The 56031-nt window shown below is 52.2% G+C and carries 57 protein-coding genes, 2 tRNA genes and 1 pseudogene; 19 read left to right on the top strand and 41 right to left on the bottom strand.

Annotation, left to right across the window (positions count from 1 at the left end):
• Positions 1–387: 387 nt before the first annotated feature.
• Both FE845_RS14690 and FE845_RS14685 read right to left on the bottom strand, forming a co-directional pair.
• Positions 388–463, bottom strand: a tRNA-Asn gene (locus FE845_RS14690).
• A gap of 69 nt (positions 464–532) precedes the next feature.
• A complete protein-coding gene (locus FE845_RS14685) occupies positions 533–1717 on the bottom strand; it encodes a pyridoxal phosphate-dependent aminotransferase (RefSeq protein ID WP_200366085.1) in 1185 nt (394 codons plus the stop codon).
• Between the two features lie 213 nt (positions 1718–1930).
• Here FE845_RS14685 and uvrB point away from each other — a divergent pair, with 213 nt between their 5' ends.
• A complete protein-coding gene (gene uvrB, locus FE845_RS14680) occupies positions 1931–3991 on the top strand; it encodes an excinuclease ABC subunit UvrB (protein WP_200366478.1) in 2061 nt (686 codons plus the stop codon).
• 18 nt (positions 3992–4009) lie between these two features.
• On the opposite strand, the gene FE845_RS14675 is transcribed toward uvrB, so the two are convergent.
• Positions 4010–5134, bottom strand: a complete 1125-nt coding sequence (locus FE845_RS14675; RefSeq protein WP_200366083.1) for a GNAT family N-acetyltransferase/peptidase C39 family protein — start codon at positions 5132–5134, stop codon at positions 4010–4012.
• A gap of 202 nt (positions 5135–5336) precedes the next feature.
• Between FE845_RS14675 and FE845_RS14670 the strand changes: the two genes are divergently transcribed.
• Positions 5337–6836, top strand: a complete 1500-nt coding sequence (locus tag FE845_RS14670) for a RimK family protein (RefSeq protein ID WP_200366081.1) — start codon at positions 5337–5339, stop codon at positions 6834–6836.
• A gap of 27 nt (positions 6837–6863) precedes the next feature.
• Here FE845_RS14670 and FE845_RS14665 read toward each other — a convergent pair whose 3' ends face one another.
• On the bottom strand, positions 6864–8024 hold the full coding sequence (locus tag FE845_RS14665) for a cation diffusion facilitator family transporter (protein ID WP_200366079.1): 1161 nt from the start codon (positions 8022–8024) through the stop codon (positions 6864–6866).
• Positions 8025–8376: 352 nt separating this feature from the next.
• Between FE845_RS14665 and FE845_RS14660 the strand changes: the two genes are divergently transcribed.
• Entirely contained in the window at positions 8377–9396 is a 1020-nt protein-coding gene (locus tag FE845_RS14660; RefSeq protein ID WP_200366077.1) for a quinone-dependent dihydroorotate dehydrogenase, read from the top strand.
• A gap of 175 nt (positions 9397–9571) precedes the next feature.
• Here FE845_RS14660 and rmf read toward each other — a convergent pair whose 3' ends face one another.
• Complete coding sequence (gene rmf, locus FE845_RS14655) at positions 9572–9784, bottom strand: ribosome modulation factor (RefSeq protein WP_200366075.1); 213 nt, start codon at positions 9782–9784, stop codon at positions 9572–9574.
• Positions 9785–10103: 319 nt separating this feature from the next.
• On the opposite strand from rmf, the gene rlmKL reads away from it, so the two are divergent.
• The gene (gene rlmKL / locus FE845_RS14650; protein WP_200366073.1) at positions 10104–12278 is read left to right on the top strand and encodes a bifunctional 23S rRNA (guanine(2069)-N(7))-methyltransferase RlmK/23S rRNA (guanine(2445)-N(2))-methyltransferase RlmL; all 2175 of its coding nucleotides are present in this window, start codon (positions 10104–10106) and stop codon (positions 12276–12278) included.
• A 19-nt stretch (positions 12279–12297) separates the two neighbouring features.
• Here rlmKL and FE845_RS14645 read toward each other — a convergent pair whose 3' ends face one another.
• Positions 12298–12906, bottom strand: a complete 609-nt coding sequence (locus FE845_RS14645) for an outer membrane beta-barrel protein (RefSeq protein ID WP_200366063.1) — start codon at positions 12904–12906, stop codon at positions 12298–12300.
• A gap of 82 nt (positions 12907–12988) precedes the next feature.
• Complete coding sequence (locus FE845_RS14640) at positions 12989–13474, bottom strand: hypothetical protein (protein ID WP_200366061.1); 486 nt, start codon at positions 13472–13474, stop codon at positions 12989–12991.
• Between the two features lie 134 nt (positions 13475–13608).
• Between FE845_RS14640 and FE845_RS14635 the strand changes: the two genes are divergently transcribed.
• Positions 13609–14898 (top strand): M18 family aminopeptidase, encoded by a 1290-nt coding sequence (locus FE845_RS14635; RefSeq protein ID WP_200366059.1) that lies wholly within the window; start codon positions 13609–13611, stop codon positions 14896–14898.
• Between the two features lie 67 nt (positions 14899–14965).
• Here the strand turns inward: FE845_RS14635 and FE845_RS14630 are convergent.
• Positions 14966–15041, bottom strand: a tRNA-Asn gene (locus tag FE845_RS14630).
• 85 nt (positions 15042–15126) lie between these two features.
• Between FE845_RS14630 and FE845_RS14625 the strand changes: the two genes are divergently transcribed.
• Positions 15127–16080 (top strand): YheT family hydrolase, encoded by a 954-nt coding sequence (locus tag FE845_RS14625; RefSeq protein WP_200366057.1) that lies wholly within the window; start codon positions 15127–15129, stop codon positions 16078–16080.
• Between the two features lie 7 nt (positions 16081–16087).
• Here FE845_RS14625 and FE845_RS14620 read toward each other — a convergent pair whose 3' ends face one another.
• Positions 16088–16717 (bottom strand): arylesterase, encoded by a 630-nt coding sequence (locus tag FE845_RS14620; RefSeq protein WP_200366045.1) that lies wholly within the window; start codon positions 16715–16717, stop codon positions 16088–16090.
• A gap of 58 nt (positions 16718–16775) precedes the next feature.
• Here FE845_RS14620 and FE845_RS14615 point away from each other — a divergent pair, with 58 nt between their 5' ends.
• Positions 16776–17495, top strand: a complete 720-nt coding sequence (locus FE845_RS14615; RefSeq protein WP_265092052.1) for an ABC transporter ATP-binding protein — start codon at positions 16776–16778, stop codon at positions 17493–17495.
• Positions 17495–19981 (top strand): ABC transporter permease, encoded by a 2487-nt coding sequence (locus FE845_RS14610; protein ID WP_200366042.1) that lies wholly within the window; start codon positions 17495–17497, stop codon positions 19979–19981. The genes FE845_RS14615 and FE845_RS14610 overlap by 1 nt, the downstream gene beginning before the upstream one ends.
• 28 nt (positions 19982–20009) lie before the next feature.
• Here FE845_RS14610 and FE845_RS14605 read toward each other — a convergent pair whose 3' ends face one another.
• From FE845_RS14605 to FE845_RS14590, 4 genes are all read right to left on the bottom strand, one after another.
• On the bottom strand, positions 20010–20792 hold the full coding sequence (locus FE845_RS14605) for a substrate-binding periplasmic protein (protein WP_200366039.1): 783 nt from the start codon (positions 20790–20792) through the stop codon (positions 20010–20012).
• Positions 20793–20969: 177 nt separating this feature from the next.
• Positions 20970–22157: an iron-containing alcohol dehydrogenase gene (locus FE845_RS14600; RefSeq protein WP_200366036.1), complete on the bottom strand. Its 1188-nt coding sequence runs from the start codon at positions 22155–22157 to the stop codon at positions 20970–20972.
• Positions 22158–22703, bottom strand: a complete 546-nt coding sequence (locus FE845_RS14595; RefSeq protein WP_200366034.1) for a hypothetical protein — start codon at positions 22701–22703, stop codon at positions 22158–22160.
• 170 nt (positions 22704–22873) lie between these two features.
• Complete coding sequence (locus FE845_RS14590; protein ID WP_200366473.1) at positions 22874–24106, bottom strand: M48 family metalloprotease; 1233 nt, start codon at positions 24104–24106, stop codon at positions 22874–22876.
• 151 nt (positions 24107–24257) lie between these two features.
• Here FE845_RS14590 and FE845_RS14585 point away from each other — a divergent pair, with 151 nt between their 5' ends.
• The 6 genes from FE845_RS14585 (at position 24258) to FE845_RS14560 (ending at position 30401) form a co-directional block, all read left to right on the top strand.
• Positions 24258–24728 carry a PaaI family thioesterase gene (locus FE845_RS14585; protein ID WP_200366032.1) on the top strand — a complete coding sequence of 157 codons (471 nt, stop codon included), beginning with the start codon at positions 24258–24260 and terminating at the stop codon, positions 24726–24728.
• Positions 24725–25159: a PaaI family thioesterase gene (locus FE845_RS14580; protein ID WP_200366030.1), complete on the top strand. Its 435-nt coding sequence runs from the start codon at positions 24725–24727 to the stop codon at positions 25157–25159. Before FE845_RS14585 ends, FE845_RS14580 begins: the two co-directional genes overlap by 4 nt.
• A 301-nt stretch (positions 25160–25460) precedes the next feature.
• On the top strand, positions 25461–27353 hold the full coding sequence (gene htpG, locus FE845_RS14575) for a molecular chaperone HtpG (protein WP_200366027.1): 1893 nt from the start codon (positions 25461–25463) through the stop codon (positions 27351–27353).
• 5 nt (positions 27354–27358) lie between these two features.
• Positions 27359–27577: a DUF2835 domain-containing protein gene (locus FE845_RS14570; protein WP_200366025.1), complete on the top strand. Its 219-nt coding sequence runs from the start codon at positions 27359–27361 to the stop codon at positions 27575–27577.
• 187 nt (positions 27578–27764) lie between these two features.
• Positions 27765–29279: a catalase gene (locus FE845_RS14565; protein ID WP_200366023.1), complete on the top strand. Its 1515-nt coding sequence runs from the start codon at positions 27765–27767 to the stop codon at positions 29277–29279.
• 132 nt (positions 29280–29411) lie between these two features.
• The gene (locus FE845_RS14560; RefSeq protein ID WP_200366021.1) at positions 29412–30401 is read left to right on the top strand and encodes a tRNA dihydrouridine synthase; all 990 of its coding nucleotides are present in this window, start codon (positions 29412–29414) and stop codon (positions 30399–30401) included.
• Between the two features lie 6 nt (positions 30402–30407).
• Here the strand turns inward: FE845_RS14560 and FE845_RS14555 are convergent, their stop codons facing one another.
• Positions 30408–31421: a class I fructose-bisphosphate aldolase gene (locus FE845_RS14555; protein ID WP_200366019.1), complete on the bottom strand. Its 1014-nt coding sequence runs from the start codon at positions 31419–31421 to the stop codon at positions 30408–30410.
• 174 nt (positions 31422–31595) lie between these two features.
• Here FE845_RS14555 and FE845_RS14550 point away from each other — a divergent pair, with 174 nt between their 5' ends.
• Complete coding sequence (locus tag FE845_RS14550; RefSeq protein WP_200366017.1) at positions 31596–33674, top strand: dehydrogenase; 2079 nt, start codon at positions 31596–31598, stop codon at positions 33672–33674.
• 7 nt (positions 33675–33681) lie between these two features.
• On the opposite strand, the gene FE845_RS14545 is transcribed toward FE845_RS14550, so the two are convergent.
• Complete coding sequence (locus FE845_RS14545; RefSeq protein ID WP_200366461.1) at positions 33682–33948, bottom strand: DksA/TraR family C4-type zinc finger protein; 267 nt, start codon at positions 33946–33948, stop codon at positions 33682–33684.
• A gap of 130 nt (positions 33949–34078) precedes the next feature.
• On the opposite strand from FE845_RS14545, the gene FE845_RS14540 reads away from it, so the two are divergent.
• Complete coding sequence (locus FE845_RS14540; protein ID WP_200366015.1) at positions 34079–34837, top strand: DUF1499 domain-containing protein; 759 nt, start codon at positions 34079–34081, stop codon at positions 34835–34837.
• A gap of 99 nt (positions 34838–34936) precedes the next feature.
• Positions 34937–35599 carry a class I SAM-dependent methyltransferase gene (locus tag FE845_RS14535; protein ID WP_200366013.1) on the top strand — a complete coding sequence of 221 codons (663 nt, stop codon included), beginning with the start codon at positions 34937–34939 and terminating at the stop codon, positions 35597–35599.
• A 67-nt stretch (positions 35600–35666) separates the two neighbouring features.
• Here FE845_RS14535 and FE845_RS14530 read toward each other — a convergent pair whose 3' ends face one another.
• From FE845_RS14530 to FE845_RS14460, 17 genes and pseudogenes are all read right to left on the bottom strand, one after another.
• Entirely contained in the window at positions 35667–36098 is a 432-nt protein-coding gene (locus FE845_RS14530) for a hypothetical protein (protein ID WP_200366011.1), read from the bottom strand.
• A gap of 109 nt (positions 36099–36207) precedes the next feature.
• A complete protein-coding gene (locus FE845_RS14525) occupies positions 36208–36942 on the bottom strand; it encodes an anti-sigma factor domain-containing protein (protein WP_200366009.1) in 735 nt (244 codons plus the stop codon).
• Positions 36939–37547, bottom strand: a complete 609-nt coding sequence (locus FE845_RS14520; protein WP_200366006.1) for a sigma-70 family RNA polymerase sigma factor — start codon at positions 37545–37547, stop codon at positions 36939–36941. Before FE845_RS14520 ends, FE845_RS14525 begins: the two co-directional genes overlap by 4 nt.
• Before the next feature lie 141 nt (positions 37548–37688).
• Positions 37689–38060, bottom strand: coding sequence for a YajD family HNH nuclease (locus tag FE845_RS14515; protein WP_200366004.1), 372 nt, complete (start codon positions 38058–38060; stop codon positions 37689–37691).
• Between the two features lie 47 nt (positions 38061–38107).
• Positions 38108–38407 carry a hypothetical protein gene (locus tag FE845_RS14510; protein WP_200366002.1) on the bottom strand — a complete coding sequence of 100 codons (300 nt, stop codon included), beginning with the start codon at positions 38405–38407 and terminating at the stop codon, positions 38108–38110.
• Positions 38408–38545: 138 nt separating this feature from the next.
• Positions 38546–39082, bottom strand: coding sequence for a glutamate synthase-related protein (locus tag FE845_RS18855; RefSeq protein WP_320159697.1), 537 nt, complete (start codon positions 39080–39082; stop codon positions 38546–38548).
• Positions 39083–39139 (bottom strand): annotated as a pseudogene (locus tag FE845_RS18930) (CDGSH iron-sulfur domain-containing protein); the annotation flags it as partial. It abuts the gene before it with no gap.
• An 81-nt stretch (positions 39140–39220) separates the two neighbouring features.
• Complete coding sequence (locus FE845_RS14500; RefSeq protein ID WP_200366000.1) at positions 39221–40486, bottom strand: glycerophosphodiester phosphodiesterase family protein; 1266 nt, start codon at positions 40484–40486, stop codon at positions 39221–39223.
• Between the two features lie 71 nt (positions 40487–40557).
• Positions 40558–41343, bottom strand: a complete 786-nt coding sequence (locus tag FE845_RS14495; RefSeq protein WP_200365998.1) for a DeoR/GlpR family DNA-binding transcription regulator — start codon at positions 41341–41343, stop codon at positions 40558–40560.
• A gap of 16 nt (positions 41344–41359) precedes the next feature.
• Complete coding sequence (locus tag FE845_RS14490; RefSeq protein WP_200365996.1) at positions 41360–42133, bottom strand: HAD-IIB family hydrolase; 774 nt, start codon at positions 42131–42133, stop codon at positions 41360–41362.
• Positions 42134–42203: 70 nt separating this feature from the next.
• A complete protein-coding gene (gene phnE / locus FE845_RS14485) occupies positions 42204–43013 on the bottom strand; it encodes a phosphonate ABC transporter, permease protein PhnE (protein ID WP_200365994.1) in 810 nt (269 codons plus the stop codon).
• The gene (gene phnE, locus FE845_RS14480) at positions 43007–43825 is read right to left on the bottom strand and encodes a phosphonate ABC transporter, permease protein PhnE (protein WP_200365992.1); all 819 of its coding nucleotides are present in this window, start codon (positions 43823–43825) and stop codon (positions 43007–43009) included. Before phnE (FE845_RS14480) ends, phnE (FE845_RS14485) begins: the two co-directional genes overlap by 7 nt.
• The gene (gene phnC, locus FE845_RS14475; protein WP_200365990.1) at positions 43822–44625 is read right to left on the bottom strand and encodes a phosphonate ABC transporter ATP-binding protein; all 804 of its coding nucleotides are present in this window, start codon (positions 44623–44625) and stop codon (positions 43822–43824) included. Before phnC ends, phnE (FE845_RS14480) begins: the two co-directional genes overlap by 4 nt.
• Before the next feature lie 53 nt (positions 44626–44678).
• The gene (gene phnD, locus FE845_RS14470; RefSeq protein ID WP_200365987.1) at positions 44679–45671 is read right to left on the bottom strand and encodes a phosphate/phosphite/phosphonate ABC transporter substrate-binding protein; all 993 of its coding nucleotides are present in this window, start codon (positions 45669–45671) and stop codon (positions 44679–44681) included.
• 164 nt (positions 45672–45835) lie between these two features.
• Positions 45836–46435: a mechanosensitive ion channel family protein gene (locus FE845_RS14465; RefSeq protein ID WP_227714399.1), complete on the bottom strand. Its 600-nt coding sequence runs from the start codon at positions 46433–46435 to the stop codon at positions 45836–45838.
• Positions 46386–46676, bottom strand: a complete 291-nt coding sequence (locus FE845_RS19035) for a mechanosensitive ion channel family protein (RefSeq protein ID WP_413785089.1) — start codon at positions 46674–46676, stop codon at positions 46386–46388. The genes FE845_RS14465 and FE845_RS19035 overlap by 50 nt, the downstream gene beginning before the upstream one ends.
• Positions 46677–46742: 66 nt before the next feature.
• Positions 46743–47387, bottom strand: coding sequence for a hypothetical protein (locus FE845_RS14460; protein WP_200365975.1), 645 nt, complete (start codon positions 47385–47387; stop codon positions 46743–46745).
• A 324-nt stretch (positions 47388–47711) separates the two neighbouring features.
• Between FE845_RS14460 and FE845_RS14455 the strand changes: the two genes are divergently transcribed.
• Positions 47712–47882: a hypothetical protein gene (locus FE845_RS14455; RefSeq protein WP_200365973.1), complete on the top strand. Its 171-nt coding sequence runs from the start codon at positions 47712–47714 to the stop codon at positions 47880–47882.
• Between the two features lie 86 nt (positions 47883–47968).
• Here FE845_RS14455 and FE845_RS14450 read toward each other — a convergent pair whose 3' ends face one another.
• The 7 genes from FE845_RS14450 to FE845_RS14420 all read right to left on the bottom strand — a co-directional run bounded on the left by FE845_RS14450 (position 47969) and on the right by FE845_RS14420 (position 52998).
• Entirely contained in the window at positions 47969–48217 is a 249-nt protein-coding gene (locus tag FE845_RS14450) for a DUF3297 family protein (RefSeq protein ID WP_200365971.1), read from the bottom strand.
• Positions 48218–48313: 96 nt separating this feature from the next.
• Positions 48314–48733 carry a hypothetical protein gene (locus FE845_RS14445; protein WP_200365963.1) on the bottom strand — a complete coding sequence of 140 codons (420 nt, stop codon included), beginning with the start codon at positions 48731–48733 and terminating at the stop codon, positions 48314–48316.
• Between the two features lie 73 nt (positions 48734–48806).
• The gene (locus tag FE845_RS14440; RefSeq protein WP_200365961.1) at positions 48807–49139 is read right to left on the bottom strand and encodes a hypothetical protein; all 333 of its coding nucleotides are present in this window, start codon (positions 49137–49139) and stop codon (positions 48807–48809) included.
• 86 nt (positions 49140–49225) lie between these two features.
• Positions 49226–49921, bottom strand: a complete 696-nt coding sequence (locus FE845_RS14435) for an aspartate/glutamate racemase family protein (protein WP_200365958.1) — start codon at positions 49919–49921, stop codon at positions 49226–49228.
• Positions 49922–49967: 46 nt separating this feature from the next.
• Positions 49968–50531, bottom strand: coding sequence for a DinB family protein (locus tag FE845_RS14430; RefSeq protein ID WP_200365956.1), 564 nt, complete (start codon positions 50529–50531; stop codon positions 49968–49970).
• A gap of 217 nt (positions 50532–50748) precedes the next feature.
• On the bottom strand, positions 50749–51948 hold the full coding sequence (gene chrA, locus FE845_RS14425; protein WP_200365954.1) for a chromate efflux transporter: 1200 nt from the start codon (positions 51946–51948) through the stop codon (positions 50749–50751).
• 747 nt (positions 51949–52695) lie between these two features.
• Entirely contained in the window at positions 52696–52998 is a 303-nt protein-coding gene (locus FE845_RS14420; RefSeq protein WP_200365952.1) for a hypothetical protein, read from the bottom strand.
• 600 nt (positions 52999–53598) lie between these two features.
• Here FE845_RS14420 and ltrA point away from each other — a divergent pair.
• A complete protein-coding gene (gene ltrA / locus FE845_RS14415) occupies positions 53599–54933 on the top strand; it encodes a group II intron reverse transcriptase/maturase (protein ID WP_200365950.1) in 1335 nt (444 codons plus the stop codon).
• 84 nt (positions 54934–55017) lie between these two features.
• On the opposite strand, the gene FE845_RS14410 is transcribed toward ltrA, so the two are convergent.
• Together FE845_RS14410 and FE845_RS19030 are read right to left on the bottom strand one after the other, a co-directional pair.
• Positions 55018–55839, bottom strand: coding sequence for a PDZ domain-containing protein (locus tag FE845_RS14410; RefSeq protein WP_200365948.1), 822 nt, complete (start codon positions 55837–55839; stop codon positions 55018–55020).
• A gap of 103 nt (positions 55840–55942) precedes the next feature.
• On the bottom strand, positions 55943–56023 hold the full coding sequence (locus FE845_RS19030; RefSeq protein ID WP_413785088.1) for a hypothetical protein: 81 nt from the start codon (positions 56021–56023) through the stop codon (positions 55943–55945).
• Positions 56024–56031: the final 8 nt, after the last annotated feature.

The following is a 56031-nucleotide window of genomic DNA, read 5'->3' as shown; positions in this document are numbered from 1 at the left end:
TGCGCTTGTCTTCGGCCATCCTTGGCCTACGACATTTTTGGGAGGGCGCTCCCACCATCCCACTCTGTCTCCTCAGTTATCGCATTAAAAACGAAACTTAATTTCATTGATATCCATTTGATGGTACCTGACGCTTACGCATTTTAAATGCTTCAGATAACTCAGTGATAGGTGAAGGGTGGCTGGCAGGGCTTTCCAAAACTGTAAAGGGCCATGGATGGCCCGAAGCAAGCGCACATGGAGGTGCTTGTAGCGTGTTTTGGAAAGCCCTGCCAGCCACCCCTATCTCCCAAACCAAACAGGCTAGGGCTACAAGCAAAAGTTCACGAACAAAAAACAAAAAACAAAAAACCCGCTAACTCAAAGAATTAGCGGGTTTTAAAATAGTGGCTCCCCGAGCTGGGCTCGAACCAGCGACAAACGGATTAACAGTCCGTTGCTCTACCAACTGAGCTATCGGGGAACGTCGTCGTGTGACGAGGCGCGTATATTAAGAGTACACCGCCGCCTCGTCAACCCCTTACCGAAATTTTTAGCTCAAAGCTTTCTGTAAACGCTCAATTGCCTTCTCCAGATTGTCCATGCTCGTCGCAAAACTCAAGCGCATGTGCCCAGCGCAACCGAATGCAGAACCCGGAACCAGTGCAACACCAGCTTCACTCAACAGCTTCTCTGCGAACTCTATGTCGTTGCTAACGCCAGAGGCGGAATCAATTGCGGCCTGAAAGCTTGGGAATACGTAGAAGGTACCGTCGCCTTTTAGACACTCGACGCCTGGTAGCTTGTTTAGGGCCGCTACCAGCCAATCGTGGCGTTCTTTAAATGCCTTAACCATTTCACCCACACAGGCTTGATCGCCATCCAGCGCTGCCGTAGCAGCGGCCTGTGAGATAGAGCAAGGGTTTGAAGTGCTTTGAGACTGAACTTTCTTCATAGCCCCAATAATCTTCGCAGGGCCAGCGGCATAGCCGATACGCCAGCCAGTCATTGAGTAGGCTTTAGATACGCCGTTTAGCACGAAGGTGCGGTCGTATAGCTCTGGCGTTGCATTCAGAATGTTGCAGAACGGCTGACCTGTCCAGAGGATAGGCTCGTACATATCATCCGTAGCGATCATGATGTTCGGGTGCTTCTTCAGCACCTCGCCAATCGCCTTCAGCTCTTCCATGGTATAAGCCATGCCGCTGGGGTTGGAAGGGCTGTTAATCACGAACAGACGAGTACGCTCAGTGATGGCGTTTTCCAACTGCTCCGGCGTAATTTTGAAGCGAGTGTCTGCGCCAGTTTCAATGATAACTGGCTTGCCTTCAGCAACCAGTACCATATCTGGGTAGGATACCCAGTAAGGCGCGGGGATAATGGCTTCGTCCCCGGCATTCAGAGTGGCTAGTGCCAAGTTGAAAAAGCTTTGCTTGCCACCACTTGATACCAGTATCTGGTTGGCTTCGTATTCCAGACCGTTGTCCCGTTTGAACTTCGCAATAATCGCTTTCTTCAGGGCTGGCGTACCATCTACAGCAGTGTACTTGGTTTGGCCGTTACTAATGGCCTCAATGGCTGCCTGTTTGATGTGCTCGGGGGTATCAAAATCCGGTTCGCCTGCACCAAGGCCGATAATATCCTGACCTGCTGCGCGCAATTCGGCAGCTTTGTTGGTGACTGCGAGGGTGGGGGATGGCTTGATTGCCTGTACTCGGCTGGAAAGTTGAAGGTCCAAACTTGCGCTCCTTAAAGCTGCGTCTGATAGGTCCGTGACCGGCGGGGTGTCTGAATCCTTGCCTTATGGCGGCTGATTTTCGCCCAGCCGTCGATCACGTTGATGGTACCATGAAGCCAGCGTAACAATAAATTTCTCTCTGTAGCCACATCCTGTAAGGGTAGGATATGGCAAGGATTCATAGGTTGAGTGAGCGGAGGTTGTGTGCCGATTATGGCCAGTAGCGATTCCAGCAAATTAGGCAAAGAAGGCGTTTTTAAGGTTGATTCGCCGTTTGAACCAGCCGGTGACCAACCAAAAGCGATTGCAGGGCTGGTGGACGGTATTCATTCCGGCCTTGCGCATCAAACACTATTGGGGGTGACCGGATCGGGCAAGACATTCACCGTTGCTAAGGTTATCGAGTCAGTACAGCGGCCGACCATTGTGATGGCCCACAACAAAACGCTGGCTGCGCAGTTATACGGAGAGTTCCGCGAGTTTTTTCCGGATAACGCTGTGGAATACTTCGTGTCTTACTACGATTACTATCAGCCGGAGGCTTATGTTCCCTCGTCTGATACCTTTATCGAAAAAGACGCCTCCATTAACGAACACATTGAGCAGATGCGGTTGTCTGCCACCAAAGCCCTGCTAGAGCGCCCGGATGCGATTATTGTTGCAACGGTATCGGCCATTTACGGTTTGGGTGATCCAAAGTCCTACCTAAAAATGATGCTGCACATGGACCGGGGCGACAAGATCGACCAGCGGCATATTCTGCGCCGGTTGGCTGAGTTGCAGTACACGCGTAACGACATTGAATTCCATCGCGCAAATTACAGGGTGCGCGGGGATGTCATTGATGTGTTCCCCGCGGAATCAGAAAAAGAAGCGATTCGTATTGAACTGTTTGATGACGAGGTGGAAAACCTCAGTTATTTCGACCCGCTTACGGGTGAGGTTTTGCGGCGTGTTCCCAGAGTCACAATTTACCCTAAATCGCACTATGTAACACCGCGCCAGACCGTTCTGGATGCAGTGGAGCGTATAAAGGTTGAGCTGGATGAACGCTTGCAGCAGTTGCGTGACAACAACCGTCTTGTAGAGGCCCAGCGCTTGGAAGAGCGTACCCGCTACGATATGGAAATGATGAATGAGTTGGGTTATTGCAACGGTATAGAGAACTATTCACGCTACCTCTCGGGCCGCCCGCCCGGTGAAGCGCCGCCAACGCTTTTTGATTATCTGCCGCCGGACGCACTTCTGATTGTTGATGAATCCCACGTGACCATTCCGCAGATCGGTGCCATGTACAAAGGCGACCGTTCCCGGAAAGAAACCTTGGTGGAGTATGGGTTTCGCTTGCCGTCCGCACTGGACAACCGGCCCATGAGGTTTGATGAATGGGAGCGGATAGCGCCCCAGATGATCTTTGTCTCGGCCACGCCCGGCAATTACGAAGCAGAACATGCCGGGCAGGTAGTAGAGCAGGTTGTTAGGCCCACAGGCCTATTGGACCCGGTGATAGAAGTGCGCCCCGCGTCGACACAGGTTGACGATCTGCTCTCGGAAATCCATTCCCGAGTGAAGGTTAACGAGCGGGTTTTGGTAACCACGCTGACCAAGCGCATGGCAGAAGATCTAACAGATTTTCTGATGGAGCACGATGTACGCGTGCGCTACCTGCACTCGGATATAGACACGGTAGAACGGGTAGAAATCATCCGGGATCTGCGCCGGGGCGAGTTTGATGTGCTTGTGGGGATTAACCTGCTGCGTGAAGGTTTGGATATGCCCGAGGTGTCTCTAGTCACCATTCTGGATGCCGACAAAGAAGGTTTCCTGCGCTCCGAGCGGGCGCTAATCCAAACAATTGGTCGAGCTGCCCGTAACCTCAACGGTAAAGCCATTCTTTACGGCGACCGAATTACCGGCTCTATGCAGAGAGCTATTGATGAAACGGATCGCAGGCGCACCAAACAGGCTGAGCACAATGAAGCTCACGGCATAACGCCCACAGGGCTAAACAAGAGCATTGCAGATATTATGGAAGGCGCCGGAGGCGGCGGTCGCGGCCGACGCAAAGCCGAACGGCCTGGCGAGAAAGCGGCCGAAGAGGCGGAGCAGTATCGAACAAGGGTTGGCAGTCGCTCGCCGCAAGACCTGCTTAAAGAAGTGTCGCGGCTTGAAGACGAGATGTACAAAGCCGCAGCGGATCTCGATTTTGAGGCTGCGGCCCGTTTGCGGGATGAAATCGCGGGTCTTAAAGAAGCCGCTCTGCGAACCGGTTAAGTTGTGCGTAACATGTTTTCAGCGCTTCGGGCCAACAATCACGGCGGCCTGAAGCGGTTGATTGCGGCCATATCGGGAAATTTGGCTAAACACGCGCTTATCCACTGGTAAATACTGTTTGTCTGCAACCGTTTCGCCGTCTTCTACATCGATTTCGGGATCGTGCAGATACACAAACTGATCGTCTATTGCGCAAACGGTAACCCAGTGGGGAACACGGCTTCGGTTCAGTTGCCAAGTGCTAATCAAAATCACCGGTATCTGGCCTGCTAGCAGAGCCTGCTCCATTGCGTCCAATGTTAGCGGGTCATGGTGTAGCTGGATATCTGTCTGGCCGATGTCGTGTAAAAAGCCCTCGTGCACTAGCTCCAGAACGCGCTTTTTGTCGTCGTTGCGCACAGTATCCCGAAATAAAGGGCCTTCAGCGCTTATCCACGCACTGGCGTTAAAGCCGCGCTTCCATGCCGAGAGCGCAAGGCCGTGGGGGCCGCAGCCGCCGTGGCCTGCCAGCATGAAAATAGTCGTCGCCTCGCGCCAAATTCTTAGTTCCTCCAGAGTGGTGAGCGGTTGCTGCTCATCAAGTGCCGCCATGGCCATAATCAGCGCGGCCGGACCGCAGGAGAAGTCGGTGGTTTGAGGGTAGTAGGGTACGGGCAGGAATTCCCGTGTCGGCTCATAAAACAGGATGCGGCGTTCAAAGCGCAAGGCAGTGCCGTGGTCTTCGTAATAATCCCGGTAAGTACCAAACTGGCGATAGCCCAAGCGTTTATAGAGCGCGATAGCGCGGCTGTTGTCTTCCCGAACTTCCAGTCGCATTAAAATACGGTCGGCTTCTGCGGCCTCCCGTTCAGCGGTTTTTACCAACTGTTCACCAATGCCTTGGCCACGTGCTGTCGGCAGGACAGCAATGGAATAGATTCTGGCCATTCGGGTTGCTGCGCTCATAAGCACCAAGCAATAGCCTAATAGCTCGCCGACCCCGTCATTTTTTGACTCGGCCACAATCAACCTGTCCCGTGGCATATCCAGAAAACGTCGAAAGCTTCGGCGAGACAGACGATCTTCTGTAAAACAGCGGTGCTCTAATTGTAAAAGTGCATTTAGGTCAGCGCTGGTGGCTTGTCGGAGTTGCAGGTCGGACATGTGTAAAGCGGCCTTAAAAATATAGGCATGGGGCATGCTGGTGGGCTTCCCGTATGCGGCTATTATGATAGAGAGTAAGGAATTGGAAAATACGCTTATTATGAGTAAAAGCACTCATTATGAGTCGATTGTTCCAACGCCCGCAGCGGCGTATTGTGCTGCAAGTTTTGTAGGCAATTATCTCCGGGGAGGAGCGCCTTTAATGTCTCGTTTGCTTATCGTTGTAGACCGCACCAAAGACTGGGCTCCGTATTACCCCAGTGAGGACGTACTAACGTTCGATCAGTACCTTCAATTTTCCGCATCACCGACCAGTCGTGTGCGTGTGATCAACCTATGCCAGAGCGCCAAATACCTCAGCCGTGGGTACTACTGTTCCCTGTTGGCCGAAGCCCGTGGACATCATGTGGTGCCGTCCGTGATGACGCTGAACGACCTGAGCCGGAAAGGACTGTTTTCTCTTGAGTTGGAGGAATTGGATGCTAGCGTAATCAATTGGTTGGAGGCGGCAGGCTCGGCTATTGATCCGGCCAGCGATGAGCGCAACGCTACTCATGAGGTTCGCATTCGTACCTATTTTGGGCAGACCGAGCACCCGGAACTCAAGCCGGTGGCGCGGGCCTTGTTTGAGCGGTTCCCGAGCCCAATTCTGGAAGTTGTATTTCGGCGCCGCAAAGCCTGGCAAATTGAATCCATGAAGCCTGCTGCACCTGCGGATCTGGATGAATCCGAGCAAGATGTATTTGCGTCCGCTTTGGATCGCTTCAGCAGCATGGTGTGGCGCAAGCCCAGAACACGTCGCCGTTACCGCTATGACTTGGCGATTCTAGTTAACCCAGATGAAGAAATGCCTCCCAGCGATGCCGTGGCATTAAAGAAGTTTGAAAAAGCCGGGCGCAAACTGGGTATCAATGTGGAGCAGATTACGCGCCGGGATTACATGCGCTTGCCGGAGTACGACGGCCTGTTTATTCGTGAAACCACGGCCATAGACCATCACACCTATCGCTTTGCCCGTAAAGCGGCGGCAGAAGGTTTGGTAGTGATCGATGATCCTGTGTCCATCCTAAAATGTACAAATAAGGTTTTTCTGGCTGACCTTTTGAAAAACAACAAGATACCCACACCCAAAACGCTGATCCTTTCGAAAGACCAGAAAGATGCAGTGGAGCAGGTGATTCAGGAACTGGGCTTTCCGGCCGTTATCAAAATACCAGACGGCGCCTTCTCCCGGGGTGTGACTAAGGCTGAAGATGAAGCATCTTTGCGAGCGGGGTTAAAAGACCTGTTCCGGCAATCGGCGCTGGTGTTGGCCCAAGAGTATTTGTACACCGACTACGACTGGCGTATCGGAGTGTTGGGCGGTCGGGCTATCTATGCGTGTAAGTACATGATGGTTAAAGGCCATTGGCAGATCTATCAACATGGCGAGTCAGAGAGCGAGAGCGGCGGCTTTGAAACCATGCCCACTTACGAAGTGCCGAGAAACGTAATACAGGCGGCATTGAATTCCACGCGGCTGATTGGTAACGGGCTTTATGGCGTTGATATCAAACAGTCTGGCAACCGGGTTGCGGTGATAGAGGTGAACGACAACCCGAGCATTGACGCGGGCGTGGAAGACCGCTTTCTTGGCGGTGAACTCTACACACTGATCATGCAGGAGTTTCTGTCCAGAATGGAGGAAAACCGCAGGCGTTAGTAGCCAATCACAAAGAGGGTAACCGGCTCAGGGACCGGCTACCCAGATTCTTACGCTGCCAAACCATGGATAGCCCTCAAGTTGGTGCCGGGCGTTTTCTAGCGTGAATACGCCTTCTGGGTCTGGTTCGTCGAGGAAGATCTCTAGGTGCAGTTTGTTTCTGAGGTAGTGAAGCCTCAGGCGGCTGCGTTGGGGAATGTCTCCCAAATGTTCCGAAATAATTTCCCCGACTTCTGCTCGCGAGGGCAGCTTCTCGGTTGTTGGGTTCGGGTCCTCATCGTTTTCGGCATCGATATGGAAGTTGATATCAAGAATGTTATCCAGAGAATTACGCATGCCGGTAACCACTTGCATGCCGATTTGATGCCCTTCAGACACACTGATTTCCGGTCGCACCACCAGATGGATATCCAACAGAATATCTTGGCCCATGCGGCGGCTACGAAGCTCGTGTACGTTGAGAACACCATCGGTGCTGCGGGCTATGTCCTTCAGCATTTCTGTGTCTTCTGGAGACAAACCCGTATCTATCAGTTCCTGAACACTGTCCCAGGTGAACTTCCATCCGATGTGGATAATGATGAGTGCGATTACCACGGCAGCAACTATATCCAGCCACACTACGCCAAGCATGGCGCCAATTGTTGAAACCAGAACCACCAATGAAGAAAACGCATCAGTGCGGCTGTGCCAAGCATTGGCAATAATCAGGTCTGAGCGTATGGCCTCGCCAACATGCCGGGTGTAGCGGTAAATCCACTCCTTCCCTAAAACAGATACGGCCGCGGCCACGAGCACGGGCCACTCGGGAAGGTTGTCGGCGGTACCATCTATTAGCCTGAGAATGTTTTCCCAAGCCAGAGCAGCACCTACTGCAATCAGAATGCTGCCGAGCACAAGTGTGCCAAAGGTCTCTATGCGCTGGTGGCCATAAGGGTGGCAGTCGTCCGGCTCCTGTCGGGAGAGTTTCATAACGCCGAGCACAACAAGGTCTGAGGCTACATCAGTGAAAGAGTGGATGCCGTCGACCAGAAGGGCCTGAGAATGAAACAGCGCTCCTCCGATGACTTTGATGAATCCAAGAAAGGCATCAAGAATCATCCCTATAACAGTAACCCGTGAGGCCGCTTGCATTTCCCCCGCTAGATTTTCCCGGTGGCGTTGGGCCGGTGAGTCGGGCTGTTGCATTAAAAACTCCAGATTTTTCCGAATGACTGCTTGATTTATGCACATCATAGCAGTAACGATCCTGAATGACAGTTTGTTCAGGATTTCTTTCGTTTAATGCAAAAATTAAATAACTTGTTGAAAATAAACAATAAATAAACTGATCAAAAAATGATCAATTCGTAGATTGGCGCAGATCACAAGGGGTTGGCAAGGTTCCCCCGTAATTTTCAACAGGGTTATCCACAGATTCCGTGGAAAAGCTCCTGAGAGCTAAATGATACAGATGTTTAGCTCTGTTATTTTATGTTACCTGGTCGCTGTGGAAAACTTCCGGTATACTCGCGCTCACGATTTTTGGAGGAGTTTTCAGATGTACGGCGTTATCCGCAATCTGCTTTTTCGGTTACCACCTGAACAGGCCCATGCCGTTGCATTAAACGGTTTGGATTTAGCGCACCGCTTGCGCGTATTGGGTGCTTTTTCACCGAAAACAGAGGCGTTACCCGTCAATGTGATGGGGCTGGATTTCCCCAATCCAGTGGGGCTCGCAGCAGGGCTGGATAAAAACGCAGATCATGTGGATGCTTTGGGCGCGCTAGGATTTGGATTTATCGAAGTTGGGACCGTTACACCGCTTCCACAGCCAGGCAACCCCAAGCCGCGCATGTTCCGATTGCCGGAGCATCAGGCCATCATTAACCGCATGGGCTTCAATAATGAAGGTCTGGCGCACATGCTGGAGCGGGTCGATAAGCGTAGTTATCGCGGCATTCTTGGCATCAATGTTGGCAAGAACAAAGATACGCCAAACGACGAGTCTGAATCTGATTACCGCAAAGGCATTGCAGCGGTTTACGATCGTGCTGACTATATTACGGTGAATGTGTCTTCGCCGAACACACCGGGTTTGCGAGATCTGCAGTTTGGCGATTCACTTAAGGGGCTTCTTCATGCCATCAAGGATGAACAACGTAAGTGTGAGTCGCATTTGGGGCGCTACGTGCCTGTTGCTGTTAAAATCGCGCCGGACATGGACGATGAGGGTATTCGGTTTGTTGCCTCGGCTTTAAAGGAGGCTGGAATAGATGGCGTTATAGCCACAAATACCACCATCAGCCGCGACGCGGTTGTCGGGCATGTCCATGCTGCTGAGGCTGGCGGGCTTAGCGGAGCTCCAGTTCGTGAGGCATCTCTGCGGGTCATCCAAGGGTTGTATGCAGAGCTTGGCGATGACCTTCCAATCATTGGAGTGGGTGGTATTACCGATGGTGAGAGTGCGGCTGAAAAAATCCGCGCTGGTGCAAAGTTGGTTCAGCTCTATACCGGTTTTATATATCGCGGGCCAACATTGATCGGCGAGGCTGTTGAGACCATTCGAACGCAAGGATAGTTTTGCAGGTGCAGAAACAAAGAAGGGCCCGCTAGGCGGGCCCTCACGGGGAGTTAACCCCGTTGCGCTCATCAGCGCATGAGACGGGGCGGGAGGCCCCGTATTGGTTATTCTGAACACTGCGTCAAATTGTGTGACAAAAGATCAGATTAAGATGTCGGGGTTACAATAAACATCACGCTGTGGTGACGTTTGCCAGTTTATGAATACCGGAGACGCCGGTCATGCCTTCCCATTGATCTGTGCGGCCTTCACGCCAGCCGCTTAACCACTCTTGACGAGCCTCTGCTTGCTCAAGTGGGCAGCTGTCTTTGGATTTACCGGATACACCGGCGAGGTAGCCCCGTTTGAATGCGCGAGCATGCATATCTCTTTTCTGTCTTTTCATGCCGTTCCTCACTAATGGATTAACAGAACAAGCGTGTACACTACTGCAGTGGCTTTGGCATGTGGAACCCTCTCAGGGATAACCCACTATTGCCAGCTCTAGCCAGAGCAGTCAGGATCCTGTTAACGAAAGGGAGTTACCCTTCCCGAACGACGCGTCACTTACAAGGTAAACGTAACCTTGAGCAGAAGTACACAATCGTTTTGGTCTATATGTCAGCTTTAATAGATCAAAAGTGAATTAAAAAAATTATTCAAAACCTATGAACGCTGCGATTCCCGAGACTTACCGCGATTCGCAAAAGAACTTGGAGTTGAACTTGTCCAAATCTGTCTTTTTTGTAACCTGCCCGAAGGGCGTTGAATATCTTCTGGCGGACGAGCTCAGCACCTTTGGTCTTGGCTTGGTGAGAAATGCACCTGCGGGCGCTTGGGTGGAGGGCACTCTGAAAGCCGGTTATCGCGCTTGTCTCTGGTCGCGTTTGGCTAACCGCGTGATCTTACATGTGGATGAAGTGGCCGCTACCAGCGCTGATGAGCTTTACGATGGTGTGGTTCATCTTGACTGGCAGCAGCACATCCCGGTGGATGGAACGTTCCGCGTTAATTTTATTGGTGAAAACGAGGCCATACGTAACACCCAATTTGGTGCTCAGCGAGTAAAAGACGGCATTGTGGATCGTTTCACCGCAGGGGGTGGAAAACGCCCAGCGGTTGAGGCAAAAACCCCTGACGTAACCGTTTCCGCCCGTTTGCACCGCGGTCGTCTTGCGCTGGGTATTGATATTAGTGGGCACAGCTTGCACCAGCGCGGTTACCGCACAGAGCAAGGCCTAGCACCTCTCAAAGAAAACCTTGCTGCCGCGTTGCTGATGCGCGCGGGTTGGCCTGACATAGTCGCTGGCGGTGGCGATTTTGTTGACCCAATGTGCGGCTCCGGCACTCTGGTTATCGAAGCTGCCATGATGGCATTGGATATTGCGCCTGGGCGCAGGCAGGACCGGTTTGGTTTTGAAAAATGGCTGGGACACCAACCGGAAGTGTGGTTGGCCTTACGTCAGGATGCTGAAAAGCGGGCTTATGAGGGTAAGCAGCGCAGAATACCGAAGTTTTTGGGCTTTGATGAAGACAGCAGGGTTATTTCCACGGCGCGAAATAACGCTCAGCGAGCAGGCCTTGACGGTCTGGTTGAGTTCCAGACGCAATCGATTGACGAGCTTTCACTCGGAGACGACCGGGCAGAAACCGGTCTGGTTCTGGTGAATCCTCCTTATGGCGAACGCCTAAGTGACAGAAAAGCCCTTGCAGGCTTGTATGAGTCGCTTGGTGATGCAGTGAAAAAAGCGGCTTCAGGTTGGCGTTTGGGCGTGTTTACCGGTGCTCCTGAATTTGGCAAATCCATTGGCCTGCGCAGCTTTAAGCAATACAAGCTTTTTAACGGCAAGCTTCCCGCACAACTCCTGCTGTTTACAATCGACGAAGCCAGCGTCCGCACGCCCCGAGAGCCTGCCGCACCGGGCGAAGTGCTGCCCCGAATTGCCAATGAAGAGCGGGCAGCCATGCTGCACAATCGCTTAAAGAAAAACATGAAGACCATTGGGCAATGGGCGCGCAAGCAACAGATTAGCTGCTACCGCCTTTACGATGCCGATATGCCGGAGTATGCGTTAGCTATCGATATCTATGAAGGGTGGGTGCATGTACAAGAGTATGTTGCTCCCAAATCCATTGACGAGCGCTCTGCCCGGGAGCGCTTGGCTGAAGCCTTGGCTGTTATCCCTGAGGCGCTTGGAATCGAGCGGGAGCGGATGGTTTGTAAGCAGCGTCAGCGCCAAACCGGGACCAATCAATATGAGAAGCAGGATGTCAGTGGTGAGTTCTTTCAGGTGAAGGAGCATGGTTGCACACTGAAGGTAAACCTAAAGGATTATTTGGATACCGGTCTTTTTCTGGATCACCGGCCTGTGCGCTACTGGATTCAGAAAAACGCTCAGGGTAAGCGTTTTCTGAACTTGTTCTGTTACACCGGTGCAGCCACAGTTCATGCAATCGCTGGCGGAGCTAGCCGCTCCTTAAGTTTGGATTTATCGAAAACCTATGTGAGTTGGGCTCAGGATAATCTGGCATTGAACCGTGCAGATCCTCGTAAACACAAGGTGGAGCAAACAGACTGTCTAGCCTGGCTTGCCGCAAGACCAACACCGGACCAGCTTTATGATTTGATTTTCATGGATCCGCCAACCTTCTCCAATTCAGCAAGAATGACGAACGTTCTGGATGTTCAGAAGGATCACGCAACGTTGATCCGCCAGGCAATGACTCGGCTGAGCTCAGATGGCTTGCTGATATTTTCCAACAACTTCCGGCGCTTTAAGCTTGATGATGATTTAGCAGAAGAGTTCGAGATTGAAGAAGTGAGCTCTAGCACTCTGGACAAGGACTTTCAGAGGAATTCGCGGATACACCGGTGCTGGCATATCCGGAAAAACGCATAGTGTTATCTATCTTCGGTTTTTAAAATTCGTATTTGAGACCGGTGGAAAACTGGAAGGTATTGGCTTCTGTGCCGGTATCTTCGAACAGTTTTCCGCCCTCAAGTACAAGGTAGGTGTCGTTCATAATTTCGAAATCCATACCAAGCACCCAGCTTACGCTAAAACTGCTCTCTGGGAAGTCACCTTCCAAATCCCGAAATTGTGCACGCCCTTCGCCTTCTTCTTCAGTAAACTCGCCGGTGCCATGGATAAAGGAAAATCCCGCCTGAGCGTAAACATTGGCATAATCCGTAACAGGGTAGTGCAGGCCCATGTACCAACTGGCAAAGTAGTCAACCGCAAGGGTAAGGTCACTGTTGGGTACTTCTGCGTCTCGGAACCCACCGCCCAGACGTAACTCGGCGTGAAACAAGTCGTTGATATGGCTGCCTATTACCAACGCGCCGCCACTCCCCGTTGCCTGCTCGCTCGAGACTTCACCGATGGTACGGTGGTTGAAGGCGGTTACCAATAAGCCTAGGTAGTGCTTATCTTCCCGTGGCGTTTCCTGCGCCAAAGCAGTCTGGGCGGACAGCAGGCAAGCGGGCATTAAAAAAAGCAATAGGTTTGTTCGCACAACCTTGTTCATTGTTATGGGGCATCCTGACGTGAGCGGTTACGGGCAGAGTTTGCCTTGTGTAACCTATTGTTACGTCGACCCGTGTCACAGTTTAGTCTTCCTCAAACAGGCCTTCTTCCTGGGCCATCAATAACAGTGCATAAACGCCGTTTTCCGGTAGTTGGGGCTCCAGGCTTTCCTCGAACAGCAGTTGGCGGCGGCGATCTTCCAAAGCGTCGCTGCTCAGCCCGATAATCAACTCCGTAATGGGTGCAATTTCGAATGGGGCTTCTTGATCCATGGCGCTAAACATAAGGTCTACCAGAATCTCGTCCGGGTCCAGACCGTCCACGTATACCGTTTGGTCAGGTAAGTCCTGATGCAGTTCATGGATAAGTTCGATGAGCGGCACGCCTTGTTCTGCAAGGTAATCCAAATCAACATCGCCCAGATCTCCGTCCTCGGGGAGCCACTCCTCCATAGGTGCAATGACCACCGTCTTCATCTGGCCGTCTTCCAGAGACCAGGCCATAGCAACTGGAAACAGGGTGTCTTCGGTCTGGCAATACTCGATATCGAGAAATCTTGGTTTCGGCATGTCAGGCTCCGTTGTGGGTGATTGGTATCGAGCGAGAAATCTTCTTGCAAGTGAGTAATGTCTCTTGCGCCGGTATGAGGTGTTAAGGCTTCATGCCATACTAATACGGTAATTATCATTCTATCAGGGACATCATGGAACAAACTGAATTCAACAAAGATTTACTGAAGTTTCTGAACGCTTCACCAACGCCTTGGCATGCTGTGGCAACCATGAAGGCACGGTTGGATGCTGCCGGCTTTGAAGAGTTGGATGAAAAAGAGGACTGGTCGCTTAAGCAGAATCACAGTTACTACGTCATCCGTAATGGGTCGTCTATCGTTGCCTTTCGAACCGGGGCAAAGGATGTTTCGGGCTCGGGTATCCGTATGGTGGGTGCGCATACCGATAGCCCGTGTTTGAAGGTAAAACCTAACCCGGAGCTGCGTCGCAAAGGCTTTTTCCAGCTGGGCGTTGAGGTTTATGGCGGGGTTCTGATGAACCCTTGGTTTGATCGGGATCTTTCGCTGGCGGGCAGAGTGACGTTGCTCGACGGCCACGACAAGGTCAACGACACCTTGGTGGACTTCAAAAAACCTATGGCTTTTATTCCCAGTCTCGCCATTCATCTGGACAGGGAAGCCAATACAAGCCGCACAGTGAATGCCCAGACCGACCTTCCACCGGTGCTGATGCAGGTTGCCGAAGACGACACGACCAGCTTCAACGAGCTTTTAAGTCAGCAAATTGCCCGTGAATCCGGTATTAAAGTGCGTAAAATTCTTGGCTATGAGCTGGGCTTTTACGATGCACAGGAGGCAAGTTTTGTCGGCCTGCGCGACGATTTCATTGCCTCTGCACGGCTAGATAACTTGTTGAGTTGTTACATCGGCTTGCAAGCTCTATTGAACACATCTGGCGCTGAGGCTGCGTTGCTGGTGTGCAATGATCACGAAGAAGTGGGTAGCGTATCGTCTGAAGGCGCGCAGGGGCCGTTTCTTACCGCGGTTCTTGATCGCTGGTGCGGTGCTGGCAAAGCAAAAGCGATTGCCCACTCCATGATGGTATCAGCGGACAATGCCCATGGAGTACACCCCAACTACATTGATAAGCATGATGAAAACCACGGCCCGATTTTGAATCAGGGGCCCGTTATCAAGGTGAACCATAATCAGCGCTACGCAACTAACAGTCGGTCAGCTGCGGTTTATCGGCATATCAGTGATGAACTTGAGTTGCCACACCAAACCTTTGTGGTGCGCAGTGATATGGGTTGTGGCAGCACCATTGGGCCGCTGACGGCGGCAAATCTGGGTGTCACAACACTAGACATTGGTGTGCCGCAGTTTGGCATGCACTCTATTCGTGAGCTGGTTGGTACCGAGGATGGTTTTACGCTGTTTCGCGTGTTGACTGAGTTTATGCAGCGCGAGCAGGTTTTCTAAGGCTGTTTGAAATCCCCTAACGAAAAATGCCGCTGCTTCGTTTGAAGTAGCGGCATTTCGGAATAAGTGGCTCCCCGAGCTGGGCTCGAACCAGCGACAAACGGATTAACAGTCCGTTGCTCTACCAACTGAGCTATCGGGGAACAGCATCAAGTCGGGCGGCATATTAAGCGCTTTGAGTTGGATGGTCAACCCCCTGATATAAAAGGTCAAAATTTGTACCGCAGTATGGCTCATCAATATCGTCCTCCACACTGGTTACGCAGTGGTCATATTCAATCCATATGGCCAGCGCTGTTTCGCAAGGTATCCCTCGAAGATCCGGAAACCGAAGTGTTGCCTACGGACGACAAAGACGAACTGCATCTGGATTGGCACAGGCAAGGTAACAACCGTTTGGCCATTATTTCCCACGGGCTGGAAGGTCATAGCCGTCGACCATACGTGCTGGGGCTGACGCGAGCTTTGTTAGCGGAGGGTTGGGACGTTTTGGCCTGGAACTTCCGCTCCTGCGGCGGTGTGATGAATCATCAACCAAGGTTTTATCACAGTGGCGCAACTGAAGATCTGCGCCGGGTGGTCGATCATGGCATGGCTCAGAATTATAAAACGGTGTTTTTGTCCGGCTTTAGTATGGGCGGGAACCTCACCTTGCTGTACCTCGCGCAGCAGGGTGAGCGCGTTGACAGCAGAATTTGCGGTGCCGTAGCTTATTCAGTGCCCTGCGATTTAGCGGGCAGTGCGGATAAGCTAGCTCTGCCGAGCAGAAAAATCTATATGCAGAGGTTTCTGAAAGATCTTCGCGTAAAAATGGTCGAAAAAGCGCAAACGTTTCCCGATCTTGTTGATGTTTCCGGTTTTGATGCTATTCAGGATTTTCACCAATTTGACGATCGCTATACGGCGCCGTTGCACGGATTCGAGAATGCTGAAGAATACTGGGCCCAATGCTCTGCATTGGGGCGGTTGAAAGATATTCGTGTACCCGCTCTGATGGTTAACGCAGCGGACGACCCGTTTCTGTCGCCCAGTTGTTTTCCCGAATCGCCCTCTATTCTAGGAGCCCATGTGCGCATCGATGCGCCGAAGTGGGGTGGCCATGTTGGGTTTGTCGAGCATGGACATGACGGCTATTACTGGTCCGAGCGCCGGGCCCTTGCCTTTTTGCAGGGTGTGGAGTGATTTAAGCCTATTCAAGCAAAGGTTTTAACTTTGGCCATACATTTTCAAGCAGCTTGGGCTGTGCCTCCGCAGTGGGGTGAATGCCGTCTCCCTGCATTAAGTTCTCTTGGTCGTAAATTCCGTCTAAAAAGAAGGGAACCAGAGCGGTGTTATAGCTGTCTGAAAGCGCAGGAAATATGTCGGCAAACATTTGTGTATAGCGTTGGCCGTAGTTGGGAGGGATTTGCATACCAACCAGAATGGTGCGCGCGCCTGAGTTCTGGGCATTCTCAACCATGGTTGCAAGGTTTGACTTGATCACCTCTGGCGGAAAGCCGCGCAAGCCATCGTTACCGCCTAGCTCGATAATAACCACGGAGGGACTGTTCTTCTCAAGCAACTCAGGCAACCGGCGTACACCGCCATCTGTGGTTTCGCCGCTTATGCTGGCATTCACCACGCGCCAGTTGCTTAGGCCGTTTTCTTGCAAACGCTGGCGTAATAACTGCACCCAGGCTGTTTCCGACGGTACGCCGTAAGCTGCGCTGAGGCTGTCACCTAAAACGAGCAGCGTTTGCTGGCCAGCTAAGATAGGCGTGGCAACAGAAACAGCGAAAAGGAATACGATTGATCTTACGTACAGTAATAGCGTATGCATAAACAGCCTGACTACCTTAATAAATGGACGTGTTTTTCCCGGGAGCCCCGTAAACAACATGCAGACTACACATTCTGACAGCCAACGCCCCATGTTGCGCGTTGAAAACCTGACTCATCGCGTGAGTCTGGAAACAGATACGCTGACGATATTGAAGGGGGTTAGCCTTGAAATCAATCGGGGAGAATCCGTAGCCATAGTTGGTCGCTCCGGTTCGGGTAAAACCACCTTGCTGGGGCTGCTTGCTGGTCTTGATACGCCCACTGAAGGGACGGTTGAGCTAGACGGCGCCATTATCAGCAAGTTAAGCGAAGATGAACGCGCCCAGTTGCGAGCCCATCGCGTGGGCTTTGTGTTCCAGTCATTTCAATTGCTTCCGGCGCTAACGGCTTTGGAAAACGTTATGTTGCCGCTGGAATTGGCCGGACTGGACGCGCCGGAAAAGCGCGCCAAAGAGCTTCTTGAGCGCGTAGGGCTGGGTGAGCGACTTGCCCACACGCCCAGACAGTTGTCCGGCGGCGAACAGCAACGCGTGGCTATTGCCCGGGCCTTTGCCTCAGAGCCAGCCATATTGTTTGCCGATGAGCCAACCGGCAATCTGGATAACCGCACAGGGCAGGAAATCTCCGATCTGTTGATGGCGCTGAACCAAGAACAGGGCACCACACTGGTAATGGTTACCCATGATGAACAGCTAGCTGCCCGCTGTTCCCGGCAGTTCCATATTGAAGCAGGCGAGTTGACCGAGCCGGTTGCGCAGGCGGAGTTTGAACACTGATGGCCGCTGCAAAAAAATTAATGTCTGTACGCCGCGATTGGCGTGAGCGGGATGTTCGAGTCGTTTTAGCGGCACTGATTATTGCCGTCGCTACCGTTGCCACCATTGCTCTATTCGCCAGTCAGTTGCAACGCACTCTGGTGTCTTCCGCCAGTTCTTTTCTAGCCGCAGACCGGCAGCTAGAGGCCGAGAACGGACGCCCGGTGCCTGAAAACTGGATGGTGGAGGCCACGGATCGTGGGCTTGAAACCGGCCGCATGGTGGAGTTCTCTACCATGGTGTTTGGCAGTGATGCGTTTCAATTGGTATCCATAAAAGCCGTAAGCAATGAGTATCCTCTGCGCGGTGATCTGGACATCCAAGGGGCTTCTGAGGGTTCCCGAGAGCAAGTCCAACACGGGCCAGCGCCCGGGAAAGTCTGGATCAACCCCAGACTGTTGCGGTTATTGGATATCCAAATCGGCGACTCTCTCGAAGTTGGCAGCCGGAGTTTAACGGTATCGGGCGTACTGCTTCGAGAGCCGGATGGCGGGTTCAGTCTCTCTGCACTTGCGCCGAGAGTGATGATGCATGTAGACGACGTTGCCTCCACCGGCGTCCTTCAAGAAGGGAGTCGTTTTAAGTATGTGTATTTGTTTGCCGGTAACGAGGATGTGCTTGAATCCTACTATGAATGGCTTAAGCCACAACTTGAGCCAAGCCATGAGTGGGAAGGTGTACGGGATGGCGAAACCTTTTCGCGCTCTTTAGAGCGCGCAGAGAGCTTCTTGTTGCTGGGTGGGAGTCTGGCGGTACTCCTTGCCGCTGTGGCTGTTGCGGTTGCCAGTCGGCAATACGCGCTGTCGCAAAGAGATACCGTTGCACTGCTCAAAACCCTTGGTCTCGGTAGCTCCGGAATCGGGCGGCTCTACCTGAGGCGCCTGTCTCTCTGGGGCGTGACGGGAATGGTCGGGGGGCTACTGGTGGCGCTTCCGCTGTTTTGGCTGCTCACTCGGTTGCTCAGTGAGGCGCTGGAAAGGCCAGTAGAATTTCAGCTGGATTCATCGGCTCTCACCCCTGCATTACTGACAGCAGTGGTTTCCCTGTTTGCCTTTGCATACCCGCCCATCCGGCGTCTGAGGAATGTTCCTGCAATGCGTGTATTGCGTAGCCAGCCGGGCGAAACAGGGCGGGAAGCCTTGCCAGACATGTTGATTGCCATTGTGGCCGTGTTCGGTTTGGTTTGGTTATACGCGGGTGAGTTGTCTCTGGTAATTGCTCTTTTGGGCGGCCTTGCGCTTCTGCTTGGGGCTCTGGGGCTTTTGGGTAGCCTATTGGTTGCATCGTTACGTAAGGTTCGTGGCGGCGGGCATGCCTGGCGTCTGGCTTTGGTTGGGCTGTATCGCCATCGTCGAGCCAGTCTTTCGCAAATAGCAGTGTTTGCCATGACGCTAATGCTAGCAACAACGCTGATTTTGGTGCGCACCTCGTTACTGGACGACTGGCAGGCGCAGCTTCCCGATGATGCACCAAACCACTTTTTGATCAACATTGCTCCAGATGCGGTAGACGAGGTTGCCGACTACTGGAAAGAGCGTGGTCAGCCGCTGGATCAACTTTACCCCATGGTGCGGGGTCGCCTGACAGAGTTGAATGGTCAGCCAGTGAAAGAGGTGGTGAGCAAAGACCAGCGGGTAGGGGCACTTAACAGAGAGCTGAACCTAACCTGGATGGCTACGCTCCCGAAAGATAACAATATTGTCGAAGGCAGCTGGTTTGAGGAAGGCCAAACGAACGGTGTATCTGTAGAGGCAGATCTGGCCGAAGCACTTGGCTTGGCATTGGGGGATGAGCTCACGTTTACCATCGGTTCCGACAAAGTCACGGAAGCCGTCACCAGCATCCGCACGGTTCAGTGGGACAGCATGAAGCCTAATTTCTACATGGCGTTCCCTCCGGAGGGCGGGCTCACCAATATGCCGGCTACCTGGATAACCAGCTTTTATCTTCCTAAAGATAAGAAAAGCGCGTTGAATGAATTCTCACGCCGTTTTCCAACGGTGTCCTTGTTGGAAATAGATAACATTATCGAACGCATACAGGAGATTGTCCGGCAGGTTACTCAGGCGATAGAGGCGATTTTGGTGCTGATACTGGCTGCAGCCTTGGTGGTTATGGCTGCGGTGGTTAGCGCTACGCTTCAAGACCGCCAAAGGGAGGGCGCGCTGTTGCGAACTCTTGGTGGGCGCCAGAGTTTGCTTGTGCGTAGCACCATGTTGGAGTTTGCACTGCTCGGCGGTTTTGCCGGTATTCTGGGCGTTGCAGCGGCCGAAGCTGCGGTATGGGCTTTGCAATTCCGTATGTTTGAGGGGAACTTCAGCTGGCACTGGCAAGTGGTGTTGCCTATACCTGTTATTAGTGCGGTGGTACTGTCTTTGTTCGGGAGATGGCAGTTGAGGCCCGTGCTGAGTGTTTCGCCCATGCTTTTGCTGCGGCGGCTTGAATAACGCAAAGGCTTGCTTGTTGCTCAGCGGTTTACTGATAATTCGCGAGAATGGCTTCTAGCTCGCCGCTCTCGCGAATACGTGCAAGCTCCGCATTGAACTTATCGACAAAAAGCTGTGAATCCTTGCGCAGCATCAACCGGAAGCCGCAGGAGCTGATGTCCGCAGAGGAAACCGTAAACTGATCCTGCAAACCTTCGTTTTTCAGTATCCATTTTCCCACGAGCAAATCGGCCACCGCTGCATCAAAGCGGTCGCCGTGCAGTAAAAAGTTAAACATATCCCGATCTTGGGAAACGTCAAAGCGCTTAATAGCACCGGATTCGAAATGCGGCTGTAGCTCCGGGTAAAGGTAGCCTAAGTGCGTAACAACCGTTTTAGAGAACAGGTCTTCCGCCGTTTGGTAGGTTTCCTCGGCATGCTTGGGCGTAAAAAGCACTTCCTGAATGTCTACCACCGGTTCCGTAAATAGAAAGCTTTCGGGCTCGTGTGTCCATTCGAACGCCCGTGGAGTGGCATCTACATAGCCGTCCAGCAGCATCTGGTCCACGCGTTTACGAGGGATTTTTTCGGCCACTAATTGATAGCCCAAACGCTCGGTAATCAGTGAAACCACATCCCACATAATACCCGAGGGCTCCTCTTGATCCGTGATCATGTAGGGCGGGTAACCATTAGGGGAGATGTTGAGACGGAATACGTTTGCATCGCTTTCCGCAGCAGCGTTGGAGCATAGAAACATTGCGAGCAGAGGTAGGAAGAAGGCAGAGCGCCTTGTAAAAGCTATAAACCAGTGAGGTTTTCGGTATTTCATTAAATAAAACTCTCTGGGGGACAATGCCGTCCTTAGAAGAACTGACCCGGCCAAATCCCTGCCAGAAAGAGTGTGATTGTTACGCTTCTACCCCGTTATTTCAATATTTGAGAGTAATGTAATGTTACCAAGGAGCAGAGCCCTGAGTTTGGGCTCTGCTTTTCTTCTGGTGGTCACTTAGGCCCAGGCGCGCTGCAGAACAGCACGGGCGTCCTTCAGAGTCACTTCTTTCGGGTTGAACATGATAGAGCCATCGTCCAGAGCCATCTCTGCAATAGCGTCCAGCTGCTCTTCCGTCACCTTGCCGGTTTCTTTCAGTGTGCGTGGTAACTGACACCGCTTATAAAGTGCATCCCGCAGCTTGCGTAGGGCCGAAATGCTGGCTTCCGCGCGGCGGCTGGCGGGTGTGGCTGCATATATTTCCGGGCCTTCCAAATACAGCAGCAATTCCCCTAAAGGCCCACGAATGGTTTCAAGGTTGTACTCAAGCACGTAGGGCAGGTACAGGCTCATGCACAAGCCGTGGGGCAGGTGGCATATAGCACCTGTGGCATGGCCAAGAGAGTGAACCAGACCAACCATGGAGTTTGAAAAAGCAATGCCTGCCATGGTGGATGCTTGAGCCAACTCAAGCCTGCCGTCGCTGTCTTTCGGGTTGTCCATTACCTGTAACAGTGAATGGCTGACCTTCTTGATAGCCGCTGCCGCATAGGCATCGCTCAGGGGGTTTTTAGCCATGCAGGTGAACGACTCGACTGCGTGAGTCATGGCGTCCATGGCCGTTGCCGCCGTAATGTGGGGCGGTAGGGTTAGCGTCATGCGCGGGTCGATAACAGCCGCGTTGGGCAGCAGGTACGACGAGGTAAAGGGTAGTTTTACGCCTTTTTTCTCATCGGTGATGACGGCAATTGAGGTAACTTCCGAGCCGGTTCCTGCCGTGGTTGGCACCACCAGAAAGGGTTTTAGCGGGCGCTTTAACACACCGGCACCGGTGTACTTGGCAACGTCATCTCCACCTTCAGACACCAAAATATTCACCGCCTTACCCGTGTCTATAGCCGAGCCACCACCAATCGCAATGATGGAGTCGCACTTTTCCTTGCGGTAGATAGCGGCAATATCCCGAACTACAGTGGTGGAAGAATCCGGTGGTACATCGTCGTAAATACTGACGATTTCAAGACCGCTTTCCTCACAGGCTGCAATCACCGGGTCCAGCAGACCCGCGGCACGAACGCCCTTATCAGTCACAATCATCGGCCGTTTCGCGGCGAGCCCGCCTAGTTCGTAGGGAATGTGCTCAAGGGCCGCTTTTCCGGCAATGACTTTTACCGGGCAGAAGAACTCATAGTAAGAATTAGACATTTAGGCTCTCGCTGTCTGGATAAAATGGGTGGCGACTTTCAGGTAAATCTGTGCCGCACTGATTAGTTTTTCCGGCAGGTGAAGGTTCTCCGGATATTCCTTTACCGCACGTTTGGCGATGATTTTGGGCAAAATGAAGGATTCCAGTCGATTGAGCACACGGGTCATGCGCACGGCATAGCTCACATCGCCATCAACCAGCATGCGGTCATGGGCAAAGGCGATTGAGGTTTTCTCCTGAAACGACAGCACCAAAAATGCGTGGGTAAGGTGTTTAAACTGAATGGATACATCCACCGCGCGGGGTGCAGAATCGCCATGATAGTGGAATCGGCCTCCGCCGATGTGTTCTACGATCAGCTTGGCCCCCTCGGGCATCACCATCATTTCGAACAGAAATCCCTCAGGCAGAGCCTGAGCTTCTTTCTGAACCTCGCCGTCAACCTCACTGACTGCCTGAAGAGCTCGCCCCATAACCTGAAACATAAGCTCGACATACAGGCGCTTTGCCTGAGAAGCCATAGGTTGGATACGTTTCGCTAACATGTCCGTCACCTGATATTAGTTATCGATAGCTGATTTTTAGAGTTATTGCTCTAAAAGTCAATGCTCATGATGACGGCATACCGGCGCGCTCCACGCAAACCGAAACGCAGAAATAAAAAAAGGCCGAAGTCTCAAGGAGTTCGGCCCTGTATTTAATATGAATTATACGATTACTGGGTGAGAGCGGCCAGTTTTCGCCGTGCTTCTTCGGCAATATCGCCGCTGGATTCTGCCGCTTTGCTGTAATAAGCGATGGCTTCCTTACGGTTGTTCTCCTTTACCGCAATATCCCCAAGCCTGAGAAAGGCGATGGAGGTTGGCACAACCTCGTTTGCCCGGGTCAGGTTCTCGCGTGCCTTGCTGAGATTGTTTAGCGCAAGTGCGTTAAGCCCGCTGTGTAAGCGATAAACAAACATTTCGGGATACAAAGACACTGCCTTATCGAAATCAGCAGAGGCTTTATCCGGATTATTCAGCTCCTGATGGATACGCCCACGCAATGAATAGAACATAGCCTCGCGAGGTAACACATTGATGGCCTCGTCAACCTTCTTCAGAGCCGCATTCATATCCCCGCCAGATGCCAACTTCATGGCCTTATCGTGAGCATCGTAGGCAGGCTGAACCTTGCGCAGAAAGGCCGTTTTCTTCTGATAGATATCGGCTCCGCGATAGCCACCGGCACCTACCTTATTCACCAACTTGCTGTTCTCGCGCACACGCTTCGAAGAAGGCGGATGCGTTGCGAAGAGGCCGTCTACAAAGCCTGCTTCACGGCCTTTGGACATTTCAAGAAAGATTTCCTGCAGCTCTACGGCAGCTTGCGGATCGTAGCCCGCCTTTTTCATATAAACGATGCCGTAGTGATCCGACTCCAGCTCATCTCCCTGACCGTACTGCGCTAAAGCGAGCTGAGCTCCCATAGCGGCACCACCCATCAGAAGCCCGGCCCACTGACTGTCTGACAGTGCAAAGCCCAGACCTGCCACTCCGGCGTTAATCAGCATTCCCTGCTGCATGCGCTGAACACTGTGGCGGGCAGCCGCGTGTACAATCTCATGTCCAAGCACAGATGCGAGTTGGGCTTCATCATCAAACTTAACCAGTAGCCCCCGGTTAATCGCAATCTTGCCTCCGGGCAAAGCCCAAGCGTTGGGAACGCTGCTGTTTAGCACCACAAACTCATAGGGTAGATCAGGGCGGTCACTTACCCGAGCCATCTTTTGGCCAACTTCTCTTACGTAGAGCGTTAGCTCGGGATCAACGTAGAATTGCCCGCCTTGAGTCTGTTGGGTAGGCGTATACTGCTCGGCGCCCAGCGCAAGTTCTTGGCCTTCACCAATTAACGAAAGCTGTTTCTCGCCAGTTACCGGGTTTACAGCACACCCTGTAAGTAGCAGCATTAGCGCTAAAACCGGCGCGCAGCGTTGCAAAACGGCGTTTTTCACTCTCAACCCCTGTTATTGAATTTAAGAAACATATAATTACACGGCTGCTGCCAGCTTTAAATACTGGTAGCTTAAAACCCATACATGAACCACAGGTTTGTTCTGAATGGACAATCAAATCCGAACCGACCGGGTTACCCGGTTTATCAACACGCTCAACCAAGCCAAAGAGCTTGGGTTGAGGGTTACCGAAACCACCGAGTGCAGCCTAACCCTTTGCCTGCCTTACAACGAACGAATCATCGGCAACCCAGACACAGGCGTGATCCATGGCGGCGCCATCACCACCCTGATGGACACCACATCCGGCTCACTCATGCTCTGCGCTTTGGACGTATTCGAACTCTGCCCCACACTGGACCTAAGGGTTGACTACATGCGCCCAGCCGAACCGCACAAGCCTGTTTATGCAAGAGCTGAAGTTTACAAAATGACCCGCAATATAATCTTTACCCGTTGCGAGGCCTACCAAGAAAGCGGCGAAACGGTAGCTAATTGCGTGGCTACTTTTATGCGCATCGGCCCTGAAGCTCTACCAAAAGCCTACCGCGAGAAAATCACTGGAGGCCCGGTATGACCGACCCTGAAATCCTAAGCTACACCCGAGAAACCGGTGACTTCTCACGCTTGATCAACAGCATCCCCTATGCAAAATTCATAGGCTTGGAATGCGACCAGTTTGGCGACGACCTCATCTTCCGCCTACCTGCAAAAGACCAAAACCTTGGCAACCCGGTATTACCTGCGATACACGGCGGCGTAATCGGCGGCTTCATGGAACTCTCTGCTGCAATCTACCTCATGCTCGCCCAAGAAACCGTACGCATGCCACGTATCGTCAACTTCTCATTGGACTACCTCCGCGCAGGCCTCGACCGCGAAACCTACGCCGAATGCAAGCTAACGCGCCAAGGCAATCGCGTAGCGAACGTAATGATCACCGCTTGGCAAAAATCCCGCTCCAAACCGATCTCCACCGCAAGAGCGCACTTCTTGCTGGAAGACTGATCCGGTTAGCATGTAGGGGCTTGAAAACCTTCGGAGTGACCCCATTTTCCTGCAATACGAACTCACAAGCTGGATAACACGGGAGCAAGGGGCTTCTCTAAAACCGTGCGGAGCCATGGGTGAAGAGTGAAAACTCTTCACGGACTGGCCAAGGATGGCCAGGCCAGGACTTTCACTGCGACGCAGGAGCAATAAGCAGTGAAAGGCGGAGCCGAGCTACAAGGATGTATTCACAGCGTGTTTTGGAGAAGCCCCTTGCTCCCGTGTTTCACTCAAATGTCGATTGCAGGAGAAAAAATAGATGACCGTTGAATCGCAAAAAGAGACCTTAGGATTCCAGACCGAAGTAAAACAACTACTTCACCTGATGATCCATTCCCTGTACTCAAACAAAGAAATCTTCCTCCGCGAACTGATTTCCAACGCCTCCGACGCCGCCGACAAAATGCGCTTCGCCGCAGTCAAAGACGACGGCCTCTACGAAGGCGACTCAGAGCTACAAATACGTCTCGACTTCGACAAAGAAGCCAACACCATCACCCTGACCGACAACGGCATCGGCATGACCCGCGAAGACGTTGTCCAGAATCTGGGCACCATCGCCCGCTCCGGCACCGCAGAATTCCTCAAACAGCTCTCCGGTGACGAAAAGAAAGACAGCAAACTGATCGGCCAATTCGGCGTAGGCTTCTATTCCGCTTTCATCGTGGCCGACAAAGTGGACGTATTCACCCGCCGCGCAGGTGCCCCTGTAGAAGAAGGCGTACATTGGCAATCTGCCGGTGATGGCGAATTTACCATCGAACAAGTTGCCCGCGAAAAGCGTGGCACCGAAATCGTTATCCACCTGAAGCCAGACGCTACCGAATTTGCCGACGGCTTCCGGCTGCGCAACTTGGTCAAAAAATACTCTGACCACATCTCCTTCCCGGTCATCATGAAATCCGAACCGACCGAAGAAGGCGAAGAGCCCAAAGACGAAACCGTTAACGACGCAACAGCGCTTTGGACTCTGCCCCGTACCGACATCAAAGACGAAGAATACAAAGAGTTCTACAAGCACATCGCTCACGACTTTGAAGACCCGCTTACCTGGTCCCACAACAAAGTAGAAGGCAAGCTGGACTACACCAGCCTGTTGTACATTCCGGCCCGCGCTCCGTTCGACATGTACAACCGTGATGCGCCCCGAGGCTTGAAGCTTTACGTGCAGCGCGTATTCATCATGGATGACGCAGAGCAGTTCCTGCCGTTGTACCTGCGCTTTGCCAAGGGTGTGGTGGATTCCAACGATCTGTCCCTGAACGTATCCCGTGAAATTCTGCAGAACGACTCAACCGTAGACAGCATCCGCACCGCGCTTACCAAGCGTGTGCTGGACATGCTCTCCAAACTGTCGAAGAAAGATGCAGACGAGTACCAGAAGTTCTGGAACGAGTTTGGCACCGTGCTCAAGGAAGGTCCTGCAGAAGATTTCAGCAACCGCGAGAAAATCGCTGGCCTACTGCGCTTTGCTTCTACGCACACAGGTGAGAGCGCCCAGAATGTCTCTCTAGACCAATACATCGAGCGCATGAAAGAAGGTCAGAGCAAGATCTATTACATCACTGCTGACAACTTCATGGCCGCCAAGAGCAGCCCGCATCTGGAAGTTTTCCGCAAAAAAGGCATCGAAGTGCTAATCCTCTCCGATCGTATCGACGAATGGATGATGGGTTACCTCAACGAGTACAACGAAAAACAGTTTCAGGACGTTGCCCGGGGCGATCTTGACCTTGGCGATGTGGAAACCGAAGAAGACAAAAAGCACAAAGAAGAAGCTGCCGAAGAGCACAAAGAGCTGTTGGAACGCATCAAGACGGCCCTCACTGACCGGGTTCAGGAAGTGCGCGTAACCAACCGCCTAACGGATTCTCCTGCGTGCTTGGTAACGGGCGACTTTGATATGGGTGCCCAGATGAAAAAGATCATGGAAGCAGCGGGCCAGAAGGTTCCGGATAGCAAGCCGATCTTTGAAATCAACGTGGATCACCCGCTGGTTCAGCGCCTTGAAAGCGAGAAGGGCGATGAGCGCTTCAACGAGCTCTCCGCTGTGCTTCTGGACCAAGCCACACTGGCCAGCGGCGAGCAGTTGCAAGACCCGGGTGCTTACGTTTCCCGCTTGAACCGTCTGTTGCTGGAACTGGCTAACTAAGCACCATGCACCAGATTATTGTGGACATAAGCATCAGCCCTGATGAGTGGATAAAGCTCTATCAGGGCATTGCTACCGATGTTCACACCCGGGCCCGGGACGGACGCTCAGTCCGTTTCCCGGCCCGAATTCTCTCCCGTTTTTACTTACGCGACGGCGTTCGTGGCTCCTTCCGAATCGTGTTCAATGAGCAAGGCAAGTTTGAGTTCATTGAGCGTATTTAGTGATTATCCTCTATTCATAGTTAAAAGCTTTAACGCCCTTTTCCGGAATTGATTATCCAAACTGCCATCGCAGTGATTCAATGTCGCTAGATGCTTACACCGACACAAGCGATTGCGGAAGGCTTTAGTATCGCCAAGTCTCGGTATAAGCTGATTAGTGGCGTTATGAACTTCAGAGGAATTGACCATGACCGATGAAAAATCGAATAAAAGCAAATGCCCGGTATCACACCTTACAACGGCCTTTGGTGCTCCGGTAGTAGACAACCAGAACTCGATGACGGCTGGTAAGCGTGGGCCAGTGCTGGTTCAGGACGTGTGGCTCAACGAAAAACTCGCCAATTTCGTGCGCGAGGTCATTCCTGAGCGCCGCATGCACGCCAAAGGCTCCGGAGCGTTCGGTACCTTCACCGTAACCAACGATATTACGCGTTACACACGTGCCAAAATTTTCAGTGAAGTCGGGAAGAAGACCGAAATGTTTGCCCGCTTCAGCACCGTGGCAGGGGAGCGGGGCGCGGCCGACGCCGAGCGTGATATTCGAGGCTTTGCGCTCAAGTTCTATACCGAAGAAGGCAACTGGGACATGGTGGGTAACAACACACCTGTGTTCTTCTTGAGGGATGCCAAAAAGTTTCCAGACCTGAATAAAGCAGTAAAACGCGATCCGAAAACCAACATGCGTTCGCCCACGAATAACTGGGATTTCTGGACGCTGCTGCCTGAAGCTCTGCATCAGGTGACTGTAGTCATGTCCGATCGCGGCATTCCCAAGAGCTACCGGCACATGCATGGTTTTGGCAGCCACACCTACAGCTTCTGGAACGAAGCAGGTGAGCGCTACTGGGTGAAATTCCACTTCAAAACCCAGCAGGGCATTGAGAATTTGACCGACGCCGAGGCTGCTGCGGTTGTTGCTGATGACCGTGAAAGCCATCAGCGGGATCTTTTTGAAGCGATTGAGCGTGAAGACTTCCCGCGCTGGAAAATGTATGTGCAGGTGATGCCGGAAGCCGATGCGGAAACTTACCACGTGCACCCGTTTGATCTGACCAAGGTTTGGCCGAAAGGGGACTACCCACTGATCGAGGTCGGCGAGTTTGAGCTAAACCGGAATCCAGAAAATTATCATATGGACGTTGAGCAGGCGGCCTTCTCGCCAGCGAATCTTGTGCCTGGTATAAGCGTGTCCCCGGATAAGATGCTTCAGACGCGGCTGATCAATTACCCCGATTCGCAACGATACCGTCTGGGCGTGAACTATCAGCAAGTGCCGGTCAATGCGGCTAAATGCCCGGTTATGAGTAACCATCGCGATGGTCTTGGCAGGATGGACGGCAACTACGGCAGTTTGCCGCATTATCAGCCAAACAGCTTTGGCCATTGGAAAGATCAGCCCGAATATGCAGAGCCACCGCTCAAGATCGACGGCAATGCGGCTATGTTCGATTTCCGCGAGGATGATGACGATTATTACAGCCAGCCGCGCGCACTCTTTCAGCTAATGACGCCTGCGCAACAGCAGGTACTGTTTGAAAATACAGGGCGAAACATGGGGGATGCTCCTGATTTCATTAAACAGCGCCATATCGATAACTGCACCCGTTGTGACCGGGCTTATGGCGAAGGGGTTGCCAAGGCTTTGGGTATGTCGGTCAAGTCGCCTGATGAGCTGTCTGCTAACCCCGAATTGGATGAGTAAGGACGGCCAGCAATAAAGAGCCCTTCATGAGGAAGAGCCGATCCGTTTAACGGGTCGGTAGCCTTCACTATCAAAGCGAGCGCGAATTGCCTACAATCGCGCTCGCTTCAATTTTGAACAGATGGAGGCTCCATGCGGATCATTCTTGCCCCGATGGAAGGGCTGGTTGATGCACCTATTCGCGAAACGCTTACGAAAGTAGGCGGGATCGACCGGTGCGTGACGGAGTTTATCCGTGTGACCCACAGCATGTTACCGCCAAGGGTCTTTTACAAGTTTGCGCCGGAGCTGCACAACCAGTCACTCACGCAAGTGGGTATCCCCGTGGCGGTCCAGCTTTTGGGTTCAGACCCCGAACAAATGGGCTGGCACGGCCGTAAAGCCTCGGAATTGGGTGCAACACAGGTAGACATCAACTTTGGTTGTCCTGCTAAAACGGTGAATAAGCACAAGGGCGGTTGTGTGCTTATGCGTGAACCGGAGTTAATGTACGACATTGTCGCCGCTGTACGTAAAGCGGTGCCTGCAGACGTACCGGTAACGGCAAAAATGCGTTTGGGGTATGACGATCGCTCGATGGGCGTGGCCTGTGCTCAGGCATTGGAAGCTGCTGGGGCGGAAGAGATCGTCATCCATGCTCGGAGCAAAGTGGATGGCTATAAGCCGCCAGCCTATTGGGAAGAAATTGCCAAAGCCCGGGAAGCGGTAAAAGCCAAAGTTATTGCCAACGGCGAAATTTGGACGGTTGCAGATTATTGGCGCTGCCGTGAAGTGTCTGGCTGTGACGACGTAATGATTGGTCGAGGATTAATTGCACGGCCAGATCTGGCGCGCAAAATTAAAGCTAGCCAACAGGGTGTCGAGGCCGACGATCTAATCTGGCCTGAGGCTGTTGCACTGGTTCGTGAATACGCCGAAGTGCTGCAAGGTTGGCTGGAAGACAAGTACGTAACTGGTCGCATCAAACAGTGGATGAACTTCCTGCGTCAGGGCTATCCGGAAGCCGAGGCCCTATGGCCGCAGGCCCGAAAAATTCGAGAGGTTGCGCCTATGCTGTCGTGTCTGGAACAGGTTGTTCCGGCTTCCGCTGCCATTTCCAAGGCTGCCGTTCAGGCCGCCTGATTTTATTCATGTTTCCATATCAGGCGTGTATTTGCCTAGCGCCGCCGCTCCGTTTAGACGTGCACGTTTTAGCATTGCGGATTGGGTTTGTGCGCGATTGTTAACATCGCCTGCCCAGGCTTTTTGCGCAGGTTCTTGCAGGGCGCGGCCATAGGAAAAGCTTAAATGCCAAGGCTGCTGGCCTAGACTGTTCATGGCGTTCAGGTTCTGTGTCGCTTCTTCAGGGGTTTGTCCCCCGGAAAGAAAGTTAATGCCTGGAACCGCAGCAGGGACCACTCTGCGAAATACCCGCAAGGTTGCCTTAGCTACTTCCTCGGGAGACGCCTTTGCACATACATTGCCGGGGGTCACCATGCTGGGCTTTAGTATGATGGCTTCCAGCAATACACGGTGCCTGCGGAGTGCGTTAAAAACTTCTGTTATGACAGCCTCGTTTACTTCTGCAGAACGCTCAATTGAATGATCGCCATCGATGAGCACTTCCGGCTCCACAATAGGCACAATGCCAATAGCCTGACAAAGCGCGGCATAGCGGGCCAGCATTTCGGCGTTGGCTTCGATCGCCTGTTGCGAGGGTAGCGTGTCAGATACGTTATAAACAGCACGCCACTTGGCAAAGCGGGCGCCTTGGCTTTTGTAGATTTCCAGACGGTCGTCCAGACCGTCTAATCCATAGGTGATCTCGTCCCCCGGGGCGTTCACCAGAGGCTTTTTACCTTTATCTACTTTAATCCCCGGTACTATGCCCTGACGTTCCAACAGCTTTGGCATTGGCAGATTGTCCAAACTGATTTGGCCAAGGGTTTCCTCAAAAAGAATAACGCCGCTTATGAAATCGCCAAGGCCTTCTGGGGAGAAGATCAGGCTACGATATTCCCGCCGCTTGTCTTCCGTGGACTCAACACCAACAGCTGTGAAGCGTTTGGCAATCGTAGGGTGGCTTTCGTCAGCGGCAAGAATCCCCTTGCCCGGCTGAACAAGCTTTTCAATCGTTGAAAGCAGTTCCTTTTGAATACTCATGCTGCCTCTTATCTCGTTGTTAATATGCTAGCGTGTTGAAAGGTTCTCATCTCATTAGTGTAGACCGTTCATTCAACTCAGGTGCCGGTGATAATTTGATCTGCGTTAACGCAGTCACGTGCTCAATGTCCTACGCTTACTGAAATGGCTGCACAACAAAAACAAGGATGAAGTATGAAAACTGTTATCAGCGTAAGCCAAGGCTCTTCGGAATACGATTACGATCTGGAAACCGAGTTTTTGGGGCAGTCGTTCCGAGTTATTCGCGCAGGAACCGACGGGGACCTTTCTCGCGCTGTCGCACTTCTGAAAACCTATCACGAGCGCGCCGATGCATTTGGCCTCAGTATGGTTTCTGACCATTATCAGGTTGGCTCGGTAAAACTGGAGCATCCGGATACCGCCAAGCTTGAAGCCTGTATTCCGGACAAACCGATCACCAGTGGAGCTGGCCTGCGCGGTATTCTTCAAGAGTGGGCTGTGCGCCTTACCCAAACGGAACTGGGGCACTTCTTTGATAACGCCCGGGTTCTATTCCTGAATGGGCAAGCGGGCTACAGGGTAGCGAAGGCCCTTTCCGAGCATACCGACAACCTGTTTTTTGCCGACCCCTATATGGATTTTGGTGTGCCGCGGTTGCTTACCTCCCTCAAGCAGCTTGAAACATACAGTTCGTTGACTGCGCCGATAATGTTCCGCCCGTCAGCTGTGAAGACGCTTGAAGCCGTGCTCCGCACACCGCTGTACCGGTTGGGAGAAGGGCTGATTAAAGGCTCTCTGCATCAGGCAGCTAAAGACGCCCAGGTTATTGTTTCCCACATGGGAGATCTGGCGAACTTTACCGAGAAGGAGTTGGACGGCAAGACCATTATCACCTCCCGTGTTACAGACGAGGCGATGGACTGGCTGCGTTCCCGTAAGGTTGCCATGGTCGTGGATTACAGCCCATGGCTGGAAGGCAGGCCGCTGGGTGTGAACGTGATGGAAGCCATGATCAGCGCGGCACTGTCCCGCTCGCCGGAGCAACTGGGTGCTGACGATTATCTGGGCGTGATTCAGAGCTTGGGAATAGAACCCCGAATCTTGTATCCCAACGGCTACCGGAGGATAAACCGGTTCGCCTTTGTGATTCACCCACTGTCACAGCAGTATCTCACCAAAACTCGGCCGTTGGATTGGGTGGCCAGCGTGTCACCACCGATGGTGATGAACCTTGTGGAAAAAGCTGTGGCCTACGCACCACCGTTTATCTATTCGAAAGTAACCGGTATCAAGTCGCCCACAGGAGACGAGGTAGAAGGCTGGTTGATTACCGTAGGCGGCACGCCGAAAGAGATCATGGCCCACGATCCTGAGTTTACCTACAGCCGGTTGCTGGCGGCCGCCAATCTCGCTAAAAAGCTGGGTGCCCAGATTATGGGGTTGGGTGCATTCACCAAAGTGGTGGGCGATGCAGGTATTACCGTCGCCAAGCGGGCACCACTGCCCATCACTACTGGCAACAGCTATAGCGCATCTGGAGCCCTATGGGCCGCCAAAGATGCGGTGAAAAAATTGGGGCGTGCCCAAATTGGCGAGAACGGAAAGATGGCTGGCAAGGCCATGGTCGTTGGAGCGACCGGCGCAATAGGGTCTGTGTGTGCACGGCTGTTGGCCAAAGCGGTGGATGAGATTTATCTGGCTGCCCCAGAGCCTGCCAAACTGCTATCCCTCAAAGAAAGCATTGAACAGGAAACCCCCGGCGCTATCGTGCATGTGGCCGGTTCTGCCGATCGTGATATCGAAGATATGGACATGATTGTGACGGCGACCTCCGGAGCCGGCAAACGAATTCTGGATATCACCAGAGTAAAGCCGGGTTGCGTGATCACAGACGTGGCTCGACCTTTGGACATATCGGCTGAAGATGTTGCCAAGCGCCCAGACGTGCTGGTTATCGAATCCGGCGAGGTTCAACTGCCGGGCGATGTACACATGAAGAACATCGGCTTGCCCGCAGGAGTTGCCTACGCCTGCTTGGCGGAAACCATCGTGTTAGCGCTGGAAGGGCGGTTCGAGAACTTCACGCTTGGCCGAAACATCGAATGGGAAAAAGTGCGGGATATTTATAAGCTTGGCTTAAAACACGGTATGACGCTGGCGGCTGTTTCGGGCGTGAACGGCGTATTCAGTGAGGAAGACTTCGAGCGGGTAAAAGTGCTGGCGGCTAAAAGCGATGCTGGCGAAACCCCAGACCTAAAAGCGAGCGTTTAACGCTCGACTATCTGAGCTGGCTGTCCTTACTACCCCGGCGGTTAATTCCGCCGGAAGCCGTTTCTTGCTTCTCCAGAGCCGCTTGGCAGTTCACACACAAGCGCACGCCGGGAATGGCTGTGCGTCGTGCCTCCGGAATAGGGCAGTCGCACTCTTCACAGAATTCCGCGCTTTTGCCTTTGCCTAGGCGGCTGCGTGCCTCGGCTACGGCGTCCTCTACACTTGCATCAATCTGATCCTGAACAGCCCCATCGCGGGTCCAGCCACCAGCCATAACCACACTCCCGAGATACATGCACATGTCCAGCATACCAAAGCTAAAGTGATCGGGCTAAGGTGTAGCCTCGTAACTGTTGCTCTGTGAGTTTTCCCTGACTGTTAACATCCAAATAAAAGGAACCGAAATGCTGTCAAAAACAACCCCGGCCCGCCGCGGCGGAAAATGGCCCCTGATTACCGCTTGGCTCGGTGTGGTTTTGCTGATTAGTGCTGGCGCGCTGATAGGTTCCTCTGGGCCAGCTTATAGAGCTGAAATGATCGCATTGAGTACATCCTTCACATGGCTGCGCCAGGGTGCGCAACTTGCAATGGCCGCCGCAGTGTTTGGCCTTGTAACTCTCATACTTGCCGGTGTACTCCGCAGGTGGCGCCCGGCGCTTGTGGGTGCCGTGGTGAGCTTGTCTGTGGTTGCAGTAATCGCTATGCCCATGCAAATGAAACAGCGCGCTCAGAGTGTCCCGCCAATTCACGACATTACAACGGATATGACAAATCCACCTGCTTTCACATTGCTGGCCTCTGCCCGGAAGGAAGCCCCCAATGCAGTGGAGTACCCGGGAGCGGAAACCGCGCGGCAGCAGCAAGCGGCTAATCCGCAGCTGAAGCCGATTACGCTCGATATGCCATTGGCGAGTGCTATGAACGCTGCAAAAGCAACTGTTCAAAACCGTGGTTGGGAGATTGCCGGAGTTACCAACAATACTCTGGAAGCCACCGCAACCACCCCTTGGTTCGGCTTTAAAGATGACGTGGCCATCCGCATGAAGCAAACCGAGGCTGGTGTACTGGTGGATATGCGATCCGCATCACGGCTAGGGAAGAGCGACTTGGGTACCAATGCGGAGCGTATTCAGGCTTTCCTTGAAGACCTGCAAAAGCAATAAATCATTGTTCGGATGCAGTAGGGGTTATACTCTGGGGAATTAGAACGTAACGCTTCTTTTATCGGGTTGGCGAGCCTGATTCCTTCAGTGTGACCCATAATGACATCACCCTTACGTCTCCGTTACCAAACAATTGAGTTCGGCAATGTGGACATTCACGTTTGCACATTGCGTGATAACCAGCAATTCGACGACCCAAATGACATCGCCCTAAAGTTGGGCATTTCCTCGGCCACCTGGCCTTTGTTCGGGATTATCTGGCCATCGAGTCTGGTGCTTGCCCACCACATTGTGAACCATCACACGGAGGGCAAGAGAGTTCTGGAGATTGGCTGTGGAATGGCACTGTCCAGCTTGTTGCTGAACCAGCGGAACGATGACATTACGGCGACCGACTATCATCCTGAAGTGGGTGTTTTTCTGGAGCGGAATACTCAGCTCAACCATGGGAAAGCCATAGGTTACCAACGGGTTGACTGGGCAGATAAAGCCAGTGATTTAGGTTTTTTCGATATCATCATCGGTAGTGACGTTCTATATGAAGACGAGCATGTAAACCTGTTGGCCGACTTTATTGACCGGCATTCCAACCCCACCTGTGAAGTGATTCTGGTTGATCCCGGAAGAGGGCGGAAGAACAAGTTTTGCAGGCGGATGGAAACGCACGGGTATAGCTTTTCACAAGAAAAACCCGAGCATACCGACTATCTGGAAAAGCCTTTTAAGGGGCACATACTCAGGTTTTGGCGGGGTGATGTATAAACCCGTCAGGCTCTAGCTAAAGCAGCCGTTTTAGAGCCGCTTCTCACCTGACAGGTTTTAAATAGAGTTACTTGGCGGTGATAGTAGACATCACCAGCTTGCCGTCTTTCTTGATTGGGCCGTCTGCTTTGGCGCCCAAGGTGTATTCGAAAATGCCGGTTTTCATGCCGCCGTCCTCTGCGTGAACCATCAGCATTAGCATGTCACCGGATTTTACTTCTTCCGTTAGTATTGCAGATACATCCATGTTTTCGCCCTTTTTAAGCGGGGCGTGGCCAACCACCGGGCCGGGCTTCATGGTTTCATTTGTGCGATGCACAACCAGCCAGCCGTTGGCTTCAGCAGTGACTTTCTTAGCGGTAACAGTACCTTCTGAAACAGCTTGATCGTCTGCCCATACTTGGGCTTCTTGGTTCATGCCTGCTTGAGCGATGCCGGTGGTGAGTGCGCCGGATACCAGAGCTGCCATCAGTGCGGTCGTTTTGAGGTGCTTCTTCATGGTGTACTCCTTGCTGTTGGTTGTGCTCATCCGATTGGATATGTTTTTGGATGTGCTACAAACAGCTACGGGCACGCAACGGAAGAGTTTCAGAAAATAGCACTTATTTTCAAATTCCGCGGCTTTCGCCATCTCCAGCGGGGTACAGGTATCCGTGAATGGCCGGGCCGGTGGGCTGTCCGGTGGGCGATCCGCCGGGCGGCTCCACGCTGATACCGAAGGTGGCTTCGCGCAGTAAGGCCGGGTCGTATTGCTTCAGAGCACCTTTGTCCAACTGCATCTGGTCACCTAGTACGCCCACAGAGCGCGGATTAGGGCCCAGTTCCTCAGCTTTGATCCACAACTGGTAAGACTTGCCCGGTTGTTGTTCTGCGGTTACCGGTCGAATGTTCAGCTGGCGGTTTTGCAGATCGACCGTGAGCAGAAAGGCAGGCTGTTGGTCGTCGTGCTGGAATACGGCAACAAAGGATTCCGGCGTACTTTCGGGCTTTAGTGCAAGCACGGCCACCAAAACCAATGCAGCGGCAGAGCTCAGGGCGGTACTCCATCGCCAACGGTTCACCTGACGCCGCAGCCTAGTTACTGAGGTGGTACTGCCAGACTGAATAGGCTGAGCGGCTTGTTGATCAAGAATGCTCTCAATTCTGGCGAACAACTCAGGGCTTGGCTTTACCGGTGCTACCTCGCCCGTCATTGCGATCAGGCGCTCTTCCCATTGCTGAATTCGCGCATCCAGCGCCGGGTCAAGCTGACGCCGGGCATTGAGTGCCTTGCGTTCGTTTGCCGGTAAGGTGCCCAGCACGAACTCTGCAATCTGCATGTCTTCGTTGTCATGTTCGCTCATGATTCCAGACACCCCTTGATATCCTGCAGTGCGCGGCGAAGCCATGTTTTCATGGTGTTCACCGGTTGCTCGTACTGACTTGCTAGTTCCTCTCTGGACCAGCCGCCTAAATAGGCCAAGCGCACTATGTCCTGACGTTCCTTTGCCAACTCATCTATGCAGCGGTTTAGTTTGCTTACTTCCTGTTGGTCTTCCATCTGATCCTGTGCTGTGGGTTGCCGGGCAACTCTCTCGTCCATGGCATCGTCGGTGCTGGTTCGGCCAGCAGGGTGCTTTCGCAGCTCATCAATGGCTTTGTTACGGGCAATGGACACCAGCCAAGTAATCGGTGAGGCCTTGCCTGAATCGAACTGGCCTGCACGCTGCCAAACTTTAAGGTACGCCTCCTGAATGACATCATCTGCCCAGGAGCGCTCTTTTAAAATACGCAGTACCACCCCCAAAAGTTTCGGCGCCGTTGCTGTATAGAGATTTGCGAAGGCTACTCGATCTTGCATGGCTACGCGGCCAATCAGAGCGCTTACGTCGTCAGCGGTGGTGGCTTGGGCCGCAGAGCTATCGGGTGAGCGGGATTCTGCCGTTGGTGTTGGGTAATCAGAAGGCATAGATAAGCAGACCGGCACAGGATGGAATTAGCAGTGTAGGGGAAAAACCGGGAAAAAGCCTAAAGATCTTGTAGTGTCTATCGACGTTAAATGCGGCTGTAATCCCCCCACTAACTAGTCGCGTTTTTAAGCATTCTATCACTAAGCTTTCTTCTCAAGCGCTTCCTTGAGTCCAGCAAACGGGTTGTGCGTGGCCGCCTCCCGCCGCTTTTCCGAGCTGCCCCCGTAGCGCACGAAATCTTCAAACTTGCTGTGCTCTTCATCGTGGCAGTACACACAGAGTAATTCCCAGTTGCTGCCATCGGCTGGATTATTGTCGTGGTCATGGTCAACATGATGCACGGTAAGTTCGCGCAAATTAATGCGTGTAAACTCCCGGGCACAGCGCCCGCATACCCAGGGGTACATTTTCAGTGCGCGTTCACGGTAACCACTTTCGCGCTTCGCAATATAATCACGCTGCTCAGCCAGTAGTTTGTCGACCTTGCTTGTGCTGCCGGTGTTTTGGCCCATGATTGTTTTCCTCAAATCCTGCGCGGTGCAGCTCCGATGCTAACTTATTAACTCTGTTTACACTGGTCGACAGCATATTTCCGCGCCTTTTCCGGCTCCATCCGCATCATGTAGGCCCAGTTTGTGTAAGCGCGTATTTGTTTGGTGGACAAGCCCGATCCCGGTTGATCATATATTTCCAGTAGGGCACTTGTAGCAGTTTCCGTATCTTTACCGGCAATTCTCATAACGGAGGCTTGCGCAGTTACCTCTCCAAGCTTTTCGCAACGCTCATCCTTTGTCATGTCGGCAGAAAACACCGGGAAAGAGAACATTATAAGGCTGGCAAAAACTCCTAAATATCGCATAGGTATTCCCCGTAAAGCCTGAGTTTAGGAAGCTGGACCCCAATCTACATAATAGTCCAAAAGCAACCGCGCACGTTTCTTATTGTTTGATCTGGCCCTGTGCGCGGTCAGGCGCGGCGCAATTACTGACAATGCGTATTAAGGCTCTATGAACCCTGAATACTTCACCCCTGAAAGCAGAGCCATATCCCGATGCCAAGTTGCCAAGTCGTTACTGCTAAATGAACTCAACGAATCGTGACCACAGGCTCTAGCCATCACTTGCATCAGTTCCACCGAGGCTTCAAAGAAATTCCTGAGCTGCCCGGCGGATTTCTCAACGTTCAAACGCTGTCGAAGATCTGCTTTTTGTGTGGCTATACCGGCAGGGCAGTTGTTTGTGTTGCACATGCGTGCAGCAACACAGCCAATTGATTGCATGGCGCTGTTAGCTAAGCCATCCCTGGCCAGTTGATGTATGAACTCGACCGTAGGTTCCTCAACAGTGGTACTTGCCACGGGAATCTCACTTGCCCCCGCTTTGATGCCCGGCCCTTCTTTGCCAATGGCACTGGCATCAAACTGCTTATGAGTACCATCGCAAAAGGGCAAATTTGCCGAATGTTTGCACTGGCACAAAAAGGCATCGCCGGATTTTTCATCCGTGAAGGGTTTGGGTTTGAACTCAGTTCCCACATGGGAACCGTCGCAAAACGGCTGTTTATTGGAACGACCACAGGCGCAAAAATAATATTCCTTACCCTAAGTGAGGTCCACTTTTACAGGCCAGTTGTTCGCTACGATCGGGTTCATTACTTAATTCCAGAGTTCAGCTTATATGCCCATGCAGTTGGCGTAGTAGGTTGTAGTGGCCGGCCAGTCTGAAAAGATTCCGATTACACCTACTTCCTGAGCCAACACATCAATCACCGTGAACATGTCACCGTCGTTATTGATGGCATCGGTTACGCTCTGATAGTACCACCCGCCGCCAGAGTTTAGTGGGCCGCTGCGCTCAAGCGACCAGCCAATCAGATCAAGTCCTGCGGCTTTGGCGTTAAGAGCGTACTCAGACGGTACAATGTCGTTGTTGCTGTTCAGGGTCAGCATTTTCCAGATGGCAGGGGCCAGCACAGGAACCCCTTGCTGCACGAGTTTCTCCATGTATTCCAGAGAAACATTTTCAGGAGAGTGGTCGTCTTCATCAAGGAAGACAGCTTGTTTGCCAAATTCAGGCGTTTCATTTACCCAGAAAATCACGTCTTCCAGCAGGAACGACTGAGGCCAAACATCGGAAGGGTTAACGCCCGCCTGACGGTATTCATTGATCATCTGGCGCGCATAATCCTGCTGCGTGTAGTTGCCTTCAAAAGGCATATCAACCACCGGGGTTTTCAGTTCCGGGGTGAATTGAACGCCCAACTCTTTGAGTAGCTCAATGCTTTCGCGATGGCTTAGCAGGGTGCCGTTTGTTGAATATAAATCGGTTCGCCAATCCGCAGTGCCGCCCAGATATTCCTCGGGAGTCGTTGCCTCCGGGTTAAACGCATCCATCTTTCCCTTGAGCGATTTGAACTCGGCCAGCGTAATGTCGCTTGTGCGGCATTCGGCTTCGGCCTTTTGGCCGGTGACTGGGTTTGCGGGAGTGAAAGGCTTTGTGCACTTGGCGTTCAGTTCCGGCACAGCCACAATGTTGGTGGTGGTGTGCAGGTCATTCTGGGCGTGGCGGCACACTAGCTGCTTGTCCTTGGTAAAGGCTACGTCGCACTCTACAACTCCTGCGCCCATTCTGGCGGCAGCGATGTAAGATTCGCGGGTGTGCTCAGGAAATTGCATGGGTGCGCCCCGGTGACCGATGGAGAAGGTCGACGAAGTCACCGGCTTGGATTCGCACGCTTGCAAGGACTGCTTAAGCGAGCCTTCATCCATATCGTTAATCAGGAAATAAGGCCGTGGCCCAAGCTGAACCAGCGCTTGGCCATCCGTAGGGCTGGCTTTGGGAGCGCTTGTGTCGTGGTGCATACTGCTGCAGCCAGACAAAGCCGCAAGAGAGCCAACAAGCAGAGGAAGGTAAAGAGGGAGGTGAAAAGTGCGTTTCATGACAGAATCCTTCTGTATTTTTGTTTGGATTTTAGTTCCGAGCTGAACATTTGCAGCCATCTTTTTATTGATCAACTAATCACAGGCTGTGCTTCGTCGCACTCAATAATGGCTATAGAACTGGGCAAGTTTGCCCGTTGTTTCCGGGGTACGGAATCGGTATAGAAACGGTCAACATACTTGAACGTTGCGACCTTACATTGTGCGTTTAGAGCCCATTTCCTGTGGTCTGCCACAAGCATACGGGTTCTGGTATTGGCGATAATTGCACGGCTAACTTCCGCTTCGCGAATTTCGTGATCCATCACACCTTGCTCCAGATCCATACTTCCAGCACTGAAAATACCAAAATCGGTCGTGAAGGAACTGAAGAAGCTCGTGACCTCAGGGCCAACCACATCGTGATGGTTGTGTCGGTAAATGCCGCCAGACACGATAACCTCGATACCCGGGTTACCCGAAAGAGCCGCCGCTACACTGAGGTTGTTGGTCAGTATTCGAAGGGATTGGTGATGAATCAACGCTTTCGCGACCTGCTCAACCGTAGTGCCAACTCCTAGACTAACGGTAGCGCCTTCCGGAATATCGGCTGCAACGCGTCTGGCCATTTCCTGTTTGGCTATCTGATGGGTAGGCTGCTCATCATGCAGGTAAGCCAAATTAGGAGCTGGCTTTGCTGGGGGCAGGCTGACGCCGCCATAACGGCGCCGTAACAAACCCAGTTCGCACATTTTGTTGATGTCGCGGCGAATGGTTTGCGTGGTGACGCCAAAGCGCTGGGCAATGTCTTCAACTTCGACATGCTCTTGTTCATGCACCCATTCTAGGATGCAGCGCTGGCGTTCTTTGGCACTCATAAGAATAGGTGCTCGGTTAGGTACGATGTTGCAGCCAAGCCTCTGCCATTTCAGCAAAACCCAGGCCCGAGGGCTGGCTAACAATCGCCGCCGGTTGGTGGGTCATACGGGGCAAATGCTTGCGAATGTTGGCCACGCCTACACTCATTGGAAAGCTACGGAACATGCTCTCGTCATTCGGCGCATCACCGATGAAAATAGAGCGTTTCTGCAAGGTCTCGATATCCAGCCCCAACAAGTCTTGGCCCACTCGAAGCGCCATAGTGGATTTGTCGAAGTCTCCGAGCCAAATGTTGATGTGAATAGAACTTTGCCGAACACTGAAGCCCTGAGCTACCAAAGGATCGTGAATGGCTGCCACTTGTTCAGGTGAGAGCGATTCCTGCTGGTTGTAGTCCACCGCAACATCTACAAAGCGGAAAGGTTGGTCTGTGGCCAGCTTGGCTTCGAAGTCCAGATCCAATGCGGCAACCGCGTTTAGTATGGCTTGCTGGTCGCGGCGATGTTTTGCTTCGTTTTCCCAAAAGTGCCAGTTAACCGTTTGCGGAGCCGTACGTTCGGCATAGAAGGCTCCGCCTTCACCAATCACCGCTTTAACCGGCCATGTGCGAATGATCTGGTCACACCATCCAGCGCAGCCGCCGGTTACGGGAATGACACTGATACCCGCCTCCGCCAAACGGCAGATTGCTAGATAGGTTTCTGGCAGCAGCCGGCCACCTGTGGTCAGCGTGTCGTCCACATCGGTGAACAGAATATTGGCGTTACCAAACTCAATACTGTCTTTCATAGCGCTCGTTTTCCAATTCACAGCACGAGTGCCTGCCGCGCCAAAAGTTCGGGCGACAGGCGACCCAGAGTCAGATGACCTTTTTGCGCAACACGCTGGTTAGCGCCTCACCCAGAATGACCAACACAACAATTGCGAGCAGAATGGTTGCCACGGTTTGCCAAGCGAACATGTCGATTGAACCCTGCAGCAGCACCCCGATGCCACCAGCACCCACCAAACCCAACACAGTGGATTCGCGGATATTGATGTCCCAGCGCAGAATAATGATGGCAAAAAATGCCGGCATTACTTGGGGCACAATCGCATACAAAACCACTTTCATTTTGCTGGCCCCGGTCGCTTCCATTGCTTCCACGGGCCGACGGTCGATTTCTTCAATCGCCTCACCCATCAGCTTGCCAATGAACCCGACCGAGCGAAACATAACCGCCAAAATACCAGCGAGTACACCCGGGCCAAAAATGGCCACGAAGAGCAGTGCCCAAATAATGGTGTTTACGGAGCGGCTGGAAACCAGAATGAATCGACCAATCCACAAGGTGACCTTGTTGGGCGTAGTGTTCTGCGCTGCAATGTAAGACACCGGCAAAGCGATGAATATGGTCAACATGGTGGACAGCGTAGCAATATGGACCGTTTCCAACATGGCGGAGAATATGGCACTCCACTGACTAAACTCGGGCGGCCACATGCGTGCGCCCAGACTTTGGATTTGGTTGGGAGCATCCCATACCCAAGGCCAAAAGATGTCGATGTCCCGAACTGCCCATACAACAGCGATGAGCGTGACCAAGTAGACCACATATCGCGTTAGCTGTTCTTTGCGGTCATAGCGAGACCAAACTCGATCAGACAATTTTGCAGCGTGATCTACCATACCTTTTTCCTCACCCATCCGCTCAAGCCTTCACTGACCAGAATGATCGCGATGATCATCAGCAAAATGGCAAAGGCGAAATCATAATCGTAACGTCCGAATGCGTTCATGAGCGTGCCACCTATACCACCAGCACCAACAATGCCGACAACGGCTGAAGCGCGGAGGTTACTGTCGAGTTGGTACATAGACAGCCCAATCTGGCGCGGCATGATTTGCGGGAAAACCCCGTAAACCAGAATCTTCATGTAACCGGCGCCTACCGAGCGCATAGCTTCGACCTGACCCCAATCAATCTCCTCGATTTCCTCTGCCAGCAACTTGGCAACAAACCCGATGGAATAAAGGGTGAGGGTGAGAATACCCGCCATTGGGCCAAATCCGACCGCAGCAACAAACAGAATGGCCACGATCACCGGGTGGAAACTGCGGGAGACGATAATAAGCGTGCGCCCCAGAATATAAATCGGCAGTGGTGCTACGTTTCTGGCCGCCATGACCGCGATGGGCACAGAAAGGAGAACCCCCAGCAGGGTCGCTAAGAACGCAATTTGAAAACTCTCCTTAAACCCCGTCCATAGCAGCCCAGCGCGTTCAAAGCTGGGAGGGAAGGCGCCACCAAAAATTTTTCCAGCGCGAGGCAAGCCTTCGGCAATTCGTTGCCAATCAAATGGCAGCGTTGAGAATGCCCAGTACAGGTAAGCCAGAGTGATTGCGACCAATCCATAACGCACCCAAGGGTTTGCAATGAACGGTGGCTTCTTCCAGACCCTGCCCGAATTTGCATCGATTGCAGTTTTGCCCGGTGTCATGCCGTCGCCTCCGGGGCAGGCGATGCCTGCTGTCCTGAGTCACCCCCATCTTCTTCCGGCGATTCGATACCGCCATAGATGGCATCTAGAGCATCCTGATTAAAATCTTTGGGTTCGCCGTCAAAAATCATCTGGCCATGTCGCATACCAACAATACGATCGGTGTACATCCGGGCCTGAGTAACGTTGTGAATGTTGATCAATACCGGCAAGGACATTTCACTGGCAAGACTTTGCAGCAGGCTCATGATCTGCTGGGAGGTCTTGGGGTCCAACGAAGCTGTTGGCTCATCCGCAAGTAAAATCTGAGGCTCCTGCATCAATGCACGAACCACCGCGACGCGCTGACGCTCACCGCCGGATAACTGATCTGCCCGCTTATCCGCATAGTGGGCAATACCCACACGCTCCATAAGACTGAAGGCACGGTCGATATCGGATTGCGGAAAACGACGAGTTAAGGCTTGGAAAAAGGACACATAACCCAAACGCCCGGAGAGCACGTTCTCCATAACCGTTAAACGATCAATCAGGTTGAAGCCCTGAAAAACCATACCAATACGCCGGCGGGAATGGCGCAACTCGCCTCCGCGAAGATTGACCAACTCATGGCCGTTCAACTTAATTGAACCCGAGGTAGGCTCAACCAACCGGTTGATGCATCTCAGCAGCGTACTCTTGCCCGCACCGGATGCGCCGACAATCGAAACAACGCTGCTACCCTCAACCTTCAGGTTCAGGCCTTTGAGCACAGGGTCGTTTTGCCCGTAACGTTTTACGAGGTTGGTAATCTCTAACATGAAGTTCACTCCGGGTAGAGCCTCCGGCACTTGGACGGAGGCTCTTGTTCTACTTATTTAAGATTGTCGGGGGTGTACTGAACGCCGTTGGAGGCTTGGATGGTGCGAATGACCTTCCAGTTATCTTTGTAATTGATGGGGACGAAGGTCTCGACGCCCTCAAACTCCTCACCCAACTCAGTGCCTTCAAACTTAAAGGTGTAAAACGCTTCGCGAATCTTCTCGACCAGATCAGGGTGCAGGTTGTGTGCGTAGTTGTAAGACGTTGTCGGGAAACGATCGGACTCCCAAACCAGACGTACATCGTCTGTGTCGTACAGGCCACGAGCAGCCATACGCTCAACAACTTCAGAGGCTACCGGAGCAGCATCGTAGTCTTTTGCGACCACACCAAGCATGGATTGGTCATGGCTGCCGGAGAAGGAAATCTCATAGTCGTCGCCCGGTACGACGCCCATTTCCGGGAACAGCGCTCTCGGTGCTTGGTTGCCGGAGTTAGAAGTGGGTGACGTATGGGCCACTCTCTTGCCTTTCAAATCTGTGATTTCGTAAATATCCGAATCTTTATGGGTGAACACCTGAAGTGAATAACCAAACTGGCCAGAGTCTGAGCCCATCAGCGCGAAAGGAACTGCGCCAGCGAGATTAACAGCGAAAGGCGTTGGGCCAGTGGAGAACCCGGCGATATGCAGGCGGCCACTGCGCATGGCTTCTACCTGAGCTGAGTTGGACTGCACGGCAAAGAAACGCACGTCCCTGCCGGTCACTTCAGAGAGGTGATCAATGAACGGCTTCCAAATATCGGAATAAATGGCAGGGTCTTCAACCGGTGTATACGCAAAGATCAGAGTGTTGGGATCGTTCCACTTGGACTTGTCTTTAGGCAGATCTGCAACCATGTCGCCATTTTCATCGCAGTACAGAGCGTCGAGCGCGCCGCGTTCACAGTCAGCCAGCGCCTGACCACTGAAACCTGCCATAAAAACGGATGCTGCCAAAGCAGCAGAGGGCAGTACCCCGGGAAGCATTTTTTTATAGAAACTCATCGTGATTCTCCGTGAGGAGCGGACCGTGCATGGCGATTCCATGCGAAGCATTGAACATCCGGGGCGGGCCGGCTCCGTTGGTGTTTTTGTTGCTAGATGTTCAATTGAACATTCATAGTAGCAGCAACCCGACGTGAGGCAAGCCCATTAGCCCATATCAACCATTAATCGGGCGAAGGGCGGTTGGCGTTAATCCTGACTGGATCGTTGAAAGTAAGGGTTCGGTGAGGGAAGGGGATTTCGATACCTGCATTGTCGAGCGCGGATTTGATCGCGGCGATCACCTCGTCCCGCGACTCACGGATATCCAGAGGCCGGGAGCCCGTCCACCAAGAAACTTCAAAGTTAATTGATGAATCTGCAAACTCGTTTGCAAATACCTGTACTGGCCGAGACTCTGTGATCACGGTTTTACAGCTGGCCACCGCTGTTTTGATCACAGACCTTGCCTCGTCTACATTTTCGCCATAGCCAACGCCGCAAAAAATGGTGGTTCGGCGTTGCTCAAGGGCTGTTCTAATGATGAGAGGGTTTTTGAACAACATGCTGTTCGGCAGTATTACCAGCTCGCCATCTGTTTCACGAATGTGTGTCTCGCGCACGAGAATCGCTTCGACAGTGCCCTCGTAGCCTTCGCAGGCTACAAAATCGCCAATGCGCATTTCCCGCCTAACCAAAATGATGATCCCGGCCAGAAAGTTCTCAAAAATATCCTTAAACGCAAAGCCAATCGCAACAGACCCTATGCCCAGCCCGGCAAGCATCTTTGTGGGGGTAAGCTCCGGGGAAGGCTATGATTGCTGAGATCATGATCCCAACCAGCCAAGTAGTTAACGAGGCGAATAAAACCAACAGCTCTACCAAGCTCTTGCGCAGGGTTGTTCTATGTAAAATGCTTTTTACGGTATGCTTCGCAAGCTTAGCTAAGCCGTAGGTTATGATAAGAATTGCTAGAGAGATCAACAGTTGAGGCAATAACGCTACGGCACTGCGAGCGATGTCCATAATTTGGTCGACCAGAATACTCACGGGCTCCATCTAGTTCCTATCCTTTTCCGAACGCAGATTTCTCTATGCGCATGTGTCATAAAACTCAATTGAAAGCGCCTCAACCTTTTCTATCGTGCCATCTTTAAACACTTTTATTAAGTCTTGACCCCTTTCGCCACAATCATTATCCCAGTCAGCAACAACCCTATAACCATAGCTTGTTTCTTCATAAAATTTCAGCGAGTAATCATTAGCCAAAATCCACCGAGACAGCTCTGCCAACGTATCTATTTCGCCAAAGAACTCAAGTAAGCTTTGCTTAGACTCAATAACAACAGGTTCGTTCGAAAGCAGGGCAACGCCGAAGATTGGACAATAATCTGGCGGGCAGTCGTCATCAAAACCATTGACACTATTCACACCTTCTAGCATTTCTATTTGCAGCGGCGTTAGGTTGTTGTATGCCGCTTCGTCGTACTGGTGTAATACTTCTTCTCCGTATTCGTATTCACCCTCATTTCCCGATGAATAGTTGTATGTGAAATAACTTCGCCTGACCTCCCAATAGATATAGTCTCGGCTCAGATTAAATCCACTTAATGCTGACACCTCCTCATATGTTTCTGTAGGTAGGGTGTCAATTTCGTTTTCTGTTGACTTGCGTTCATTGTCGCAGCCGACGATAAATATTGTTAGTAAAATAAATGATAATCTATTTAAAAACATATATGACCTGCTGTTTTAACGGGTGTCTGAGCTAATCAAACGGCCCTAATTGGTTCAAAGTGTCAGTGCAATTATGGTTGCGCCCTAAGCTCAGACCTGATCGGTGTTGATGCCGTTTGGCTGCCGCGGTGCTTGAGGGTGCGATGGTTGGATGTAGAGGAGGGTTTCACTCATATCAAAGTCCTTTTGAAATAATGATGTCACTATCGTATCGTGCTAAAAGTCTACGTGGTAAGTGCAGTCCTTACAATACAATGTTCGGTCGACCAGAGGCCTGCCACGCCGCACTCAAACAAGGTGTTTCGTCGTATAGAGGAAGCTGGCATGAAATGGATTGTACTGCTCATTGTTGGGGCTGTGGTGGCCTACTGGCTTTATCAGGGTCGTAGTAAGAACAACATCGAAGATCCTGATATGAAGACATTCGAGGAGAAAGATTATTACCTTAAAAAAGATGATGACTCATCGTCTAGTGATAGAAACCCACGACACTGACTTTTGCTGGGGGCATTGCACGCCAACGTCGCAGCTTAGGTCAAGCCGCTGGATCCAGACCAACCAGCGGCCTATAACCGTGTTGCTCAATCGTAGTAGGCTTCAACCTTACCTTTCATGGTCATCATAAGCGGCTGTCCGCGACGGTCTAACGCTTTGGGTGAGGCGATTTTTATCCAACCCTCACTGATGCAATATTCCTCAACATTGGTGCGCTCTTTACCGTTCAGCTTAATGCCAATATCGTGCGCGAAAACGTCAGCGACATGGTGCGGGCTATTGGGGTTTCTTGAAAGCCTATCCGGTAGTTCTGGCAGTGATTTCGTATCGCTCATGGTAATGACCTGCATTGATAAAAAGGAGCGCCATTCTAGAGAAAAAGGGGTGGGTGCTCAATCATAGTAGTGGGGTTATCCCCTCTGACATTTAGCTTATTGCCTCTGTATTAGAACCCGTTGGATGACATGACCCCAAGTGCGATCTTTTGCTTCGTTGGCATGCTCGTCGGCGCGGCTTCGGGCTTTTGCTTGGCTAGCACTTGATACAAATGCCGTAAACTGTTTGGTCACGGCTCGGTGATAACCCTTGAACGCAGCTTCACAGCCCGCTTGGGCGCCTTTGGCAATGTCTGAAGGGGGAGCGGATGCTATATGGCTGAAGCGATCAGACTCACTAGCCATGCAATCCTGATAGGCTTTGTATTTCTCGTTAAGGTTGGTACTCAGAGCTTTCTTCTCATCGGCGGTTAAATTCGGTGCAGGCGAAAACGCCGCGCAGCTTGTCAGCGACCCGCACAATATCACCAAAATGGTAGCGCCCCTCCAAGAACGGGCTGCATCAAAGAACATCATATCTTTCAGCCTTTTATGATATGCATTGAGATTACTAACAGCGAAGCCTGCAGGGAGGTCTGCAAGAGGCTGGTCAAATGATCTCTTTCACGATCATGTTTCGAACCAGCTCAACAGCATCTCTATCATGGCCAGCGACAGCCACCCAGACCTTGCTTTTGCCTTCGCCCATGGCCAGACACTTCACAACTACTCTGTTGCCTTTATAGGTTCCGTAAATGCCGTATTCGTTCTCTACTTGATTCTCCAGACCAATTGTCTGAAGCGCAAACGAGCTTTGAATCTCACATGCCGCTGCAGACTTGTCGAGATCTTTAAACCATGACCAAAGCTCTGGAGCTTTCTCGGGCCCCTGAGCAAAGCATGCACCACTGAATAAAGCCAATGCCAGAATCCACTTTTTCACGCATGTTCCTTGTTTTGAAAGTTTGTCTGGAGAAACCGCTGCCCGAGTACCAGTGAAGCTCTAAAGAAAGGCCTCCCCAGTGGGGGCTAAATCCTGCCCAAGGCATACTGAACCGCCTGCTCGGCATGTATTTCTGTAGTGTCGTACAACTTAACCTCAGTATCCGAGCTCTGGATCAGCAGACCAATCTCCGTGCATCCCAAAATCACGCCCTGCGCACCGCGTTCAGCCAATGAGGCCACCACATCCAGATACATAGCTTTTGAGTCAGGCTTGACCACACCTTGGCACAACTCATTGTAAATCACAGAGTGAACACGCTCCCTTTCGGGCTCGTTTGGAACAACCACTTGGATACCGTGATCCTGAAGCCGTCCGATGTAAAATGTCTGCTCCATTGTAAATCGTGTTCCCAGCAGCCCCACACAGGTTATCCCATCCTTTTTGAGCACGTTGGCCGTGGCATCTGCGATGTGGAGGAGGGGGACGTTTACTGAGTGTTCAAGTTGGGAAGCGACTTTATGCATGGTGTTCGTACAGAGAACCAAAAATTCTGCGCCTGCCGACTCAAGCGACTGGGCGACTGATCCCAATATGTCCCCTGTTGCCTGCCAGTTCCCTTGGTGTTGCAGTGCTTCAATCTCTGCAAAATCAACGCTGTAGAGAACGAGCTTTGCGGAATGGAGGCCGCCCAGCTCGTCTCTTACTTTCTGGTTGATCAGGCGGTAGTAAGTCTGAGTTGACTCCCAGCTCATTCCGCCAATTAGACCTATTGTTTTCATGGAGCGCCTCGATGTTGTCAATTTGATTGGGGGCATAACGTCAATACTAGGGCAGCCGGTGGACCGCTGTCAGGCCAGAATCCTCCGGGATCAGAGCCAATAGGTCGGTAACCCCAATATCAACGCCTGCTTGTGAGAGCAGGGTAGACACTTGCCCTCGATGGTGAGTCTGATGATTAAAGAAGTGAAGAATCAGACTCGAATACCGCTTGTTGGCCGGAGCTCCCTTGGTGTTGTGGTAGCTGAGAACGAAATCCAGATCACTTTCGGTCAGCTCGGTTATCCAGTTAATGATTTGCTGGTCTAGCCAAGCCCGATGTTCAGATAGGCGACCAATATCGTCAAACACTATCTGGCTTAGGCTTGTCGGATCTGGAAGATTAGCGACCTTCTGCAAGGAGCTCGCGCAGGATGGATGAGTGGCAAAGCGTTTTAGCCAGACAGTGTCACCAACCAGAATATGGTTAAGCGTGCCCAGAATGGAGCCAAAAAAGGCACCGCGATCTTCCGCCAATTCTAATTCAGAGAGTTGGCCTGCGGCCTCGTAGATCTTGGAGTTCATCCACTGATTGTAAGTAGCTAACAATTCAAAATGCTGTTTTAAGCTCATCCGTGTTGCTCTCTTGGTTAATATTCAGTCGACCACTGTTGGCGGCAAATAAATCGTAAACTCATTCATAGGCTCTATGAGTATGCTATACGGGTTGCATTGCTCAACAGCTGCTTCCTCCCTGTGCGGAGCCGTCGGCCTTACGCATCGGTGCAGGGTGTTGTGGGGAGCAGTGGGGTGATCCCCGGCTACACGATTGGCCGTGAACCGCACGGGCTCAAGAAAAAAACCACAACTGCGAGACGCTGGCAATGACACACCATAGCACCACAATAAGCGGAGATACTCGCCACACTACAAGCAGACCGAAGGCTACGAGCACAATTACCAAATCTGCCGAGCTGGTTATGCCAGATGTGAAGATGGGGTTGTAAAGGGCGGCTGCTAATAGGCCAACAACTGCCGCGTTAGCCCCGGCAATAGCGCGGCCAGCCGTCGGGTGGCGTGAAAAAACACCCCAGAACGGGAGAACGCCAGCCACCAAAAGGAAGCCCGGCAGAAAAATGAAGACCAGCGCCGTAGCTGCCATAAGGTAAGTATTCTCCAAAGACGACACTATCGCGCCGAGGTAGGCTGAGAAAGCAAACATAGGCCCGGGAATTGCCTGAGATGCGCCGTAGCCAGACAAAAACTGCTCGGAAGTGACCCAGCCAGTCGAAACGACTGAATCTTGGAGCAGGGGGAGGACTACATGACCGCCACCGAACACCAATGCGCCCGCTCGATAAAACGCCTCCGCAACTGATGCGAAATCTGGTTTCCCCATTGCAATGAACGGTAAGCCAAACAGCAGGCCTACAAAAAGTACAAGCAGCAACCCGCCGACTCGTGGGCCGTAGCAAAGTTGAAACCCGCTATCGTTTTCTGGTGCAGTTATCTCTCGTATGAAATACGCGCCGATAACAGCCGCTGCTATAACGACAGCAAGTTGGGCAAAAGTAGAAGACACGAGCAATAACGCCGCCGCTGATAACACAGCAATAATTCTTCTTAGCGCATCGGAGCACAACTTCTTGGACATGCCTAAAACGGCATCGGCGACCACAGCGCAAGCCACAAGCTTTAAGCCATGCACGGCAGCTTCTCCGGTGGCGCCAGTAAGTAACGGTATAGCGGCAGCAAAGGCTAAAAGCAGAAGCACCGACGGCAGGGTGAAGGCGACAAAAGCGGCGAGCGCCCCGAGCCAACCTGCGCGAAGTAGTCCGAGAGTAAACCCCAATTGACTACTGGCCGGGCCGGGCAGGAACTGGCAGAGTGCAAGCAACTGCCCGAACTGCTCTTCACTCAGCCAACGACGGCGCTCAACCATTTCCGTTCTGAAGTAACCCAGATGAGCGATTGGCCCACCGAAAGACGTTAGGCCGAGTTTTAAGAATGCGAAGAACACTTCAGCAGGACTACCGGATGGCAATTTCACTTTACAATCGGATTTGAGTGCGTGTTTTGATGGAATGTTGATCGTGGTTGTAGTGTTTGAAACGGGAACATTCCGACGGCTCCTTGTCTGTTTGCGCTATGCTATCAAAATCAGTCTGATCTGGGTCTCTTTTTACAGCCTCAACGCCAGGCGTAAACGGATGCCCACATACGCAAAATTGTAGCATGCAGGATGAGCTCAATGATCAAACTATCCCAAAAACCTCTTTATTTCATTGGCCACTTGCCGCTTTTTGTGCCCCATAGACGCCATGGATGTCACCGTATAAGGCCCATTAGTGGTATCAATATGAACAACACCAGCATGAGAGGAGGTTCCCCTGCCTGTGCGAATGGAAACCCCCTCGATTAAGGAGATTGGCACCGAAAAAGTCTTCTTTGAGATCAATCGTGTCGAGTGGATAAGCACTTCTTCTTTTTCCAGTGAAATGACAACGACTCGATAATCCAACAGGCATGAGAAAACGACAACGCAAAAAAAGGATGATCGCCAGATCGACTGCGCTTGCTTTACCCGCTAACCAGCCATACACGGCACCCATTGACACAACACCGCAGAAGCCAGCGAGCATGCCGGGAAAACTGTTAATCTCAAGTACCCCGTTGGATGACTGAATTCGATTCATAGCAACCTCGTTCGCTGTCAGTTTTACAGGCGTTTGACCACATTTTAGCCGGGACTGTAGTGGGGAAGTACACGTCCGACAACACCCACTTGTTAGAAGCTTTAATCACCGGCACAATTTACTTCCTGATTCGTTTGAACAGCAATACTGAAGAAACTTGCCAACCTAAGAATTAACAATTTCATAGCAGTATTTGATTGCCTATTTTGTGAGCTTAGCTTCATTAATTCATGCACCAGTGCGCTTGCTTCAACCGGCGTAAATGTTAAATCGCCGTAGTAGTTTAATGAAACCTTAGATAACTGAGGAAACTCACTCTCAGAACCACGAATCATTGATAAGATATATTCATCTTCGTCACCTATAGACTCGTGATATTTACCAATGTACATATCGAATGCCATTAAACCTTCCTAGCTTTTAAGGCCGAACGAAGCGGCGCGTTTTCAGCGTCCGCCTTCCGTGATTTGTGTACGCCCAGCATGGGCATGAACAAATGGGGTGAAAGTCCCCTGTGGGAAGATCACCGTTCAGCCGGTTTTACCCGATTGAACGCTAACCACTAGCGAATGGCAAGGGCCAACCCGTGAGGGGCGGTCTGGAGGAAGCCGCTAGCAAAACTGCGAGCTGATGAACAAGAACATCATATGAGGCGTAGGCCGGAGGCGAGTTGGCACAAGACAACGAAGCCGCGTGATCTAACGGCCACCGTAAATGATGCAGTTGTGCAGTGAAAGTTTATGTTCTTATCTGGGGCGGTCCGACGCATCGGGGTCTGCTCAACGAGCGATCGGTCAATTACCAGTCAGGCCACTGGCCGATCAAGCCTGGGCGTAGCCGTTGCCATCGGCGGTTGCGAGCGAACGAGATGGACACCGATAGCGCCGATGGGGGTAACCCTGCCGGTGATTGAGCAGAAGTCAGCAGCGGCCATAGTAGCCAAACGCCCGTCGTAATGGTCGGGACAGGGTGAAGGGCCAAACACCGGGAACAAAGGAGGAGCCTTGGCCGACTTGAACGCACGAATGCCGTCCGGCAATGACGTGGCTCAGCGTACGGCCATGAAGCCAGCCTTTAGCAATGATCTACTCGACGCTGTACTGCACCGGGCTAATCTACAACAAGCCTGGAAGCAGGTTCGAGCCAACAAGGGAGCGGCGGGTGTCGATGGTATGACCATCGATGAGTTTCCCGCTTGGGTAAAGGCCGGCCACTGGATCGTGGTCGAGCAGTCGATTCGCTCGGGCGATTATCAACCGACGCCGGTGCGGCGGGTTGAGATCGACAAACCGGACGGGGGCAAGCGCCAGCTTGGTATCCCGACGGTGACAGACCGGGTGATTCAACAAGCCATTGCCGAGATCCTGACGCCCCTGTTCGACCCGGGATTTTCAGCGGACAGCTACGGCTTCCGTCCGGGCCGGAACGCGCACCAAGCGGTGCGACGGGTACAAAGCATTCTTAAGGAAGGGAGACGCTTTACAGTGGATGTGGACCTGTCGAAGTTCTTCGACCGGGTCAATCACGACCTGCTGATGACGCACTTGGGCCGCAAGGTCTGGGACAAGCGCCTGCTGGCCCTGATTGCCCGATACCTGCGAGCTGGGGTTATCGATAACCAGCTCTATCTGGAGAGTCGGGAAGGTGTACCACAGGGTGGCCCATTGTCACCTCTGTTGGCCAACATCATGCTCGATCCACTGGATAAAGAACTGGAACGGCGGGGCCATCGGTTTGCCCGTTATGCGGATGACTTCACCATTGTGGTGAACAGCCGCCGCGCGGGCGACCGGGTGCTGGCTAGCATCAGCCACTTCCTCGAACACCGCCTGAAACTGACGGTCAACACCACCAAGAGCCGCGTAGTCAGAACCAATGATAGCAAGTTCCTGGGTTTTACCTTCAAGGGAACCCAGATCCATTGGCACCCGGATACGTTGCATAAGTTCAAGCAACGTATCCGGGAACTGACGAACCGGAACTGGGGTGTGTCGATGCACTACCAGCTCTTCAAGGTAAGCCAGTACCTTCGGGGTTGGATCAACTACTTTGGCATTGCCACAGGCTACCAACGCTGCTTCGATCTGGATCACTGGATCCGCCGCCGCGTGCGGATGGCCTACTGGCGACAGTGGCGCAAGCCACGCACCAAAGTCAGAAGCCTGATGAAGTTGGGTGTGCACGTGCAGGCCGCGGTGGCGTGCGGCATCACCAGCAAAGGCCCTTGGCGCAGCTCGAAGACACCGGGCATTCAGCAGGCATTATCCAATGACTACCTGAAAGCCGAGGGACTGGCATCACTGCGTGATGGATGGATCAAGCTTCACCATTCCCGGTGAAACGCCCTGTGCGGACCCGCATGCAGGGTGTTGTGGGGGCTGAGGGTTAGATACCCTCGGCTACCCGATTAGATGCTGACACGACTAAAACTTAACCTCGATTGTTTTTTCTTCTCCGTTTCGCAATACCACCAATTTTGATGATTTTGCGGTTGTGGGAACTTGGGCCATTAATTCTTGAGTGTGTTTGGTATTTTTAACAGGCACACCGTCAATAGAAATGATTATATCCCCAGGTAGGACATTTGAATAAAAGGCTGCAGTATCTTCAAATACCAAATCAACAAATGCACCAGTATTTCTCTCGTTTCGTGTTCTCATTTCTGGCGTCAGATCTTGCAGGAAGACGCCGAATTTCATTTTTGGATTTATTTTAACCAAATATATTGCTGTTTGATCGTATCTACGTTGATGGGTGGTAATCGGTACAGCTTTAGTTCCGTAGGTAGTACTTGTTCCACTGTAGGTGGCATTTGTATTCACGCTACCATACCCACCATAGTTAATATTATAAGTTGAATAGGCATTTGCCGACCCAGAATGATACGTTGTTTGAGTATCTGGAAGAAACAAGGTGGATGTTGTTGTCTGAGTATTGGTGTACTGCGAGTTTACGAGAACAATTGTTGCACCAATTCGCCTAGCCTGAGTCTGAGCATTTTTTGTATCTTCATATCCGCCGTTAAATGAAGAATAACCAATGGCTACGTACTTTTTAGCTCTCAGTATCCTAATATCCCGATCGAAATTATCAGTGCCATAAACTTGAGGCTCTTGTCCCTCTTGTATTAACTCAGGCTCAGGCAAGGTATTAACATCGACGTAAGGCTTGTAAAATTGCTGGTATCCACTGGCAGCACACCCAGAAAGAATCACCAAGGCAAAAATACAAATAATTCGATTCATAGCACATTCTCCATTGGGCATCTAACGACCTGCGCAGCGGCGCACGCAGTGCGTCCGGCGCCCAACGGGCGTGGACTTCCCCCAATAAAATGGACACGCCCCATCAGTTAATTCCCTCGAACTCTATCGGAGTCCGGTAACCAAGGCCACTGTGCAGCCGTTGGCTGTTATAAAAGCACTCTATATAGTCTT

This window comes from Marinobacter sp. 1-4A (genome assembly GCF_016597725.1).
Lineage (GTDB): Bacteria > Pseudomonadota > Gammaproteobacteria > Pseudomonadales > Oleiphilaceae > Marinobacter.
Note: the sequence above shows the minus strand (reverse complement) of the source record. Positions and strands in the feature narration are given on the sequence as shown.

Bases quoted from the DNA above. Each gene is read 5' to 3' on its own strand.
- uvrB (WP_200366478.1), top strand. From the start codon at position 1,931: ATGGCCAGTAGCGATTCCAGCAAATTAGGCAAAGAAGGCGTTTTTAAG.
- FE845_RS14675 (WP_200366083.1), bottom strand. From the start codon at position 5,134: ATGTCCGACCTGCAACTCCGACAAGCCACCAGCGCTGACCTAAATGCA.
- FE845_RS14670 (WP_200366081.1), top strand. From the start codon at position 5,337: ATGTCTCGTTTGCTTATCGTTGTAGACCGCACCAAAGACTGGGCTCCG.
- FE845_RS14665 (WP_200366079.1), bottom strand. From the start codon at position 8,024: ATGCAACAGCCCGACTCACCGGCCCAACGCCACCGGGAAAATCTAGCG.
- FE845_RS14660 (WP_200366077.1), top strand. From the start codon at position 8,377: ATGTACGGCGTTATCCGCAATCTGCTTTTTCGGTTACCACCTGAACAG.
- rmf (WP_200366075.1), bottom strand. From the start codon at position 9,784: ATGAAAAGACAGAAAAGAGATATGCATGCTCGCGCATTCAAACGGGGC.
- FE845_RS14645 (WP_200366063.1), bottom strand. From the start codon at position 12,906: ATGAACAAGGTTGTGCGAACAAACCTATTGCTTTTTTTAATGCCCGCT.
- FE845_RS14640 (WP_200366061.1), bottom strand. From the start codon at position 13,474: ATGCCGAAACCAAGATTTCTCGATATCGAGTATTGCCAGACCGAAGAC.
- FE845_RS14635 (WP_200366059.1), top strand. From the start codon at position 13,609: ATGGAACAAACTGAATTCAACAAAGATTTACTGAAGTTTCTGAACGCT.
- FE845_RS14625 (WP_200366057.1), top strand. From the start codon at position 15,127: ATGGCTCATCAATATCGTCCTCCACACTGGTTACGCAGTGGTCATATT.
- FE845_RS14620 (WP_200366045.1), bottom strand. From the start codon at position 16,717: ATGCATACGCTATTACTGTACGTAAGATCAATCGTATTCCTTTTCGCT.
- FE845_RS14615 (WP_265092052.1), top strand. From the start codon at position 16,776: ATGCAGACTACACATTCTGACAGCCAACGCCCCATGTTGCGCGTTGAA.
- FE845_RS14610 (WP_200366042.1), top strand. From the start codon at position 17,495: ATGGCCGCTGCAAAAAAATTAATGTCTGTACGCCGCGATTGGCGTGAG.
- FE845_RS14605 (WP_200366039.1), bottom strand. From the start codon at position 20,792: ATGAAATACCGAAAACCTCACTGGTTTATAGCTTTTACAAGGCGCTCT.
- FE845_RS14600 (WP_200366036.1), bottom strand. From the start codon at position 22,157: ATGTCTAATTCTTACTATGAGTTCTTCTGCCCGGTAAAAGTCATTGCC.
- FE845_RS14595 (WP_200366034.1), bottom strand. From the start codon at position 22,703: ATGTTAGCGAAACGTATCCAACCTATGGCTTCTCAGGCAAAGCGCCTG.
- FE845_RS14590 (WP_200366473.1), bottom strand. From the start codon at position 24,106: ATGCTGCTACTTACAGGGTGTGCTGTAAACCCGGTAACTGGCGAGAAA.
- FE845_RS14585 (WP_200366032.1), top strand. From the start codon at position 24,258: ATGGACAATCAAATCCGAACCGACCGGGTTACCCGGTTTATCAACACG.
- FE845_RS14580 (WP_200366030.1), top strand. From the start codon at position 24,725: ATGACCGACCCTGAAATCCTAAGCTACACCCGAGAAACCGGTGACTTC.
- htpG (WP_200366027.1), top strand. From the start codon at position 25,461: ATGACCGTTGAATCGCAAAAAGAGACCTTAGGATTCCAGACCGAAGTA.
- FE845_RS14570 (WP_200366025.1), top strand. From the start codon at position 27,359: ATGCACCAGATTATTGTGGACATAAGCATCAGCCCTGATGAGTGGATA.
- FE845_RS14565 (WP_200366023.1), top strand. From the start codon at position 27,765: ATGACCGATGAAAAATCGAATAAAAGCAAATGCCCGGTATCACACCTT.
- FE845_RS14560 (WP_200366021.1), top strand. From the start codon at position 29,412: ATGCGGATCATTCTTGCCCCGATGGAAGGGCTGGTTGATGCACCTATT.
- FE845_RS14555 (WP_200366019.1), bottom strand. From the start codon at position 31,421: ATGAGTATTCAAAAGGAACTGCTTTCAACGATTGAAAAGCTTGTTCAG.
- FE845_RS14550 (WP_200366017.1), top strand. From the start codon at position 31,596: ATGAAAACTGTTATCAGCGTAAGCCAAGGCTCTTCGGAATACGATTAC.
- FE845_RS14545 (WP_200366461.1), bottom strand. From the start codon at position 33,948: ATGGCTGGTGGCTGGACCCGCGATGGGGCTGTTCAGGATCAGATTGAT.
- FE845_RS14540 (WP_200366015.1), top strand. From the start codon at position 34,079: ATGCTGTCAAAAACAACCCCGGCCCGCCGCGGCGGAAAATGGCCCCTG.
- FE845_RS14535 (WP_200366013.1), top strand. From the start codon at position 34,937: ATGACATCACCCTTACGTCTCCGTTACCAAACAATTGAGTTCGGCAAT.
- FE845_RS14530 (WP_200366011.1), bottom strand. From the start codon at position 36,098: ATGAAGAAGCACCTCAAAACGACCGCACTGATGGCAGCTCTGGTATCC.
- FE845_RS14525 (WP_200366009.1), bottom strand. From the start codon at position 36,942: ATGAGCGAACATGACAACGAAGACATGCAGATTGCAGAGTTCGTGCTG.
- FE845_RS14520 (WP_200366006.1), bottom strand. From the start codon at position 37,547: ATGCCTTCTGATTACCCAACACCAACGGCAGAATCCCGCTCACCCGAT.
- FE845_RS14515 (WP_200366004.1), bottom strand. From the start codon at position 38,060: ATGGGCCAAAACACCGGCAGCACAAGCAAGGTCGACAAACTACTGGCT.
- FE845_RS14510 (WP_200366002.1), bottom strand. From the start codon at position 38,407: ATGCGATATTTAGGAGTTTTTGCCAGCCTTATAATGTTCTCTTTCCCG.
- FE845_RS14500 (WP_200366000.1), bottom strand. From the start codon at position 40,486: ATGAAACGCACTTTTCACCTCCCTCTTTACCTTCCTCTGCTTGTTGGC.
- FE845_RS14495 (WP_200365998.1), bottom strand. From the start codon at position 41,343: ATGAGTGCCAAAGAACGCCAGCGCTGCATCCTAGAATGGGTGCATGAA.
- FE845_RS14490 (WP_200365996.1), bottom strand. From the start codon at position 42,133: ATGAAAGACAGTATTGAGTTTGGTAACGCCAATATTCTGTTCACCGAT.
- phnE (WP_200365994.1), bottom strand. From the start codon at position 43,013: ATGGTAGATCACGCTGCAAAATTGTCTGATCGAGTTTGGTCTCGCTAT.
- phnE (WP_200365992.1), bottom strand. From the start codon at position 43,825: ATGACACCGGGCAAAACTGCAATCGATGCAAATTCGGGCAGGGTCTGG.
- phnC (WP_200365990.1), bottom strand. From the start codon at position 44,625: ATGTTAGAGATTACCAACCTCGTAAAACGTTACGGGCAAAACGACCCT.
- phnD (WP_200365987.1), bottom strand. From the start codon at position 45,671: ATGAGTTTCTATAAAAAAATGCTTCCCGGGGTACTGCCCTCTGCTGCT.
- FE845_RS14465 (WP_227714399.1), bottom strand. From the start codon at position 46,435: ATGCTTGCCGGGCTGGGCATAGGGTCTGTTGCGATTGGCTTTGCGTTT.
- FE845_RS19035 (WP_413785089.1), bottom strand. From the start codon at position 46,676: ATGGACATCGCTCGCAGTGCCGTAGCGTTATTGCCTCAACTGTTGATC.
- FE845_RS14460 (WP_200365975.1), bottom strand. From the start codon at position 47,387: ATGTTTTTAAATAGATTATCATTTATTTTACTAACAATATTTATCGTC.
- FE845_RS14455 (WP_200365973.1), top strand. From the start codon at position 47,712: ATGAAATGGATTGTACTGCTCATTGTTGGGGCTGTGGTGGCCTACTGG.
- FE845_RS14450 (WP_200365971.1), bottom strand. From the start codon at position 48,217: ATGAGCGATACGAAATCACTGCCAGAACTACCGGATAGGCTTTCAAGA.
- FE845_RS14445 (WP_200365963.1), bottom strand. From the start codon at position 48,733: ATGATGTTCTTTGATGCAGCCCGTTCTTGGAGGGGCGCTACCATTTTG.
- FE845_RS14435 (WP_200365958.1), bottom strand. From the start codon at position 49,921: ATGAAAACAATAGGTCTAATTGGCGGAATGAGCTGGGAGTCAACTCAG.
- FE845_RS14430 (WP_200365956.1), bottom strand. From the start codon at position 50,531: ATGAGCTTAAAACAGCATTTTGAATTGTTAGCTACTTACAATCAGTGG.
- FE845_RS14420 (WP_200365952.1), bottom strand. From the start codon at position 52,998: ATGGCATTCGATATGTACATTGGTAAATATCACGAGTCTATAGGTGAC.
- FE845_RS14410 (WP_200365948.1), bottom strand. From the start codon at position 55,839: ATGAATCGAATTATTTGTATTTTTGCCTTGGTGATTCTTTCTGGGTGT.